This window comes from Acinetobacter bereziniae (assembly GCF_016576965.1).
In the GTDB taxonomy this organism is placed as follows: Bacteria; Pseudomonadota; Gammaproteobacteria; order Pseudomonadales; family Moraxellaceae; genus Acinetobacter; species Acinetobacter bereziniae.
The window spans coordinates 115344-173014 of sequence record NZ_CP066119.1; the positions used below are offsets into that span (position 1 = coordinate 115344).

The 57671-nt window shown below is 38.2% G+C and carries 52 protein-coding genes and 3 tRNA genes (2 of these 55 cut by a window edge); 30 read left to right on the forward strand and 25 right to left on the reverse strand.

Annotation, left to right across the window (positions count from 1 at the left end; translation table 11 throughout):
• From I9192_RS00505 to I9192_RS00540, 8 genes are all read right to left on the reverse strand, one after another.
• Nucleotides 1–681, reverse strand: the 5' portion of a protein-coding gene (locus I9192_RS00505) for an iron-containing alcohol dehydrogenase (protein ID WP_005034669.1). 474 nt of this gene lie to the left of the window's left edge; the window shows 681 of its 1155 coding nt (coding positions 1–681); the start codon lies at nucleotides 679–681; its stop codon lies off the left edge, out of view.
• Between the two features lie 721 nt (nucleotides 682–1402).
• Nucleotides 1403–2365: an agmatinase gene (gene speB / locus I9192_RS00510; RefSeq protein WP_005034667.1), complete on the reverse strand. Its 963-nt coding sequence runs from the start codon at nucleotides 2363–2365 to the stop codon at nucleotides 1403–1405.
• 40 nt (nucleotides 2366–2405) lie between these two features.
• The gene (locus I9192_RS00515) at nucleotides 2406–3917 is read right to left on the reverse strand and encodes a sodium:solute symporter (protein ID WP_005034665.1); all 1512 of its coding nucleotides are present in this window, start codon (nucleotides 3915–3917) and stop codon (nucleotides 2406–2408) included.
• Nucleotides 3918–3940: 23 nt separating this feature from the next.
• A complete protein-coding gene (locus I9192_RS00520; protein WP_005034662.1) occupies nucleotides 3941–4852 on the reverse strand; it encodes a C-terminal binding protein in 912 nt (303 codons plus the stop codon).
• 6 nt (nucleotides 4853–4858) lie between these two features.
• Nucleotides 4859–5611, reverse strand: a complete 753-nt coding sequence (locus I9192_RS00525; protein ID WP_005034660.1) for a class II aldolase/adducin family protein — start codon at nucleotides 5609–5611, stop codon at nucleotides 4859–4861.
• An 892-nt stretch (nucleotides 5612–6503) separates the two neighbouring features.
• Nucleotides 6504–6579: transfer RNA gene (locus I9192_RS00530), tRNA-Gly, on the reverse strand.
• A gap of 46 nt (nucleotides 6580–6625) precedes the next feature.
• A tRNA-Gly gene (locus I9192_RS00535) sits at nucleotides 6626–6701 on the reverse strand.
• A 48-nt stretch (nucleotides 6702–6749) separates the two neighbouring features.
• Nucleotides 6750–6822: transfer RNA gene (locus tag I9192_RS00540), tRNA-Gly, on the reverse strand.
• Between the two features lie 217 nt (nucleotides 6823–7039).
• On the opposite strand from I9192_RS00540, the gene I9192_RS00545 reads away from it, so the two are divergent.
• From I9192_RS00545 to I9192_RS00560, 4 genes are all read left to right on the forward strand, one after another.
• Nucleotides 7040–7348 carry a BolA family protein gene (locus I9192_RS00545; protein WP_005034659.1) on the forward strand — a complete coding sequence of 103 codons (309 nt, stop codon included), beginning with the start codon at nucleotides 7040–7042 and terminating at the stop codon, nucleotides 7346–7348.
• Between the two features lie 18 nt (nucleotides 7349–7366).
• A complete protein-coding gene (locus I9192_RS00550; protein WP_005034657.1) occupies nucleotides 7367–7759 on the forward strand; it encodes a SirB2 family protein in 393 nt (130 codons plus the stop codon).
• Nucleotides 7760–7843: 84 nt separating this feature from the next.
• A complete protein-coding gene (locus I9192_RS00555; RefSeq protein WP_005034655.1) occupies nucleotides 7844–8680 on the forward strand; it encodes a ParA family protein in 837 nt (278 codons plus the stop codon).
• A 13-nt stretch (nucleotides 8681–8693) separates the two neighbouring features.
• Nucleotides 8694–9107, forward strand: coding sequence for a hypothetical protein (locus tag I9192_RS00560; protein ID WP_005034652.1), 414 nt, complete (start codon nucleotides 8694–8696; stop codon nucleotides 9105–9107).
• A 72-nt stretch (nucleotides 9108–9179) separates the two neighbouring features.
• Here I9192_RS00560 and I9192_RS00565 read toward each other — a convergent pair whose 3' ends face one another.
• Complete coding sequence (locus tag I9192_RS00565; RefSeq protein ID WP_004832063.1) at nucleotides 9180–9830, reverse strand: DedA family protein; 651 nt, start codon at nucleotides 9828–9830, stop codon at nucleotides 9180–9182.
• Between the two features lie 196 nt (nucleotides 9831–10026).
• Between I9192_RS00565 and I9192_RS00570 the strand changes: the two genes are divergently transcribed.
• The 4 genes from I9192_RS00570 to I9192_RS00585 all read left to right on the forward strand — a co-directional run bounded on the left by I9192_RS00570 (nucleotide 10027) and on the right by I9192_RS00585 (nucleotide 13892).
• Nucleotides 10027–10443, forward strand: a complete 417-nt coding sequence (locus I9192_RS00570) for a DoxX family protein (RefSeq protein WP_004832061.1) — start codon at nucleotides 10027–10029, stop codon at nucleotides 10441–10443.
• Between the two features lie 116 nt (nucleotides 10444–10559).
• Nucleotides 10560–11186, forward strand: a complete 627-nt coding sequence (locus I9192_RS00575; protein WP_200150046.1) for a hypothetical protein — start codon at nucleotides 10560–10562, stop codon at nucleotides 11184–11186.
• A gap of 120 nt (nucleotides 11187–11306) precedes the next feature.
• On the forward strand, nucleotides 11307–12875 hold the full coding sequence (gene guaA, locus I9192_RS00580; protein ID WP_004832057.1) for a glutamine-hydrolyzing GMP synthase: 1569 nt from the start codon (nucleotides 11307–11309) through the stop codon (nucleotides 12873–12875).
• A 342-nt stretch (nucleotides 12876–13217) separates the two neighbouring features.
• On the forward strand, nucleotides 13218–13892 hold the full coding sequence (locus I9192_RS00585; protein WP_005034648.1) for an HNH endonuclease: 675 nt from the start codon (nucleotides 13218–13220) through the stop codon (nucleotides 13890–13892).
• 94 nt (nucleotides 13893–13986) lie between these two features.
• On the opposite strand, the gene I9192_RS00590 is transcribed toward I9192_RS00585, so the two are convergent.
• Together I9192_RS00590 and I9192_RS00595 are read right to left on the reverse strand one after the other, a co-directional pair.
• Nucleotides 13987–14754, reverse strand: coding sequence for a putative porin (locus I9192_RS00590; protein ID WP_004832053.1), 768 nt, complete (start codon nucleotides 14752–14754; stop codon nucleotides 13987–13989).
• Nucleotides 14755–15052: 298 nt separating this feature from the next.
• Nucleotides 15053–15925 (reverse strand): hypothetical protein, encoded by an 873-nt coding sequence (locus I9192_RS00595; protein WP_005034646.1) that lies wholly within the window; start codon nucleotides 15923–15925, stop codon nucleotides 15053–15055.
• A 175-nt stretch (nucleotides 15926–16100) separates the two neighbouring features.
• On the opposite strand from I9192_RS00595, the gene prfB reads away from it, so the two are divergent.
• The 5 genes from prfB (at nucleotide 16101) to I9192_RS00620 (ending at nucleotide 21145) form a co-directional block, all read left to right on the forward strand.
• Nucleotides 16101–17196, forward strand: a protein-coding gene (gene prfB, locus I9192_RS00600) for a peptide chain release factor 2 (RefSeq protein WP_100250478.1) whose coding sequence is annotated in 2 segments (ribosomal slippage) — nucleotides 16101–16172 and nucleotides 16174–17196 — 1095 coding nt in all. Because the reading frame shifts where the segments join, the coding sequence is not laid out codon by codon here.
• Between the two features lie 140 nt (nucleotides 17197–17336).
• A complete protein-coding gene (locus I9192_RS00605) occupies nucleotides 17337–17636 on the forward strand; it encodes an ArsR/SmtB family transcription factor (RefSeq protein ID WP_009585144.1) in 300 nt (99 codons plus the stop codon).
• A 36-nt stretch (nucleotides 17637–17672) separates the two neighbouring features.
• Entirely contained in the window at nucleotides 17673–18731 is a 1059-nt protein-coding gene (locus tag I9192_RS00610) for an alkene reductase (protein ID WP_005034642.1), read from the forward strand.
• 349 nt (nucleotides 18732–19080) lie between these two features.
• Nucleotides 19081–20361, forward strand: a complete 1281-nt coding sequence (locus I9192_RS00615) for a 3-deoxy-D-manno-octulosonic acid transferase (protein ID WP_010590811.1) — start codon at nucleotides 19081–19083, stop codon at nucleotides 20359–20361.
• A 70-nt stretch (nucleotides 20362–20431) separates the two neighbouring features.
• A complete protein-coding gene (locus tag I9192_RS00620) occupies nucleotides 20432–21145 on the forward strand; it encodes a 16S rRNA (uracil(1498)-N(3))-methyltransferase (protein WP_005034639.1) in 714 nt (237 codons plus the stop codon).
• Here the strand turns inward: I9192_RS00620 and I9192_RS00625 are convergent.
• Nucleotides 21128–22132 (reverse strand): mechanosensitive ion channel family protein, encoded by a 1005-nt coding sequence (locus I9192_RS00625; RefSeq protein ID WP_005034636.1) that lies wholly within the window; start codon nucleotides 22130–22132, stop codon nucleotides 21128–21130. The genes I9192_RS00620 and I9192_RS00625 overlap by 18 nt on opposite strands.
• Before the next feature lie 123 nt (nucleotides 22133–22255).
• Nucleotides 22256–22837: a DUF805 domain-containing protein gene (locus I9192_RS00630; protein WP_005034635.1), complete on the reverse strand. Its 582-nt coding sequence runs from the start codon at nucleotides 22835–22837 to the stop codon at nucleotides 22256–22258.
• A gap of 293 nt (nucleotides 22838–23130) precedes the next feature.
• Between I9192_RS00630 and acs the strand changes: the two genes are divergently transcribed.
• A complete protein-coding gene (gene acs / locus I9192_RS00635; protein WP_005034634.1) occupies nucleotides 23131–25074 on the forward strand; it encodes an acetate--CoA ligase in 1944 nt (647 codons plus the stop codon).
• A 169-nt stretch (nucleotides 25075–25243) separates the two neighbouring features.
• The gene (locus tag I9192_RS00640; RefSeq protein ID WP_005034632.1) at nucleotides 25244–26428 is read left to right on the forward strand and encodes an acyl-CoA dehydrogenase family protein; all 1185 of its coding nucleotides are present in this window, start codon (nucleotides 25244–25246) and stop codon (nucleotides 26426–26428) included.
• A 522-nt stretch (nucleotides 26429–26950) separates the two neighbouring features.
• Here I9192_RS00640 and ampC read toward each other — a convergent pair.
• The 3 genes from ampC to msuE form a co-directional block, all read right to left on the reverse strand.
• Nucleotides 26951–28123, reverse strand: a complete 1173-nt coding sequence (ampC, locus tag I9192_RS00645; protein WP_151824134.1) for a class C beta-lactamase — start codon at nucleotides 28121–28123, stop codon at nucleotides 26951–26953.
• Nucleotides 28124–28432: 309 nt separating this feature from the next.
• Nucleotides 28433–29551, reverse strand: a complete 1119-nt coding sequence (gene sfnG / locus I9192_RS00650) for a dimethylsulfone monooxygenase SfnG (RefSeq protein ID WP_058968593.1) — start codon at nucleotides 29549–29551, stop codon at nucleotides 28433–28435.
• Nucleotides 29552–29596: 45 nt separating this feature from the next.
• Nucleotides 29597–30334, reverse strand: a complete 738-nt coding sequence (gene msuE, locus I9192_RS00655) for an FMN reductase (protein WP_004832030.1) — start codon at nucleotides 30332–30334, stop codon at nucleotides 29597–29599.
• 377 nt (nucleotides 30335–30711) lie between these two features.
• Between msuE and I9192_RS00660 the strand changes: the two genes are divergently transcribed.
• From I9192_RS00660 to I9192_RS00675, 4 genes are all read left to right on the forward strand, one after another.
• Entirely contained in the window at nucleotides 30712–31365 is a 654-nt protein-coding gene (locus I9192_RS00660) for a response regulator (protein WP_004832028.1), read from the forward strand.
• A 235-nt stretch (nucleotides 31366–31600) separates the two neighbouring features.
• Complete coding sequence (locus tag I9192_RS00665; protein ID WP_151812055.1) at nucleotides 31601–32839, forward strand: MFS transporter; 1239 nt, start codon at nucleotides 31601–31603, stop codon at nucleotides 32837–32839.
• A gap of 216 nt (nucleotides 32840–33055) precedes the next feature.
• Nucleotides 33056–35455, forward strand: coding sequence for a YgiQ family radical SAM protein (locus I9192_RS00670; protein WP_005034622.1), 2400 nt, complete (start codon nucleotides 33056–33058; stop codon nucleotides 35453–35455).
• A gap of 420 nt (nucleotides 35456–35875) precedes the next feature.
• Complete coding sequence (locus I9192_RS00675; RefSeq protein WP_004832023.1) at nucleotides 35876–36400, forward strand: DUF2726 domain-containing protein; 525 nt, start codon at nucleotides 35876–35878, stop codon at nucleotides 36398–36400.
• 48 nt (nucleotides 36401–36448) lie between these two features.
• Here the strand turns inward: I9192_RS00675 and I9192_RS00680 are convergent, their stop codons facing one another.
• The 7 genes from I9192_RS00680 to argS all read right to left on the reverse strand — a co-directional run bounded on the left by I9192_RS00680 (nucleotide 36449) and on the right by argS (nucleotide 43798).
• Nucleotides 36449–36811 carry a RidA family protein gene (locus I9192_RS00680; RefSeq protein ID WP_004832022.1) on the reverse strand — a complete coding sequence of 121 codons (363 nt, stop codon included), beginning with the start codon at nucleotides 36809–36811 and terminating at the stop codon, nucleotides 36449–36451.
• Between the two features lie 68 nt (nucleotides 36812–36879).
• Nucleotides 36880–37089 (reverse strand): hypothetical protein, encoded by a 210-nt coding sequence (locus tag I9192_RS00685; RefSeq protein WP_151805067.1) that lies wholly within the window; start codon nucleotides 37087–37089, stop codon nucleotides 36880–36882.
• Nucleotides 37090–37154: 65 nt separating this feature from the next.
• Complete coding sequence (gene creD, locus I9192_RS00690) at nucleotides 37155–38567, reverse strand: cell envelope integrity protein CreD (protein WP_200150047.1); 1413 nt, start codon at nucleotides 38565–38567, stop codon at nucleotides 37155–37157.
• Nucleotides 38568–38683: 116 nt separating this feature from the next.
• On the reverse strand, nucleotides 38684–40144 hold the full coding sequence (creC, locus tag I9192_RS00695) for a two-component system sensor histidine kinase CreC (protein ID WP_200150048.1): 1461 nt from the start codon (nucleotides 40142–40144) through the stop codon (nucleotides 38684–38686).
• A gap of 3 nt (nucleotides 40145–40147) precedes the next feature.
• A complete protein-coding gene (creB, locus tag I9192_RS00700) occupies nucleotides 40148–40867 on the reverse strand; it encodes a two-component system response regulator CreB (RefSeq protein ID WP_200150049.1) in 720 nt (239 codons plus the stop codon).
• A 452-nt stretch (nucleotides 40868–41319) separates the two neighbouring features.
• A complete protein-coding gene (locus I9192_RS00705; protein ID WP_046759693.1) occupies nucleotides 41320–41919 on the reverse strand; it encodes an SPOR domain-containing protein in 600 nt (199 codons plus the stop codon).
• 88 nt (nucleotides 41920–42007) lie between these two features.
• Nucleotides 42008–43798 carry an arginine--tRNA ligase gene (gene argS / locus I9192_RS00710; protein WP_200150050.1) on the reverse strand — a complete coding sequence of 597 codons (1791 nt, stop codon included), beginning with the start codon at nucleotides 43796–43798 and terminating at the stop codon, nucleotides 42008–42010.
• A 194-nt stretch (nucleotides 43799–43992) separates the two neighbouring features.
• Between argS and I9192_RS00715 the strand changes: the two genes are divergently transcribed.
• Together I9192_RS00715 and I9192_RS00720 are read left to right on the forward strand one after the other, a co-directional pair.
• Nucleotides 43993–44412, forward strand: coding sequence for a hypothetical protein (locus tag I9192_RS00715; protein ID WP_200150051.1), 420 nt, complete (start codon nucleotides 43993–43995; stop codon nucleotides 44410–44412).
• A 57-nt stretch (nucleotides 44413–44469) separates the two neighbouring features.
• Nucleotides 44470–44739: a DUF2798 domain-containing protein gene (locus I9192_RS00720; RefSeq protein ID WP_004832008.1), complete on the forward strand. Its 270-nt coding sequence runs from the start codon at nucleotides 44470–44472 to the stop codon at nucleotides 44737–44739.
• Between the two features lie 13 nt (nucleotides 44740–44752).
• On the opposite strand, the gene I9192_RS00725 is transcribed toward I9192_RS00720, so the two are convergent.
• Complete coding sequence (locus I9192_RS00725) at nucleotides 44753–45346, reverse strand: hypothetical protein (RefSeq protein WP_004832007.1); 594 nt, start codon at nucleotides 45344–45346, stop codon at nucleotides 44753–44755.
• A 325-nt stretch (nucleotides 45347–45671) separates the two neighbouring features.
• On the opposite strand from I9192_RS00725, the gene I9192_RS00730 reads away from it, so the two are divergent.
• From I9192_RS00730 to I9192_RS00770, 9 genes are all read left to right on the forward strand, one after another.
• Nucleotides 45672–47369, forward strand: coding sequence for an NAD-dependent malic enzyme (locus I9192_RS00730; RefSeq protein ID WP_005034606.1), 1698 nt, complete (start codon nucleotides 45672–45674; stop codon nucleotides 47367–47369).
• 226 nt (nucleotides 47370–47595) lie between these two features.
• Nucleotides 47596–50985, forward strand: coding sequence for a type VI secretion system Vgr family protein (locus I9192_RS00735; RefSeq protein WP_200150052.1), 3390 nt, complete (start codon nucleotides 47596–47598; stop codon nucleotides 50983–50985).
• Between the two features lie 9 nt (nucleotides 50986–50994).
• A complete protein-coding gene (locus I9192_RS00740; RefSeq protein WP_042086230.1) occupies nucleotides 50995–51480 on the forward strand; it encodes a hypothetical protein in 486 nt (161 codons plus the stop codon).
• Complete coding sequence (locus I9192_RS00745; protein WP_200150053.1) at nucleotides 51477–53861, forward strand: hypothetical protein; 2385 nt, start codon at nucleotides 51477–51479, stop codon at nucleotides 53859–53861. The genes I9192_RS00740 and I9192_RS00745 overlap by 4 nt, the downstream gene beginning before the upstream one ends.
• A gap of 9 nt (nucleotides 53862–53870) precedes the next feature.
• Complete coding sequence (locus I9192_RS00750; RefSeq protein ID WP_200150054.1) at nucleotides 53871–54509, forward strand: hypothetical protein; 639 nt, start codon at nucleotides 53871–53873, stop codon at nucleotides 54507–54509.
• Between the two features lie 433 nt (nucleotides 54510–54942).
• Nucleotides 54943–55158: a hypothetical protein gene (locus I9192_RS00755; protein WP_005034596.1), complete on the forward strand. Its 216-nt coding sequence runs from the start codon at nucleotides 54943–54945 to the stop codon at nucleotides 55156–55158.
• 110 nt (nucleotides 55159–55268) lie between these two features.
• Nucleotides 55269–55823, forward strand: a complete 555-nt coding sequence (locus I9192_RS22205) for a hypothetical protein (RefSeq protein ID WP_227567218.1) — start codon at nucleotides 55269–55271, stop codon at nucleotides 55821–55823.
• A gap of 144 nt (nucleotides 55824–55967) precedes the next feature.
• Complete coding sequence (locus tag I9192_RS00765) at nucleotides 55968–56342, forward strand: lysozyme inhibitor LprI family protein (RefSeq protein ID WP_058968571.1); 375 nt, start codon at nucleotides 55968–55970, stop codon at nucleotides 56340–56342.
• Nucleotides 56343–56463: 121 nt separating this feature from the next.
• A complete protein-coding gene (locus I9192_RS00770) occupies nucleotides 56464–56988 on the forward strand; it encodes a hypothetical protein (RefSeq protein ID WP_151779190.1) in 525 nt (174 codons plus the stop codon).
• A gap of 92 nt (nucleotides 56989–57080) precedes the next feature.
• On the opposite strand, the gene I9192_RS00775 is transcribed toward I9192_RS00770, so the two are convergent.
• A protein-coding gene (locus tag I9192_RS00775) for a Dyp-type peroxidase (RefSeq protein ID WP_200150055.1) crosses the window boundary here: on the reverse strand, nucleotides 57081–57671 show its 3' portion. Its footprint extends 330 nt past the window's final position; only the last 591 of its 921 coding nucleotides appear in the window; its start codon lies off the right edge, out of view; the stop codon is at nucleotides 57081–57083.

Here is a 57671-nt window from a genome sequence, read left to right on the forward strand (position 1 = left end):
TAAGGCATTGATAATTAATTTCATTGACTGAATCGCTAAAGCATCTGTTAAGGGTGAAGCATTGACAGAAATAAATGATTCAATTGCATGAACCAAAGCATCCACACCACTGGCAGCCGTAATATGTGCTGGACAGCTTAACGTCATTTCAGGTGCGACAATTGCAACATCTGGGAGTAAAAAGTCACTCACGATGCCTTTTTTAATTTGGTTTTTAGAGTCAGAAAGAATGGCAATATTCGTGACTTCTGAACCTGTCCCTGCGGTAGTCGGCAATACAATCAGAGGAAGACCTTTTTGACTGACTTTGTTTTCGCCAAAAAAGCTTTCCAAAGGCTCATGATTGTTGCCATAAATTGCAATACATTTTGCGGTATCAATAACACTTCCACCGCCAATTGCGATCACGCCATTATATTGATCTTGCTCAAAGAATTTTTTGGATTGCAAAACCACTTCAATTTCAGGCTCAGGCGTAATGTCCGCATAAATCGAAAATTCAATATGCTGTTGTTGTAAAAGATTGGTAATGGGTGTTAATGAACCTGAATTTAAGATGCCATGATCAGTCAATATTAAAACTTTAGACATATTTAAATCATGGCAGTATTTGGCTAACTGTTTGGATGCATTAAAGCCAGTCACTAATTTATGCGCAGACTTGAATGTATGAATCGGCATCTTTATTCCATTAAGAAGTACAATTTTTGTGTTTTAAGCAATTGCTGTGCCAATTATTTTTAATTATATAAATCAATGACTTGAATTTTTTATAAAAGATTTTATATGATATTTTTCATTATTTATGAAAAATATCATAAATTGATGATCGATTTTTCTGTCATCGCATTTGTTGGGTAATTGCATCGCCAGATGTAGACCAGGGTCTCCATCGAATTCAGAAGAAAAAAATTTACTCAAATAACGCTGAATTAGTTTGACTAAATAAGTCGACGCTTGTCATACAGTTGCTGTAATGCGCCCCTTGTTTCTTGCTGTAACTCTAACAATACATGCTCTCCGAGCAAACTGCGCAATTGGCTCTCGCCTTTGAGCTAAAAGTAATTCTAGGTCTTTTGTATAAAAGAAAGGACATCGTTGACTGAGTGAACTATTGTCAAGTATTTGGTGTGACCAAAATTAGGTCGGTAAAATTGACGGCGAGATTAAGATTATTTGAGTTCATCTAAAACAGAAGTCTTGGCAGCAAGAGGTCTAAAACTATTAACTATCGCAGGGAGAAATATAAAAAAGATTCCAACTCACATAGAACAAAAAACAATTGCTGAGTAAAAGAGACCTGATTGAAACAGTGAATGATCAGTTAAAAACTCGCATCAGATTGAACATTCACAGTACAACTTTATTGTAAATATGCCGAACTCAAGTTAATCGGCTTAGCCTACAATCCATCATATTTGACACCAGGAAATACACAGAGCATCTCAAATGCCAAATTAGCTGCCAATACTGCCGTTGAACCAAATGGATCATAGGGAGGAGAGACTTCCACTAAATCAGCTCCAACCAGCTGGCAACCTTTCAAACCACGAATAATTTCCAATGATTGTGGAACGGTTAGTCCTGCAATTTCAACAGTTCCTGTACCTGGGGCATATGCAGGATCAATACCATCTATATCGAAGCTTAAATACAATGGACTATCACCAATTTTGGCACGAATCTTTTCCATTACTGGTGCTAATGATTTATACCAGCATTGATCAGCTGGAATAACGGTAAAGCCTTGATCAATAGACCACTTGAATTCATCAGCGCTATAGCCAGTGCCACGTAATCCAATCTGAAATACTTTGTCGTTGATTAACAAGCCTTCTTCCACGGCGCGCCTAAATGGTGTGCCATGTGCAATTTTTTCACCAAACATTTCGTCATTCACATCAGCATGCGCATCGATATGTACGACTGCCACAGGTCCATACTTTTTGCTAATAGCACGCAAGATAGGCAATACAATGGTATGATCACCACCCAAAGTAATTGGCTTACAGTCGTATTTTAAAATGTTTTCTTGATAAAATGACTCAATGATATCTATGCTTTTCAGCAAGTTAAACGTATTGATTGGCACATCACCAATATCTGCTACTTGTAAACTTTCAAAAGGTGCAGCAAAGGTATTAACGTTATAAGGACGCAACATTCGTGACTCATCACGAATTTGTCGTGGTCCCAGACGGGAGCCAGGACGATTAGAAGTGCCTATATCAAACGGAATACCTACGAAAGCCACATCTAGCCCTTCACCATTCACTTGCATAGGCAAACGCATCATTGTGGCTATCCCGCCACAACGCGGCATTTCATTGCCACTTAAAGGCTGGTTAAATGGTTTATTGCTCATTTTTATACTCCAATGATGATTTTTAATATGGTGGCAATGCTCAATGCTTTTGTTCTACTTTTATTGATTCTGTTGCATTCATTAGATCATCTGAAATAGCAATCTCTCGACCTGATAATCGGTCTTGCCATGTATTCAGCACCTCAGCAGGCGTAGGCTTGCTCATCAGGCTCACTACAACATAGGTCACCAAACTCGACAGCAGACCAAAATAAATTGGTTCATTGGCCAATATATTGGTAAAGATCATTGTCGCAAGTGTCACTACCGTACCTACAGCCATAGAAGCCAAGGCGCCAATCCCAGTCGCTCTTTGCCATATAAACCCACCAAGAATTGCAACGAGCAAACCACCCACAAGAATATCATAGGCAATGGTCAATGCAGTCACCACATCACTTACCATCATCGAAATAATAGTCGCAATCATGCCCAGTCCAATGATATATAACCGATTGGCGCGTATATCATGTTCAGGATTAACCCCGCTAGAATCACTTTTGCGACCCATCAAATGACCAAAAAATGGCATCACATCGGCTCTGGATACTGTGGCACAGGCAATTAAGGCGCCAGAAGCTGTAGACATCATCGCAGCGAGAGCTGCAGCAAGTACAATTCCCGATAACCCTACAGGCAATACCTTCTCAGCAACAGCTGCAAATACATCGCTCTTCGCAGAAATATCTGGCAACAAAACAGAAGCTGCAACCCCGATCAAAGCCCCAGCAACCCCATACAACAAGCAATAAATCCCCGCTATAGTACCACCCCAACGAGCGACTTTAGGTGACTGGGCTGTGAACACACGTTGCCAAATATCCTGACCAATTAACATACCAAACGAATAAATCACAAAATAAGTGATGATTGTGTCGATACCTATGGTACCCATATCAAAATGTGCCGCACCAGCTGTTGGACCTAGCTTTGCCATAATACCATCGTAACCCCCAGCCTGAGTCCAAGCAAATGGTAGCAATAAAACAAATATGCCAATCGTCTTAAGCACGAACTGCACCATGTCAGTTAATGTGATTGACCACATCCCGCCAATCGAAGAGTAAAGCATGACAATGACAGCACCGATCATCACAGAAATCCACTGTGGTGTACCGAATAACACATTAAAGATGGTTGCATATGCAATTGTTGAGGTGACTGTCAGCATTAGTGTGTATAACACCATCACAATACCAGATGCTGCAGTCCCATTAATGCCATAACGTAATTGTAGCATCTGGGCAACCGTAAACACGCGCAATCGTTGGATTGGGCTGGCAAAAAACAGGCTGAGCAAAATTATGCCAATAGCAATGGCGACCACGAGCCACATACCAGAAATACCAAACTTGTAACCAAGACCAACTCCACCAACGGTGGATGCACCGCCAAGTACGACCGCTGCCATAGTACCTGTATATAGCCCAAAACCAAGACGACGACCTGCGACCAAAAAATCACTACTGTTCTTGGTCCTTGCTTTTCCTAAAAAGCCAAATATCAGCATTACAACTAGATAAAAAACAACAATCGCAATATCAATACCCATAGAAATTTTCCTTTTCCTTTTTTTTATTCAAATATTTGCTGTAGATTTTCAACAGCAAGCATGACATAAGCCAGTTCAGTTTCTTTACTAAAAAAAGCTGAATGGGGTGTTACCACAATCCTTGGTTCATGCAGTACAGGGGCATCTGCTTCAGGAGGCTCTGGATCAACAACATCCAGAAATGCGCCACGCAGTCTTCCAGACTGAACAGCTGCAATGAGTGCTTGTGTATCCACCAATTCACCACGTGCAACATTGATGATCGACGCACCTTGAGGCATTAACTCAATCGTGCGCGTATTCACAAGATGATGATTCTCCAATGTAGCTGGCGCATGTAAGGTCAGCACATCTGCAATCTGAAAAAGATCATTGAGTGAATCAACACGTCCAACCGTTTTAGGCCATGCCTCAGTGGATATATATGGATCATAGGCAACAACACGTCCAAATAATGGCAGGGCAAGTGTGACCAATGCTCTAGCAATACGCCCCATACCGTAAACAGCAAGTGTGAGTTCACTGATTCGTGTAGGTGCTGGAATTTTTTTAAAATCCCAACACTTTGATGCCTCACGTGCAGCAGGAATTTCTCTCAACAACGTCAGTATGCCTGCCAATGCATGTGTTGCGACCTCCTCAGTGGCTGGACTAGGCAGTGAAAAAACAGCAATGCCCGCTGCTTTTGCAGCATGCATGTCAATTTGGTCTAGCCCTGTTGTGGTGGTCACAATTACTTTCAACAATGGGGCTGCTGCAATTACACTTGCATCAATACGGCAAAAACTGACAATCAGCCCTTCCAAATCAGCCAAGTGTGTAAGCAAACCTTCTCCTTCATGAAGCAAAATCGTGTCATGTCCAGCCGCATCCAACACAGCAATACCTGGGGTAAAGTCAAGTCCCCCTGTATCGGTAATAGCAATTCTTGCCATGTTCGATTAATCCTTATATGACGGATCTATACGATCTAGTTTACGTAACCACGCCTGCCAAACAATTTGACGCTCATGTTCTACACCTTGAAATTGCTGACTCACATGTTGACATAAAGCAGGTTCGACCTGTCGCACCTGCCCAAGTATTGCCAATTGACTTGCGGCCAATTGTATTTCACAAGCACGGTTCAGGTAGTACATGATCTGAAAAGCATCAGCAACGGTTGCTCCAACTGATAACAAACCGTGACTACGTAGAATTAATGCACTATTATTGCCTAGTGATGTCTGGAGGCGACTACGCTCATCTAGATTAAAAGCGACGCCTTCATAATCGTGATAACCAACCCGATTGTAATATTCAAGACTGATCTGATTGAGTGGCAACAACCCCTGTTCACTGGCAGCTACCGCCATACCTGCTAATGTATGCGTATGGATAACACAATGTGCATCTTCTCTTGCCATGTGTACGGCACTATGAATAGTAAATCCTGCTGGATTATATGGAGAGTGTCCTGATATGACTTTACCTTGTAAATCAACCACAATCAGATCACTGGCACACACCTCATCAAACATTAGACCAAATGGATTAATCAGAAAGCGTGGTTCCCCTTCACCAGGGAGGCGGGCTGAAAAATGAGTATATAAAGTGTCCTCCCAACCAAACATGGCAGCCAAACGATAGGCAGCAGCCAAATCACGCCGTAACGTGCTTTCATCATCAATGATTTTAGCTGGGTCACTGATCATTTTTATTCCTTCAATTTGTCTTTATTTTTCGAACACTAGAGCGCTTTTAAAAGTAGTTTTGTGGTCATTCAGGCTTTATGCAATACCTTATAAATCCAAGCTTATCCGTGCTCAAATTTTAACCAATGCAAGAGGTCTAATATAAATATCACCTCTAATGTAATAACTACTGTGCCGGTTATATTAAATCCAGCTCGCGCTCTACACGAATTTCCTGTTTCTACTATGTCGCGTAGATGAATGACAAACGAGAGCCAATTTGATAAAACTCAAAGGAGCCAATCAAATCACTTGCTGAAAAATAATTATTGGCTTGCTTAGTCTGCATATGACAGTATTTAAAGAAAAAAATAGAGCTTGAAAAATAAGACTAACATTGTTGATGCAGGTGACTGCAAAGATGTCATCTCAACATCTATCTGGTTGATTGAGACTTGGAAACCAATCAACTTTGACAATGAAATGTAGTCAAACAGATAAAATCTAAGACCTTAGATTTTATAGGTTATTCAGAACATTTTAGATGGACAGTTTTAGCCAAGTGTGATGGACGTTTTTCTATTCGAGTCGTTGTTGCTTAATTTGAAATTCATAAAAAATACTATTTTAAGCTGGAGAAAACGTATTGGAATTAAAAACGTACATGTCCTCGTAGACCCCCAAAAATTCATGATCGAGCTTTAATTGAGATAGTCTTGATTTAATCCAATAGAGAATCGTAGATAAGGGTTAAACGTAAGCGTTGGGAATATTAGTAGATTCTATGGTTTGCTTATTTCAAATATTCTTTCATCGCTTTATGAGAAATTAAACGTTTTGACGATATAACTTTATAAACCTTGAATAGAATCAATAAAAAAGCCCCAATCTTTCGATTAGAGCTTTTTGAATTTGGAGCGGGAAAGGAGACTCGAACTCCCGACCCCAACCTTGGCAAGGTTATGCTCTACCAACTGAGCTATTCCCGCGGAGTCTGTCCAATTTTTTAAATAAAAAAACTGAATAAAAAAATTTTGGAGCGGGAAAGGAGACTCGAACTCCCGACCCCAACCTTGGCAAGGTTATGCTCTACCAACTGAGCTATTCCCGCGGAGTCTGTCCAATTTTTTAAATAAAAAAACTGAATAAAAAAATTTTGAGCGGGAAAGGAGACTCGAACTCCCGACCCCAACCTTGGCAAGGTTATGCTCTACCAACTGAGCTATTCCCGCATGCGGTGTATAATACATCAACAAATGATAGGGTCAAGATTTTTCTGCAAGGTTCACGGTTAATTGCATAAAATAAAGACATTTTTATGAAAAAAATTCAAAATTCAATTTAAAACATTCTAATCTGGTTGTAAAAGTCTAGCTTTAGTCACGGAGAAGTATCAAGAATCCGTTATACTATGGAATCTACCCGTTGGCATCTCTAAAAGGAAAGCGCATGAGTTTAGAACAGCAATTGATTGAACAGTTAAATCAACTTGAGCCATCTCATTTAGAAGTGATCAATGAGTCTTCAGGTCATGGTGGATATTTTCCGGGTAAAGAATCACATTTTAAAGTGGTGATCGTCAGTGAGCAATTTGCTGGGTTACGTTTGGTACAGCGTCATCAAAAGGTCTATGCAGTTGCTCAAGAACTCCTTAGCCCTGGAAAAATTCATGCTTTGGCGATTCATGCCTACATGCCAAGTGAATGGCAAGGTCAAGCACCTGCAAGCCCTGAATGTGCACATGCACCTAAGTCATAACACTTAGGACGATTTAAGATGGATATACATCTATTAGTTAAAATTATTCACATGAGCAGTGTGGTCTTACTCATACTGGTTTTTGTGTTACATGCAGTGACTTTATTTGTGGGTACGCAAGATCAACAGCCAAGTTCACAAGGGCGTGTTGTTTTGGTTGCCTTACAGCATCTTGCTTTGACGGTCATTGTGCTCACGGGTATCACTTTATTAATCATCAATGATTTCAAAGTACAGCCGTGGTTCTATGCCAAAGTCATGCTGTTTATTGTCTTTCTTTCCTCACAAATTAAAGCCTATAAAAAAGATGATTCGGTGCTTTTGGTTCAACGCCGTGCAGGTATGGTGATTGGAGCAGTAGCGTTGATTGCAACCTTAAGCTTGGTGATGATTAAACCAGTTTTTAGTTGATTGTTAGACATGAATTTCACACTTGGATAAGGTCTAGGTTAAACTGTATACACGTTTAAAAATAATGAGATATTGGGGATTGATATGTTGACTCGTGTGGTGTTTAACCAAAAGGGCGGTGTAGGGAAATCAAGTATTACCGTAAATCTCGCAGCCATTAGTGCCTATCAGGGTTTTAAAACACTGGTGATCGACTTAGATCCTCAAGCGAACTCAAGCCAATATTTGTTAGGCGACGATGCAACCTATTCTGCGGAAAAGACAGCTTTAGAACCCAATATTGAAAACTTCTTTAATGATGTGCTGGGGAATAATCAGCAAAAAGGTCTGATTGGTAATGCACTGGGCACACTTCTCAAAACAAAGAATAAGGGCTTTGAACAATACATTCATCGCTCACCCTTTAAAGATTTAGATGTATTGCCAGCGAGTCCGAGTTTGGGTGAATTAGAGCATGCTTTAGAATCAAAGCATAAGATTTATAAACTGCGTGATGCTATTCAAACTTTGTCTGATCAATATGAGCGTATTTATATTGATACACCTCCGGCATTTAACTTCTTTACCTTGTCTGCGTTGATTTCGGCAGATCGCGTATTGATTCCATTTGATTGTGATGTATTCTCAAAACGAGCATTACAAACTTTGATTGAAAATGTTATTGAAACACAAGATGACCATAATGATCGCCTTGAAATTGAAGGTATTGTGGTGAATCAATATCAGGCACAAGCCAAATTACCGCGTGAAGTGGTCCAGCAACTCAAAGATGAAGGCTTGCCTGTTTTAGAAAATATGTTGCCACCATCCGTGTTAATGAAAGAGTCACATCATAAAAATCTACCATTAATTCATTTGGCTACAGATCATAAATTGACTCAAGCCTATCAATCATTGTTCAATGAGATTGATAAAAAATAATTTCGAGATTGTAATGAAATCATTGAAAATGACTTCTGCTAAATTAGCTGTTGTTGCCTTAACGACGGTACTTGTATCTGCATGTGCGACGACGGTGAAGCCGACCTATGTGTCACCAACGCAGTATCAATCCATGAACTGTATGCAACTGGCAACAGAATTTAACCGCATTCAACAATATATCAATAATGGCGTTCAACCAGCAAAACGCACAGGTGTTGGAGTTGGTTTAGGTGTTGGTGGTGGTTGGGGCAGCGGTGGCTGGGGTTGGGGAATTGGTCCAAGTATCTCGGTGAATTTAGGACAATCTTCAAACACTAAGAACACTGAACTATCTCGCCTCTATGGTGAGCAAGATGCGCTTTCACAAGCAGCTCAATTTAAAAACTGTCCTTATGTGCCTAAACGTCAGCAAGTAAAAAAATAAACACTTTAAACAGAAGCAACACAGCCGATTTTAAAATCGGCTGTGTTGTTATATGAATCTTTTGCGAGTCATTTATTCATTGTCTGGCAGTTTATGTTTGTTAAAAAACTTATGACGGATATAGCCAATGATGCCAGGGAGTACGCTTAAAATAATAATACCAAATACTAAATGGGTAAAATTATCTTTCACGATTGGCATATTACCAAATAAATAACCTAAAATAATAAAAGAACCCACCCAGCAAATTCCACCTACCGCATTATAAGTGAGAAAGTATTTATAATTCATACTTCCTGCACCTGCCACAAAGGGCGCAAATGTACGGGCAAAAGGAATAAAACGAGCAAAAATAATCGTTTTTCCACCATGCTTTTCGAAAAACTGTGAGGTTTTAAGCAAATGTTCTTTATTGATAAATTTTGAATCAATTTCGAAAACACGTGGACCAATATACTTGCCAATATGGTAATTTAAAGTATCACCAAGAACGGCGGCAATAAATAACAGTACAATTAAAACGGTTGGATCCATTGCACCTGTAGATGCAGCTAAAGCACCCGCTGCAAAGAGTAAGCTGTCCCCAGGTAAAAAGGGCATGACCACTAGACCTGTTTCAACGAAAATAATCAGGAATAAGATTCCATATACCCAAACACCGTAATTTTTAATAAATTCAAAAAGGTGCTCATCTATATGCAAAATAAAATCAATCAGATCCATAAGGCAAAAACTATGCGAATTGGTGCACAAATCCTAGCAGTGTGAGTTATGAAAGTCAGTATTAAAAAGTAAATATTTAAATTTATCATTGTTCTTAATTTGCAACGATAAGTTTAAAATTTAGGTATCGATCTGAAAATTTTTACTGACTAATATATATCCATCTTCAAAACGAAATACAAATTTAGGTGTTCTCATGTTTAATCCAAATGTTGTAGTTAAAAATATTGTAAATCAGCCAAGTACGAATGCATTCATTGCATTGGTTGCTCGAATCTTAATGGCTTATATTTTCCTTGTGGCAGGCTGGGGAAAAATCACAGCATATAGTGCAACAGTCGGTTATATGGAATCTATGGGTGTACCGGGTGCAATGTTGCCTTTAACAATTTTGGTTGAGTTTGGTGGTGGTTTAGCATTGTTATTTGGTTTCCAAGCACGATTTGCTGCATTTGGTTTAGGTTTTTTTAGTTTGATTACGGCTTTCTTGTTCCACGGTGGTGAAACAGATGCAATTAACTTTATGAAAAACTTTGCAATGGCGGGTGGTCTATTTTTCTTAATGCTTCATGGAGCAGGACGCTTCAGTATTGATCATGCCATTGAAAAATAAAACTGAACATACAAACAAGTCAGATCAATCTCTGGCTTTTTTGTGTTTTGATTTTGGTTTATTCAAACAGATGAATCGGTTTATGCTATGTCAAAGACCTTATTTAAGCTTGCACAATGAAAAAAGAAATCTTAGAAAGAATACAAGCACTTGGTGGTAATATTGATCAGATCAAAGGTGTATCGTGGATAGATGATTTATGCGCTATTCGTTTCAATAGCGTTTTATATGAACGACCTCAAGATACGCCTTGGGCAACAGCGGATGATCAAGAACCTATTTATGGTCTAGGTGAATATATAGATCAACATCAAGCCGAACTCGATAAAAATCCTGATGCGTTTTTCACTCAACTTATTCAAGAATATTATCAACTGACTGAAGAAGGACGAGGGCAAAGCTTTTGGCAACCCATACTCTTTACTCCTTATAAAGAAGGCACGGCTGATTTTAAAGAATGGAATGATGACTTTTTAGACGATGATGTTGATCTCAACGCAATCATCCAACTGACTCAAAATCCAAAACCTGAGCTTTTACAACTCTTTTACCGCTATGGTTTTCCTGATCATTTATATATTTGTGCCTCAGATCCCTGTCCTGAAAATCCGACCCTATTCGGCACAGATCATGAGGTTTTTTTTAGAGAAGTGACGAATGAAGGTTGTTTAGAAAGTTTTTTAAATCGATGTGTGACACCAACCGAATTGATCGAAATCATTAAACGGAAAATGAATCTATAAGTTGATTATTTAAAATGATTTTTTAGAAAGATTGCGAACTTGCTTGAATGGAGTGCGTACAGCTTATAAAAATGATAGAATACGGCGCTTATATTCGTTTGCCTGCATAGTTGTTGACTCATGACTACCAATACTCAAATTACTGAAGATCGTATCCTTATCTTGGATTTCGGTTCTCAATATAGCCAGCTTATTGCACGCCGTGTACGTGAAGCTGGTGTATATTCTGAAATGTATGCTTTTGATATGTCTGAAGAAGACATTCGTGCCTTTAATCCAAATGGTATCATCTTGTCGGGTGGTCCAGAGAGTGTGCATGAGGAAGGTAGTCCACGTGCGCCAAAATGTGTATTCGAATTAGGCGTACCAGTATTGGGTATTTGCTATGGTTTACAAACCATGTCTGAACAGCTTGGCGGTAAAGTAGAACCAGGTACAGTACATGAGTTTGGTTATGCTGCCGTTGATGTCTTGGTTCGTGACCAACTGCTTGGCGATTTAAACGATGGCGAAGACAAACTCAATGTTTGGATGAGCCATGGCGATAAAGTTTCAGCAATCCCTGAAGGCTTTAAAGTGACTGCAAGTACACCAAGTTGCCCGTTTGCAGCAGTGAGTGATGAAACTCGTCGTTTTTATGGTGTGCAATTCCACCCAGAAGTTACTCATACAGCTAAAGGTGCAGAGTTATTGTCTAACTTCGTACATGGAATCTGTGGTTGCCGTAATCTTTGGAACTCTGAAAATATCATCGACTTACGTGTTGAACAATTACGTGAGCAAATTGGTGATCAAAAAGTTCTTTTAGGTCTTTCTGGTGGTGTGGATTCTTCAGTTGTTGCTGCATTGCTTCATAAAGCAATTGGTGATCAATTGACATGTGTATTTGTTGACAACGGTTTACTTCGTTTAAACGAAGGTCAGCAAGTGATGGATATGTTCGCGAAAAACATGGGTATTCGTGTGATTCGTGCGGATGCTGAAAATCGCTTCTTATCTGCACTTGCAGGTGAAGTTGATCCAGAGAAAAAACGTAAAATTATTGGTCGTGAATTCATTGAAGTATTTGCAGAAGAAGCACGTAAACTTGATGGTGTAAACTTCCTTGCGCAAGGTACGATTTACCCTGACGTGATTGAGTCTGCGGCAACTAAAAATGGTAAGGCGCATGTGATTAAATCACACCATAATGTGGGTGGTTTACCTGAAGATTTGGCATTCGAGTTGGTTGAGCCAATTCGTGATTTGTTTAAAGATGAAGTGCGTCGTTTAGGGACAACTTTAGGCTTACCACATGAAATGCTGTATCGTCACCCATTCCCAGGTCCAGGTTTAGGTGTTCGTATTTTGGGTGAAGTGAAGAAAGAATATGCTGATATTCTTCGCCTTGCAGATGACATCTTTATGCAAGAGCTTCGTGCAAGTGGTTGGTATGATAAAACTGCGCAAGCTTTCGCTGTATTCCAACCTGTCAAATCAGTGGGTGTGGTGGGTGACGGTCGTCGTTATGCTTGGGTCATTGCGCTGCGTGCGGTTGAAACTGTTGACTTTATGACTGCTCGTTTTGCTCACTTGCCGTATGAGTTGGTGGATAAAATCTCGACACGTATCATGAATGAAATTAAAGATGTTTCTCGTGTGGTATATGACGTATCTTCTAAGCCACCAGCAACAATTGAATGGGAGTAATTCAGGGGTTTCAAGAAGCAACGCTTCTTGCCTGAATTACGCCAAGGGCTGTGCCCGCGGCAGCAGGAGCTTTCTAAAAGCAACGCTTCTTGCCTGAATTACGCCAAGGGCTGTGCCCGCGGCAGCAGGAGCTTTCTAAAAGCAACGCTTCTTGCTGATTTTACGCCAAGAGCTGTGCCCGCGGCAGTAGGGGCTTTCTAAAAGCAACGCTTCTTGCTGATTTTACGCCAAGAGCTATGCTCACGGCAGCAGTAGTTTAGAAAAAATTAATGACTAAATTAAAGGACGCATAAGCGTCCTTTTTTAATGTATAGTTGAAAAATAGAATAATTAGAGATGCTTATGGATTTTTATCATTGGTTGATAGAAGAAAGAAGATTATCAACCGCAACTGCGTCCAAATATGTTTTGGTGATTCAAAATAGAATCGGTGAATGGCTTCCAAGTTATCAGTTGCCAAAAAATAGTATTGAGTTTGACGCTCTAAAAAAGATGATCTTCACACTAGATATTTATAAAGAGCGCAATCATGTTGGGAATAATATGTACTCTTCTGCGCTCAACCATTATGGAAATTATTTAAAAGAATTTGATATTCGAGATCGAAATATATTCACGGAAAATCAAAACTTTACCTCAGAAGCTGAAAGATTGGTGATGATACGTCTCACGCAATACAAGTTTCGAAAAAAATTATTTGATTTGCATCCCTACTGTGCTGTAACTGGCTACAAAAATCCGCAGTTATTGACAGCATCTCATATAAAACCCTGGGCAAAATCTGAGAATGAGGAAAGAAGTGATGAATATAATGGATTATTGCTCATCCCAAATTTTGACAGATTATTTGATCAAGGTTTAATTTCTTTTGATCAGAGCGGAAATACTTTATTGAGTTCTCAATTAACTGATGTCGATAAAGAATTTTTTAAAATACCATCAAAAGCATATTTTGAATTTCATTCGAATCATCAATATTATTTAGAATTTCATCGAGATACAATTTTTGGTAAATAATTTATGCTGCAAAATTAGCGACATTATAAATTGTTATAAAAAACAAAAAAAGCCAGTCAAGTGACTGGCTTTTAATGTCGTCTTAGATTTTAACTTAGAAACGGTATCCAGCACGAACGCCATAAGTGTTGTAGTCATCACCGAAACCAACACGACCTTCTAAGCTTACGTTTTGATTGAAGAATTTCTTCGCAGAAATACCCCATTCATCACGTTTCGTAAGATCATTGTTATAGTAATCAGCACCAACACTTAAAGTTTTATCTAAATATAAGTCACCACGTACTTTGTATTCGTCTAAATCACCGAATGCGCCATATGCTTCAAAGTTAGCATCATATTGACCCACTTTAGTTACATATTTAGCACGTACAGTTGGGTCTGCGCCGTCATCACCGTTTTTAACGTCGTAACCCGTTACACCCAACGCAAGTAATAAACCTGGTGCAGGTAAATAACCCACTTCAGCACCATAAGTTGTTACTTTATTGTCAATGTCTGTACGATCAACTTCATGCTCATCACGAGCGAGACGACCACTTACATAGAAATCAGAGTTTGGTACGAAGTATTCGATGCCAGCGCCATATTGACTGTCTTTAACACCACTATTTTTTGCATAATCAACATTGGCTTTTACATTGCTTGCACGATCTAAGAATGCAGCTTCATTCAACGGTGAGTTACGTGTTTGTACTGGTTTAAAGTAATAAGTACCATCTACACCGAAGTTATGAGTAGCATCAGAGTTGTCCCAATCATTATAAGTATAAGAACCACCTACTTCTGCTTGGTAAGCATGTGCAGTGCCAGTTAAAGCGGCTACGGAAAAGATTGCAGATGCAATTGCTAATTTTTTCATGGAATTTGCCCCCTATGAAGAAGAATTGATTTATACATGTTTAGTTACAATTTCGAGTCTAGGTGAAATTCAAAAATCGTCAACCATGCTATAGTAACGAGACTGTAACAATAGTGAGTATATGTAAATAATTAATATTAAATATATGATAAATATAATTTAAATATTGTGTTTTGTTTTATTAAAACTGTGTAGATAATGTGGATATTAGTAGGCTTTGGGTAAGTGATGGACATACTTTGTAATAAAAAAGGTATTTCATAAATGAAATACCTAGATTCTTTGTAACCCTTTGCCTTTAAAAACGGAAAGTTCCATTTAAGCTAAAAAGGTCCATTCCGCTACTCAAACCAACTTCTGCACCCACAGCAAAATTTGGATTAACAAAATATTTGCTTCGGAACCAAAGAAAATTATTATTGCTTTCGTCGTCGTCTTTTAAGCTATACCCACTACCAATACTGAAAGCATGTGTTAAATAATAATCTGCAGCAAAGATCACATTATTTTCATCACCAAATGTGCCATTTGCCTCAAGGTTTAGGTAGTTTCCATTCTGACCAATAGGTGTTACATATTTGATTCTCGCTGCAAAATCAGTTTGATCATCAGCATACTTATCTCCACGATAACCATCCACGCCTACAGCAACGAGCAAATTATTGATCGGCATATAACCTACCAATGCGCGATACATGGTCACGTTATAATCGTTTTTATAGTTTATAGAACCATAATTTGAATCTAGATCACTTTTTATTTTGACTGCTGCTAAACCCATTTCGCCATTTAAATAAAATTGCTCGTGGAAAAACTCTAGACCACCTGTGAAATAGTGAACATCTTGTTTGTCTTTTGCTCGTGCAAGTTGATAAAAATTATCTGTTGCTAAAGGATCATAGGTCAAATAGTCCTGACTTTTGATGCTGTGATAGTTATAAGTCGCATAAGCATTACTATTGTGGTTCAAAAAAGCAGCTTCATTATATGGGTTGTTTTTGATTTGCACAGTATCAAATAAATATTTTCCTTTAATATCAATTTGATAATCTTTATCTATGTAGTTGTTATCATGATCAAGAGAGGTGACGGCTGCGTCCAATTGCACAATATAAGCGAAGCTAGAGCAAGCGACAGAGCTCATAGCGAAAAACATGAGTGATCGTTTCATAAATTTCCTAAGATATTTTTGTTGTGAAGTGTATTGATTACATAATAATAACATTGTTCACAAAAACTATACCTTGGTCAATTATTTAAGTTAAAAAAAAGCCATATCTCAACTTTTTGTACTCTGTGGTAGAATGCCTGCGAATTAAAAGACGTCAAATGTGAGATTAAAACTCGTGGAAATTAATCCTTATCTAGTTCAGCTAAAAGACTTAAATGACCGTGGTCTAACACTACGGGGGTATCTTTGACTACGATCTAAAGAAAGAGCGTTTAGAAGAGGTTCTCCGCGAGTTAGAAGATCCTGCGATCTGGAATGATCAAAGCCGTGCACAAGCTATGGCGAAAGAAAAAGGTGAGCTTGAAAACGTCATCAATGTGTTAGAAGGTTTGGCAACGCAGTTAGATGATGCCCAAGCTATGCTTGATCTAGCAGTTGAAGCAGATGATGAAAGCTTATTGGCTGATGTACAAGCTGAATTGAGCTCGGCTGAAGAAGAGTTGGCAAAACTTGAATTCCGTCGTATGTTTAGTAATCCAATGGATCCGAATCCTTGCTATGTAGAAATCCAAGCAGGTTCTGGTGGTACCGAAGCGCAAGATTGGGCTTCTATGCTGTTACGTATGTATATGCGTTGGATTGAACGTCATGGCTTTAAAGCAGAGTTGATGGAAGAATCTGATGGTGATGTTGCGGGTATCAAATCAGCAACAATCCGTGTAGAAGGTGAGTATGCATATGGTTGGTTACGTACCGAATCAGGTGTGCACCGTTTAGTCCGTAAGTCACCATTTGACTCTGGTAACCGCCGTCACACCTCATTCTCAGCGGTATTTGTTTCACCTGAAGTTGACGATAATATTGAAATTGATATTAATCCTGCTGACGTGCGTACAGATACCTACCGTGCATCAGGTGCGGGTGGTCAGCACATTAACAAAACAGACTCAGCCGTCCGTTTAACTCATGCACCAACAGGAATTGTGGTGGCTTGTCAGAACCAACGTTCACAACATGCCAACCGTGACCATGCTTGGAAACAATTACGTGCCAAATTATACGAATTGGAAATGAGTAAACGTAATGAGGCAGCTCAAGCGCTTGAAGATTCCAAATCGGATATCGGTTGGGGAAGTCAGATTCGTTCATATGTATTGGATGATTCTCGTATTAAAGACTTACGTACAGGCGTAGAAAACTCAAATACCGGTGCAGTATTGGATGGTGATCTGGATAAATTTATTGAAGCCAGTTTAAAACAAGGTCTTTAATTTAAAATTTTAACAAAAGCAAAGCTTTATCTGTGTTTTTGCAATATATCCAAAAAAATCGATATTAAAATCGAAAAAATGCGATATATTAAATGCAAAGATGCTGAATGGAGCTTTGCTCTGAATTGAATGTGTCTAAGATGGATATTGATTTAATTTCTAAAGCATTGGCGAATCCGACTCGACGTCAGATTTTGGAGTGGCTTAAAAACCCACAACAATATTTGTCTGAAGAGCAGTGCGGTGGCTTTGGGCGTGGTGTGTGTGCAGGGAATATCGAAAGACTCGGTAATGTCTCTCAATCTACCATGTCAAATCATTTGTCTGTTTTACAACAGTCAGGATTAATTCAGGCAGAAAAATATGGTCAGTGGTCATACTTTTCACGCAATGAAGCGCTCATTCAGCAATATATTGATTATCTACAAAACTCGCTTTAAGGTCTCAAATTCGGGACAGCGAGTGATGAGGCAAATATGGCTGAACTCAATTCTCCCCTTGTACTTGGCGATTTACATCTCAAAAATCGTGTGGTGATGGCTCCATTAACGCGTAGCCGTGCCACCGCTGATCGTGTACCTACAGCAATGATGGTTGAATACTATGCACAACGTGCTAGTGCAGGTTTAATCATTTCTGAAGCTACTGTCATTTCAGAAGAAGCCAATGGCTATCTCAATACCCCTGGATTATTTACTGAAGCACAGGTAGCAGGATGGAAACCTGTGACTCAAGCAGTGCATGATCGAGGTGGGTTAATTGTGGCGCAGTTATGGCATGTTGGTCGTGTTTCACATCCAGATTTACTCAATGGTGAAACCCCTGTATCTGCGAGTTCGATTCAGCAAGCAGGTCAGGTCAGTCTACTACGTCCTAAACGTGACTATGTGATTCCACGTACTTTAGAAATTTCTGAAATTCACAGCATTACGGAACAATATAAACAAGCTGCAATCAAAGCCAAACAAGCAGGTTTTGATGGTGTGGAATTACATGCAGCCAATGGTTATTTGATCGATCAATTCTTACAAAGTTCAACCAATCACCGAGAGGATGAATATGGTGGTTCGGTAGAAAATCGCGCCCGCTTTTTACTCGAAGTAGTAGACGCTTTAATCGAAGTATGGGGCGCAGGTCGTGTTGGTGTGCATCTCGCACCGCGTGGCGATGAACATGATATGGGTGATGCTGATCCACGTGAAACTTTTGGTTATGCACTTGAGCAACTTGGTCAGCGTAAAATTGCATTTTTCTTTACCCGTGAGTATTTGGCTGAAGACAGTATCAGTCAATATATGAAGCAGCGTTCAGGTGGCGTACCGTATATTGCCAATATGCGTTTAAGTCGTGAAGATGCGATTCAATTACTAGCATCTGGTCAGGCAGATGCTGTGTCATTTGGTAAGGCGTATATTGCCAACCCTGATTTGTTTGAGCGCCTGGTTCAGGATGCACCTTTGAATGAATTGGTGTTTGAAAATATGATTGGTTCGCAAACAGCAGAAGGCTATATTGATTATCCAGCTTTAGCTTAATCACATTGTTGTTTTATAAGCTAAAACGATTTTTTACTAGAGCGTATGTAGCTGGCTTCATGTAGCTAAAATATGCAAAGCTTTGTATCATAGGATCTCGTTCATATCGCAATCGCAAAAGATCAGATTGGGTTGTAGTATAAATATCTATGCTTCAACCCATAAAATTTCGATCAGATTTCATTTCTGATTAGCTAAACAAAGCATGCTTTTGTACTAATGGATTAGATGTCTTGGCTTTAGCAAAAAGTTTTTCAGTGCCGTGACAACAAATCATTCAATATTATTCATTAACAACTGAATAATGCTCTGTTATATTTGCCCATTGATTTGTATAGAGGCATTCTGTTTGGCTACTCCTTTCTGGTATAACGCAGCACTTGCAATCGTCAAACCTTTGTATCGTTGGCGAATTAAAAAACGTGCACAAAATATGGCGGAATACCAACAAGAATGTCTCGAACGTTTTGGTCCATTTGAAGTAGTCAAGAATCAACATACGATTTGGTTTCACTGTGTCTCTGTAGGTGAAACCAATGCAGCACAACCGTTAATTGAGCATTATCTAAAGGCAGGTCATGCTGTTTTAGTGACCAATACAACAAAAACAGGACAAGCGCGCTCAAAATCATTATTTTTAAAAGCACCGTATCAGTCGCTTTTTCAAGCGGTATATTTACCTGCGGATCAGAAGCATCTGATTACTGATTTTTATCAAAAATACCAGCCAAAACTGCTGATTTTAGTTGAAACAGAACTTTGGCCTAATCTGATTGATCAAAGCCAACAATTTAAAGTACCGTGCATTTTGGTCAATGCCAGACTTTCAGAAAAGTCAGCCAAAGGTTATGCCAAAGCACCCAGTCTGACTTTACCGATGCTACAAAAACTGGATTATTTATTGGCACAGGATCGGGCAACTCAACAGCGTTTTGTTGATTTAGGTATTCAGCAAGTTAAAACAGAAGTGGTTGGAAGCATTAAATTCGATATTTCTGCACCAGTGCAATTTTTACAGCAGGCTGAGCAGCTTCAACATGATTGGCATTTGAGTAATAGAAAAATTATAACTATTGCCAGTACGCATGCGCCTGAAGAAGAAAAACTACTGATGGCATTTAAGCCATACTTAGAACGTTATCCAGACTGGGTATTGATCGTTGTACCCCGTCATCCCGAACGCTTTGATGATGTTTTTTCGACAGCGCAAAACTTAGATTTAATCACTCACCGTCGTAGTTTAGAACAGACAATCCAAACGGATACGCAAGTTTATTTAGCCGATAGCATGGGCGAAATGTGGTTGTGGTATGCCTTGAGCCAAGCGTGTTTTGTTGGTGGCTCATTAAATGAACCGGGGGGTGGTCATAATATTTTGGAACCAATGGTTTTAGATGTTCCTACTGTGATTGGACCACGTTATTTTAATTTTCAGGCGATCGTAGATGAGTTTTTACAAGCGAATGCTGTAAAGGTTGGACAAACAGTCGATGAGGTTGTTGCGCTATTGGTTCGCTGCTTGGAAGATCAGGATTTTGCCCAACTGTTGAGTCAGCATGCGGTTGAAGTATTGAACCGTAATAAAGGTTCTTTACAGAAACATATTGCCGTGATTGATCGCTATCTATAATTCGATATTGTTGTGAAATCCGCTGTTGTAAAAGCTGCAATGCATCAAGCCAAATGAACCAGACTTTATTATGAACATTGTTCTTCTCGACCCTCGTCAAACGCAGTCCGATATTTGGAAAATTAGTTCCAATCGACAACTTGAACATTTACATCGCCATCTCGCAGTCAAGGTTGGTGATACATTGAAAGTAGGTGTTCGAGATGGAGATCGCTATTTAACGGAAATCATTGCTGTTTCTGAACAAGAGATTTTAATTAGACCGATTCAAAAAGAAGTCATTCCTGCAAAATTACCCATGACTTTGATTGTCGCTCTACCACGTCCGAAAGTATTGCGGCGTTTGATCATGGATGCAGTCACAATGGGCGTGCAGCAAATGATACTTATACATAGTTATCGCGTCGATAAAAGCTATTGGCAAACGCCTTTTTTACAACAACTTGAACACTACATAACGTTGGGGTTGGAGCAAGCTGGGGATACCATTGCCCCAAAAATAGAATTATATAAACGCTTTAAGCCCTTTGTGGAAGATGTTTTACCACAGTTGATTCACGCACACAGCCCAGCTTATGTGGCACATCCTTATATCGAACAGCAGATGCCTTTTGCGATTGAACATGCATGTACTGTAATTATTGGTCCAGAGGGCGGTTTTATTCCCTATGAAATTGATTTACTCATTAAAAACGGCTGCCAAGCTGTCAGCTTAGGCAACCGTATTCTACGTACTGAAACTGCGATTCCTTATGTCATTGGACGCTTATTTAGCACGAGCTGATTCAAGATCGTCGCTAGATGGATCACCACGATATACTTTGACTTCCTGAACTGGGTAAGGGATGGAAATATTATTTTCTGCAAAGGCTTCAAGTACATTTTCTTGAATTTGACTGATCGATGCAGCAGTGACAACTTGAGTGGTATCTACCCACCAACGAACGGTTAAATTGACTGAGAAATCAGCTAAAGCAGATACATTAACTGTAAAGCCCGGTTGGCTCAGGATACGCTGATCTTTATCCAGTAATTTAAGGATAATATCCTTCGCCTTTTGTACATCATCTTCATAGCCAATACCGACTACAAATTCACAGCGACGACGCTGATAAGCCGTATTGACCGTGACTGCGCTGGTATAAACCGTTGCGTTTGGAATCACAATACGGCGACCGTCTGGTGAACGTAAAAAGGTCGCACGGATTTGAATATCTTCAACCGTACCCTCCATGTTATTCACGATGATGTCATCGCCAATTTTGAACGGTTCACCTAAAAGAATTAAAATACCTGAAAGTAGATTTTGGAAAATATCTTTAAAGGCAAAACCAATCGCAACCGAACCAATCCCCAAGGCACTCATCAATTGACCGGGCGTAAAACCTGGAATTGCGATGACCATGGCAATTAAAAAACCAAAAAATATAATCGCTGTACTGCCTACACGGTTCAATACTAAAACTAAATTTTGGCGTGTATAGGTACGATTTTCGAGTGTTCGACGAACAAAGAATTTAAACAGCTTAGACAATAACCAAAAAATGGTGATGACAATCAACGCAATACATAAATAAGGCATACGCTCCCAAAAACCATCTACAAATTTATCAATGGTTGTGTATGCATCTTTATATTTTTCGGTATGTTGAATTACCGTTTGCGCAGTTTTTTCACCTGCAGAACTAATCAATTGAGTCGTGTCTTGCGCAACGGTACTCAATGCATTTGCATCTTCAGCCACAATGATGTCCAATAAAATAATTGGCATATTTTGCCTGAAATTTTAAAGAAGTTAAGCCTTGATTACAGTTTTTCGTATAACCGAAAAATAAAATAATATTGATGAGAATTTTACCAGCATTGATAAAGTTGATTGCAAAGTCAATCCGCTTTAAAAATATTCAGTACTCTTTTGAATGATCGTAGTGGGACTGCCAATTTCTCCTGTACCTACCATAAAAGACACGATACTGGTGGATGCAAATAATCCAATCACAAAACTAATGATCATCAACCAAGCGAGTAATTTTTCAATGAATGCAGATGGGCGGGGATGACCGAAACGGTTGGCTTTGCTGCAACCACGTGCAAAGAGCAAATAAAATGCCATAAAAAACTGTATGATTGGAATCAAACACAGCACTATCCACCAACCTGATTTATTGCGATCATGAAGTCGACGAATCACCACCACGAACATGAAATATAAATATGTGCAGCTCAATAAGATATAACTCATTTGACTGAGTGTAGAAAGAGAATGGATGGCATTTTGGCTGAAATGCATTGAATCCAAATTCAAAATTCCCAGCATCACACTTAGACTCAACAGTGCAAAAGTAAAAAACAGCTGTAAGATCCCGAACCAAGCAATATAACTCAAACGATTAAAACGACCGTGTATCGATAGTGGATGATCAGTTTGTGGTATGACCTGTTTTGAGAAAAATGAAGAGGATTGTTGTGTTTGCATGATGATTGTGTCCAGTTGAAGAAATTCAGTAAGGAAATGTTTTTTTCTGAAAAAAACCATATGCACTTATCACCACAAATTATAAGATCAAAAAAGCGACATAGATATTGAAAATTCGAATGTTTTGGCAAATGACTTAACATTTTCCGATGGTTAAAGTGACCCCTGTGTCTACGACCAAAGCACAATTGTTAATCAAAATGCGCTATCGTAATACTGAACACATGCAGCAAATAAAATCAATAACGTAGGCATACATCTCGTGATGAGATGACAGATCAAGGAAGCAGAATATGAACGAAATATATCCAGTTCCAGAACAATTTGTAAAAACCGCAAGAACCAATGAACAAGAGTATTTTGACCGTTATCAACAGTCAGTGGAGCATCCAGACGAGTTTTGGGCAGAAGCAGCAAAAAAACTGGATTGGATCAAACCATTTACTCAAGTTAAAAATACCAATTTTGACAAAGATCATTTTAAGATTGAATGGTTTGCGGATGGTGAATTGAATGTCAGTGCCAACTGTTTAGATCGTCACCTCAAAGAGCATCCACTTAAACCTGCAATCATCTGGGAAGGTGATCATCCATCACGACATAAAATTATTTCTTTTGAAGAGCTGCATGATGAAGTCTGTCGTTTTGCCAATGTATTGAAAAAAAATGGGATAACCAAAGGTGATCGGGTCATTTTGTATATGCCGATGATTCCCGAAGCTGCAATCGCGATGTTGGCATGTGCACGTATAGGGGCGGTGCATTGTGTGGTTTTTGGAGGATTCTCTCCTGACTCTCTTGCCAGCCGAATTGATGACAGTCAAGCCAAATTAGTCATTACCGCTGATCAGGGAATGCGTGGCGGAAAAACTATTCCATTGAAAGAAAATGTGGATGCTGCCTTGACTTTTGCGGGGACCAGTTCTGTTGAAAAAATGATTGTCGTCCATCGTACTGGGCACCCTATTCAGATGAAAGAGGGACGTGATTTGTGGTATCACATGGAAATTATGACGGTGACAGACATCTGCCCGCCAGAAGCCATGAACGCCGAAGATCCTTTATTTATCTTATATACTTCAGGTTCCACAGGAAAACCGAAAGGTGTTTTACATACTACAGGGGGTTACCTGACTTATGTGAATTCAACCTTTAGAGAAGTATTTGATATTAAGCAAGATGATGTGTTCTGGTGTACTGCTGATGTCGGATGGATTACAGGTCATTCTTATGTGCTTTATGGACCACTCTCTAACGGTACTACCACAGTAATGTCTGAGGGAATTCCACAATATCCAACTTGGGCACGTACTGGACATATAGTCGATAAGCATAATATTACGATTCTCTATACCGCACCGACAGCAATTCGCGCCATGATGCGTGAGGGTGATGCATTCGTTCGTGAGAGTGACCGCAGTAGTTTGCGTTTATTGGGCTCAGTAGGTGAACCAATAAATCCTGAAGCTTGGAATTGGTATTATACCGTAGTGGGTGAAAGCCGTTGTCCGATTGTCGATACATGGTGGCAAACCGAAACAGGCGGAATTTTAATTTCACCATTGCCAGGCGCAACTGCACTAAAACCAGGTTCTGCAACACGTCCTTTATTTGGAATACAACCTGCGCTGGTTGATGCAGAAGGTCAGGAACTGCAAGGAGCGGCTGAAGGGAACTTGATTATCAAAGGTTCTTGGCCGGGGCAAATGCGCACCATTTGGGGAGATCCTGAGCGATTTATTGAAGCCTATTTCTCAACCTATCCTGGAAGTTATTTCACAGGTGATGGTGCACGACGGGATAAAGATGGTTATTACTGGATTACTGGGCGCGTCGATGATGTATTGAATGTTTCAGGTCATCGTTTAGGTACGGCTGAAATTGAAAGTGCGTTGGTAGCGCATGAAAAAGTTGCTGAATCTGCCGTAGTGGGTATGCCTCATGAGATCAAGGGGCAAGGAATTGCAGCTTACGTCACCTTACAAGCGGGCGAGGCTGAAACAGAAGAATTGCGTAAAGAACTGGTCAATTGGGTTCGTAAAGTATTGGGACCTGTCGCAACACCAGATGCCATTTATTGGGCACCGGCTTTACCAAAGACCCGTTCAGGTAAGATTATGCGTCGGATTTTAAGAAAAATTGCTGCCAATGAATTAGACAGTTTAGGCGATACTTCGACTTTGGCGGATCCAAGTGTAGTGGATCAATTGATTACAGAAGTCAAAGCTCACACTTGATCAAGCTCGCGAGTAGCTTTTGGTTAGGCTAAAGTTTGATACCGTCAGCTCAATACTGGCGGTATTTTTTAAGTGTTATTTTCAAAGGATCGAATAAGTAACGCAAGCATTGTGATAAGGTCATCTTGCTTGATCTGCTAAGCTCAATAAATTGGATATAAGAGTTAAAATGATGAATGCACCACAATCTGCTTTAAATCTTTCGGCTTTGGATATTGCAAAAGAACTGGCAAAGCAATTTGCACAAACAGCAGCTGAGCGAGACAAAGCAGGAGGCAATCCGAAGTTTGAACGTGATTTGATCCGCAAAAGTGGTTTATTGAGCCTGGCTATTCCACAACAATATGGTGGGCAAGGCGCAGATTGGAAGACAATTTTTCAGACGGTTCAAACCATCGCACAAGTCGATAGTTCCTTAGCACATGTCTATGCTTTTCATCATTTATTAATCGCCACCGTTCAACTCTTTGCCCAACCTGAGCAATATCAGCAATGGTTTGAGCAAACTGCGCAGCAGCATTTGTTTTGGGGTAACACGCTCAATCCTTTAGATAAACGAACCACTGTTCAACAAGTGTCTGAACAGGAATTTATTTTTCATGGTGATAAAAGTTTCTGTTCAGGTTCTATAGATTCAGATATTTTACTGTGTTCTGGTTTTAATGCTGCTGATCAGTTACTGATTGCTGTGATTCCAACCCAACGAGAAGGAGTAAGCTTTTTAGGGGATTGGAACAATATGGGACAACGTCAGACAGACAGTGGAACTAGCCATTTTGAACAAGTGAAAGTATATAAAGATGAGTTGCTTTTAAATCCTGGACCATTAAGTACGCCGTATTCAAGTTTACGCCCACTGATTGCTCAATTGATTTTTGTGCATCTTTTCCTAGGTGTCGCAGAAGGTGCATTTGAAGTCGCTCGACAATCGATACAAACACAAAAAGCATGGTCAAAATCTTTGGCTGAGCAAGCGATACATGATCCGTATATCCAAAAGCATTTTGCTGATTTTTATGTCCAGCTACAAAGCGTACGCTTACTGATAGAGCAGGCAGTTGAAGCATTGCAAGCGGCTTGGAATATTGGTGAAGATTTAACTGAACAGCAACGGGGTCAGGTGTCAATCGCGATTGCGACTGCAAAAATTGCTGCTACGAATAGCTCACTATTCGTGACCCAAAATATTTTTCAAGTTTTGGGTGCGCGTGCAACCACAGCACAATTGAATTTAGACCGTTTTTGGCGAAATGTACGCACACAAACTTTACATGATCCAATCGACTATAAATATCAAGAGGTTGGGGACTGGGTGTTGACAGGAAAAGTCCCTAATCCTAGTTTTTATTCTTGAGCAAGCTCAGCCATTTCATTTGTCTATGTGACCAAACTTAGATATAGTCAAACCACCTGATTATTCATACAAGTGATTTATCTTCAAACAAGCATATGCTTTTTATATGGATTTTTGAAAGTTTTGTATAAACAGTTTTTTGTATTTTTGATTCTCAGACAGTCTTGCTATCGTGAGGCGACATGGATGTCGCCATGTTGAGCGGGGGTATATGAGCAAAAACAAAGCACTGCTTTGTTTGCAGCGCAAGAACCCTTTTAAACGAAAGATTTTTGTCATCTTTTTATCTCTGAAAAGTGAAGCATCGCCTACGCAAACCGATTTAAACTATAGATCTAAAGCGTGGCATTGCAAGCTTTAGATTATCAAACAATATATTTATCATATTGAATTTATTGGTCTAAAAATTATATTTACTGTATTTTTTTTCAAAAAATTGACTACAGGTAAGAAGCTGAGACAGCATAAGCTTTGAATCGCTGAGAGGTACATGGCGTACCTCACTTCGACAATCAACAAAGGTTAAGGATGAGATGTCTGTTTCAAGGTATTCAATACTTCATAAGCGGCTTGAATACGTTCGGCATTTGCAATTCTTTTATTCATCAGCATGACCAAGCCAAATTTTTCCGCAGGAATATAAATCAGATAGGTTCCAAAACCATTTGTTGATCCTGTTTTATGGAATACTCTTGCCCCTGATTTGACCAGTGTTTTTTCAACTGGGTTTGATTGCATCACCACACGGTCAGAGTTGCTTTCTAATAATGTTTCTAAGCTTGCTGGATAGTCGAAAGTTTCCCATCCAAGTGCTTGGGTCATCCCTCCCATTTTAAAGTAACCGATATGCGTTCCTTGAATTGCAGGTCGAATGGATGCCTTCGCTTGATCTGGATTTAAGTTCAATTTTAAGAACTGTAGTAGATCAGGAAGGTTTGATTTCACCCCATAGGCTTGAGCATCGAAAGGTCCCGGATTAACTCGAATTGGGCGATTGTTTTGATCATAGCCAAAAGCATAATTAGTTTGCTGCGCTTTTGGGACGTTGACATAACTATGTTGGAGCTGAAGTTGAGGAAAGAGAACTCGCTCTAATAATGTGCTAAACGGCATGTTCATGGCTTTTGCTGTAGCTTCGCCAAATAGCCCTATACTGGGGTTTGAATATTGTCTAAATTGACCAACGGGTTGATTGACCTTCCAATCTTGAAAGTATTTAAGCGTTTGTGCATCGGTTTTGATTTGATCAGGAAATTGTAATGGCAGATTACCCGTGGTGTAGGTTGCCAACTGCAAAAGTGTGACTTTATTAATTTCTGAATTTTTTAATGCAGATAAATATTTTCCTGGATGGTCTTGAAGTGATAGTTTAGATAAACTTTGCGCATAACTGCCCGCCGTTGCAGTAAACAGTTTACTCACAGAGCCTAATTCAAACAGGGTACTTTTATTGACTGATTTCTTGTCAGCAAGTGATTGTACACCATAGTATTTTTCATAACTTTTGCCTTGGTACAGTACTCCAATTGCCATCCCGGGTACTGCATATTTTTGCATTAAGGGCTGAAATGCCTGAGTCATTGCATTTTCAACCTTCGCAGTGGTTATTTGCTGATTGGCATTTACATAAGTCGTCAGTCCCATGCTACTGATCAGGACGTAAAAGATCGTTTTTGTTTTCTTTAAAAGAGCCATAACCACTTATTCCAATCTATACAGGCAAAAAAAGATTATTTTAATGTGGATTAGAGATTTTCCAAGATCAAGCTTGTTGAGTATATGTATGTCGATATAGATACTTGAAGCAAAATAGATGATTAAAACAAATCAATCGGTGAAGAACGATATTTTATAGCTGATTGGGCTGTTCATACTGAACGACCATGAAACTTTAGCGATGTCAAAAAAAATCCCTCAAGCCGAGTCATGAGGGATAAGCTGCAAAAATTTGTTTTAGTTGTTTATTGTTGTTTTCTACGGCACAAACTCTGGCGCTAGAAATGATCAGGCTGATTTCGCAGTAATTTGCGCTTTTTGAGTTTCTTCTAGTTGACGTACCAAAGGCAGCACTTTTTCTCCAAAATATTCAACTTCCTCAATAAAATGTAAAAAGCCCGAAAGTATGAGGTCGACGCCCACACTTTTTAACTCAACGATTCGTTCAGCAATCTGTTGCGGTGTGCCAATCAAATTGGTCTTAAAGCCATCGTTATATTGCACCAAGTCTTCAAAAGTTGATTTTGCCCAGTTGCCTTCACCCTCTTTAGAGGCGGCACCTGCTTCACGTGTTGCATCACCAAAAGCATTGACTGCTTCAACATTGGCTTGATCAATAATTTCTTGTAACACTGCTTTGGCTTCTTGCTCTGTATCACGGGCAATAATAAAAGCATTGACCCCAATTTTTACTGAATGACCATTCAGCTTGGCTTTTTCTCGAATATCATCAATTTGCTTTTTTAATTCTTCAGGAGTATTGCCATTGGTAAAATACCAATCAGATACACGAGATGCCATATCACGTGCTGCACGAGAACTTCCTCCCTGAAACACTTCAATATGCGGTTTTTGCAAAGGTTTTGGTTTTAAGGTGTAGTCTTTAAACTGATAATATTTGCCATCGAAACTATAGTTATCTGTAGTCCATATTCCTTTTAAAGTTCGAATAAATTCTTCAGAACGGACATAGCGCTCATCATGTTCAGGCCATGGTTCACCGATGGCATCAAACTCACCACGAAACCAACCGCTCACCACATTAATGGCAATACGACCATTAGTCAGATAGTCGATCGTTGCCAATTGTTTGGCCGCTAAAACAGGTTTCCATGGACCAGGTAGGATTGCAGCAATCACTTTTAATTTGTCCGTCTTCGCCAATAAAGCATGGCTAAAACTTACAGACTCATGTTGATTTTCAGCGCCATAGCCTGCGGTGAAACGAATTTGGGTGAGGGCATATTCGAAACCACTTTTTTCAGCCGCTTGTGCTAAGCGGACATTATAGTCATAGCTCCAGTCGGTACGTTGTTCAATATTACTGACCACTAAACCACCGCTGACATTGGGCACCCAATATGCAAACTTAATGGCTGGATTATGGTGTGATGAAAACTGTGACATAACATGACCCTCTATTTTTTATTATCTGCGGCTACGAGGTTGCAATTAAGCAACCTGTGATTGTGGTGATTTGGATTTTGCATGAAGACGGTTTTCTGCTGCATCCAAGTTTGGGATTGCAGCTGAAGGCAGTACCTCATCTTGCTCGATTTGTTTGTTAATCCCTAAGTTTTGATTGGCTTGTTCCGTCTTAGCTTTGACAACCTCAGCACGTTGCCCTTTTGCAGGAGCCCATTCCAAAATTGGCAATGCGCGTGCAACAGCCAAAGTAATACGATCTTGAATATGTTCACTCTTGATGGTGTATTCAGGCGTGAAATCACGATCGGTTGCATAGACGCCAATCGGTAGGGTTTGGGCTTGGAAAAAGCTAAATAATGGACGAAGCTGATGTTCCAATACCAATGCATGGCGATCGCTTCCGCCTGAAGCAGCCAGTAATACCGGCACATCCACCAGTGCTGTTTGTTCAACAAAGTCAAAGAAATGTTTAAATAAACCTGTGAAAGATGCACGATAAACTGGTGTGCCGACGATCAAGGCATCTGCTGCTTCGACGGCTGCTAAATCATCTTGTACACGTTGTGGAAGCTGATTACGGTAAATTGCACCACCCAGTAAATGACCAATTTCACTGAATTTAATAAAATGCACATTGATCGGAGTTGCTTGACCGAGCTCATCTAAAATGGCTTGAACTAAACTTTCTGTTTTTGAAGGGTTATTTAAGCCCCCTGATACAGCAACAATATTTAAGGGTTTTTGTTGAGTATAAATAGACATGTTGGCAACCTAATAAATTGAATCTCGAAATGCCATTCATTTATCTATATTCAGTGAGATTGGTAAAATAATGAAAAACAGATTGGTTATCAGTTTTTGAGATATACAGGAAAATGCTTCATTTTAAGGAGAAGATATAGTCTAAATTGCTGAACTTATTTGATATTATTTATTTGGATAAGCAATTCATTTTTAGATGTTTATTTTATATTTAAAAGTGATATTTAAATCTGTATTTTGAGAAATAACCGAAAAAGAGTAGGGAATTCTCATTAAAGCACACAAATAATTCAAAAATTCGTTAATATTAACGTATCTTAAATAGCAATAGTGCGGTTAGAATAAAAGAACTGTGCTAGAGATCTCTCACTTCGCTTATGAATATTTTAATCGTTGATGATCATCCACTGTTTCGCCATGCGTTAATTCAGGCGGTTCGTTATAGTTTGCCACAAGCTCAAATCAGTGAAACTGCGGCTGTTAATGAGTTCTACGAGCGTTTGGAAAATGGTCCTGAACCAGATTTAGTCTTATTGGATTTAAATTTACCTGGTGCATCGGGTTTCTCTGCATTGGTCCATGTTCGTGCACAGTATCCTGCGATTCCAATTATTGTGGTATCAGCCCACGAAGAAGCATCGATTATTCAGCGTGCGATTGCGCACGGTGCAATGGGTTATATTCCGAAGTCTGCGCATCCAAGCCATATTGGGGAAGCAATTCGCCAAGTATTAGAAGGCGAAATTTGGTTGCCGCCAAATTTACCGACTGCGAATATGAATTTTGACCCTCGTGCTGCAGATGAAACAGCTTTGGCAGAGCGTATCCAATCTCTAACGCCACAGCAATTCCGTGTCTTAATGATGGTTGCCGAAGGTTTGCTGAATAAACAAATCGCATATGAACTGGATGTTTCTGAAGCGACGATTAAAGCGCATGTGACTGCAATATTCCGTAAGTTGGGTGTACAAAATCGTACTCAAGCTGTCTTGGCAATCAATGCGCTGAACATCGAAGAGAAAAAAGTTTAAGGTTTTTCTGATGATTCAGTGAACATTAGAAAAGTCTCTAAAATTATGAGAAGAGTGTATTAAAAATATGCTCTTTTTTATATTTTAAAATTCATTTTTAAGTTTTATTTTTATAAAATTTAGTTTGTTATCGGTATTTTATTCTTTGCTAAACAAGGAATGAATCTCCGATAATTTTTTCACTTTTATCAATTATTCAAAATAGGCGTATACTGATCAGACATGAGGAAAAACTATGTCTGATGCATCTGAATCTACAGCGTACATTGAGTATGGTACTCGTCCCTTTCTGGCGATTTTGCTGTCACTATTTCTAGCAGGGTTTGCGGTATTTTCATCATTGTATTGTGTTCAGCCGATGATGCCTTTTCTGGCAAAATTCTTTCATGTGACCCCTACACATAGCAGTTTCCCACTTTCATTTTCCACCATTACATTGGCTTTGGGGCTTTTGTTTGCAGGGTTAATCTCAGATCGTTATGGTCGTAAACAGATCATGGCGATTTCTTTGTTTTCAACAGCCACTTTATTATTAATTAGCTCATTACTACCATATTGGGAAATCTTTCTTGCCACACGAATGCTGATTGGTCTGGCGGTGAGTGGAGTTGCATCAGTAGCGATGACCTATATTGGCGAAGAAATCGCACAAAAAGATGTTGGCTTTGCAATGGGTTTGTATATTTCAGGTACTGCGATTGGTGGTATGAGTGGGCGCTTAATCGCAGGCGTTTTACTGGATTATATTTCATGGCAAACAGCTACTATGATTATTGGCATACTCAATTTATTGATCGCCATCACTTTCTATGTTGCACTCCCTGCGTCCAAACACTTTAAATCTTATCCGATTCAATTCTCTCGCTTTATCGAATCGTTCAAGAAAAACCTCTCTGATGCAAAATTAAGATTCCTATTCATCGAAGGTTTTATTTTGATGGGTTGCTTTGTCACTGTGTTTAATTACATGAGCTATCATCTTTTAGAAAAACCTTTTGAGTTGTCTCAGACGTGGATTGGCTTGATTTCGATCGCTTATTTATCAGGTATTTATAGCTCACCACGTGCAGCTGGCTGGAGTCGTCGATTTGGACGTGCAAAAGTTTTGATTGCCATGTTTTGTAGTATGGCGCTAGGTTTGTGGGTGATGTTCATTCCATCTTTATGGACTGTGTTAATTGGGTTATTTATTTTCACCTTTTCATTTTTTGCGGCACATTCCACCTCAAGCAGTTGGGTATCTATACAGTCTTTACAATATCGTGCAGTCGGTTCCTCGCTGTATTTGTTTTGCTACTATCTCGGTTCAAGCCTGTTGGGCAGTGGTAGTGGCTTGATTTGGGAAAAATATGGCTGGTCGGGTTTAACCGTGAGCATAACTGTTGTGCTGGGTATTGGGTTATTGGTCGCGCTAAAATTAAATCAAATGCAGAAGCAAACTGACTCAGATTCGACAAAGCTTGAATCGAACTAAATTGCCCTGAGCTTTTATTGATTGATTCACGATCCTCATTTAAAACAGTTTATTCATTTCATTTTGACATTTGAATGAAATGAAAATAGAGAAATCACTGCTAAAAATAAAATGTTTACTTTTTAATCAAGCAACATGAGCAAAATTCATGGTAAAATGATTGGCTTTCATCTTAGATCTCTCCCGATCGCCAACCGCCAATCGAGAAAACTTACCATGTCGACCGCTTATACTGCTCAGACCGCGCCTGTTGCGTTGTTTGATTATGACAAATATTGGGCATCGTGCTTTGAACCAGCACCTTTTTTGCCCATGTCTCGCGAAGAAATGGATCAACTCGGTTGGGACAGTTGTGACTTTATTTTAGTGTGTGGGGATGCATATATTGACCATCCTTCATTCTGCTCAGGGATTATTGGTCGAACACTTGAAGCGCAAGGTTTCCGTGTTGGCATTATTGCTCAACCCGATTGGACATCTGCCGAAGCCTTTAAAGTTCTAGGTAAACCAAATATTGCTTGGGGTGTTACAGCAGGCAATATGGACTCGATGATCAATCGCTATACAGCAGATCGTAAGATTCGTTCAGATGATGCTTATTCTCCAGACAATGTGCCGAATAAACGTCCCGATCGTGCTGCAACGGTGTATTGCCAACGTTGTCGTGAAGCATTTCCGGATGTACCAGTATTGTTGGGCGGTATCGAAGCGTCTTTACGCCGTATCGCCCATTATGATTATTGGTCAGACAAAGTCCGCCGTTCAGTGTTGATGGACTCCAAAGCGGATTTATTGATGTATGGTAATGGTGAACGCTCTATTGTTGAAGTGATGCATCGCCTTGCCAAAGGTCAAAAAATTCATGAAATTACCGATGTTCGTGGCACAGCATTCATCGTCAATAAGAGCAATCGTGCTTCAAAAGCCAAATTTGTTGAAATTGCATCCAATGATGTGGATTCAATTGGGCGAGTTGATCCGATCATCAACCCGTATGTGATGACCGAAGATTTGGATGGATGTGAGATTGAGCAGAATAAAGGCAATTCTTTAAGCCAATATCAAAATTTCCAAAAAGAATTGGTTGCCAATCCTGTGGTACGTGAAGGCGATCATCTGGATGAAAATACTCAAATTGTACGTTTACAGCCTGCTTCAAAGGCGATTAAACATAAATTACCACCGCGCGAGCTGGCGGTAATTCGTTTACCTGCTTTTGAAGAGGTGGCAGAAGATCCTGTGTTGTATGCACACGCAAACCGTATTTTACACTTGGAAACCAATCCGGGAAATGCGCGTGCCTTGGTGCAAAAACATGGTGAACGTGATGTTTGGCTGAATGCGCCACCGATTCCATTGACCACTGAAGAAATGGACTATGTGTTTGATTTGCCTTATGCACGTCTACCACATCCTGCTTATGGCAATGCACGCTTCCCAGCCTTCGACATGATTAAATTCTCCGTGAATATTATGCGTGGCTGTTTTGGCGGTTGTACTTTCTGTTCAATTACTGAGCATGAAGGGCGAATTATTCAAAACCGTTCTGAAGAGTCAATTTTGCGTGAAGTCGAAAAGATTCGTGATACAGCACCTGGCTTCACAGGCATTATTTCTGATCTCGGTGGTCCAACGGCAAATATGTACCGTTTGCATTGTAAAGATCCAGAAATTGAAAAAAATTGCCGTAAACCTTCCTGTGTTTATCCGGGTGTATGTCAAAATTTACATACTGATCATGCGCCTCTAACACAGTTATATCGCAAAGCCCGTGCAATCAAAGGCATTAAAAAAATTCTGATTGGTTCAGGTTTACGCTATGATCTTGCTGTATTAAATCCTGAATATGTCAAAGAGCTGGTTCAACATCATGTGGGCGGGTATTTGAAAATTGCCCCTGAGCATACCGAAAAAGGTCCATTGTCGAAGATGATGAAACCCGGAATCGGAACTTATGACCGCTTTAAGCAGATGTTTGATCGTTTTAGTAAGGAAGCGGGTAAAGAACAATATCTTATTCCTTATTTTATTGCTGCGCATCCAGGAACTACAGATTATGACATGATGAATCTGGCGATCTGGCTCAAGAAAAATGGTTTCCGTGCCGATCAGGTTCAGACTTTCTATCCATCACCAATGGCAACAGCGACAACCATGTACCATACCAACAAAAATCCGTTGGCGAAGGTGGCGCGTTATACTGAAAATGTCGATATTGTCAAAGGTGAAAAGCGTCGTCGCTTACATAAAGCATTCTTACGTTATCATGATCCAAATAACTGGCCTTTATTACGTGATGCCTTACGTGAAATGGGGCGTGCTGATTTGATTGGCAACTCTAAACAGCATTTGATCCCAACCTATCAACCGCAAGGTACGGATGGTCAGTATCAATCTGCACGTAAGAAGAACTCAACATTGGCAGGTGATTCACAAAAGCGTACGGGTGAAAATACTGCACGTACTCAGTCACGACATGCCAATCAGCCAAATCGTCCACAAAAAGGGCAAGTGTTGACACAACATACAGGTTTGCCACCGCGTGAAACAGGGGATCGTAAAAAACCGTTTGGTGGAAACAGTAAAGGAAAATCTAAGCCGAAAAGTAGAGCTTAAGTTTTAGTGAGTGTTCAAGAGGGTGCGAAAGCACCCTCTTTAAATTCAAATTGAATAATTAAAATACAAAACTGTGGATAACTTTGCTTAAACTGTTGAAAAATTTTGTGTACGAAAAGTACACAAATTCTGGTTTTAATTGTCCTACAATCAAACTAAAGTTTTATCGGATTTAGTTGTATTCGTAATAGATACAAGGTATAAAAGCCATAAATCAATTCATTTATTTGTAGGAATAAATGAGGAAAATAAATAATAGTTCAACAAATATTTTAAAACTGTGATATGAGTTGTTATTTTTTAAATTAAGCAAATTTATATCTCATATGTGACGTTGAACTGAGAGTAAAAAAGTATCTTTAGATACACAAGAACTGGTCTTATTTGACCAAATTATAATAAAGAATTAGGAAATGAAATATGGACATATTGATTGTTGCGAGTTTGATACTATTTGCCGCTGTGATTGCGATTGCTTATAAAGGATTGAAAAATAAGCAGCAAGTTGATAGTGCTCTGCGTAGAAGAGCAGTATTTAATTCACATGAACAGATTACTTTTACTCGACTAAAAGAAATTTTACCTGAAGCTAATATTTTGGCTCATGTGTCTTTTGATGCATTGTTAACAACAAAATATTTACACACACGTCGTAAATATCAGCAAATGTTTGCAGATTTTGTTGTATTGGACAAAGACTGTAAAGTTTTGGCTGTGATTGCTTTAGAAGATATCAATGCAATTAAACGTGCTCACCAAAATACCTATAAAGATGCATTGTTACAATCTGCAGGCTACAGAGTGATTCGTTATCTCGGTATTCCTGAATATCAGGATTTGCGTGAAGATTTTTTAAGTGAGTTCGCTGAAATGAGTCATTCACACGTGCTCGAGGAACAACTGTTGGGGAAGTTTGATCTTTATTCTAATCGTGTATATGGTTAATAAAAAATGCATGTCTCAGCATGCATTTTTAAATGTTCAAATTAATTTCTACAATGATTCAGGTTTTACCGCAACTACCGTCATCTCCACCAAAACATCAGGTCGATAAAGTTTTGCTTCCACACAAGTTCTTGGAAGTGCTTCAATATCAGAACACCAAGCATCCCAAACTTCATTCATTGCTGCATAATCATTTTCAATATCTTTCAAAAAGATCATCACAGACATGATGTGGCTTTTGTCTGTTCCTGCATCTGCAAGAAAACGGTCAATCATATCTAAAGTCTGCTGAGTCTGTCCTTTAATATCTAAGGTTAAATCTGTTGCCAATTGACCTGCCAAATGGACTAAATTGCCTGAAATCGCAATTTCAGAAAAGCGCTTTTCTACATGCAAACGTTGTACAGTCATGATCACTCTCAAATCTTGTTTATGGGCTAAATTTTACGTGATCAAGATACATCTGCAAACCAACTTTGTTATGAGTGCGTAAATGCATCTATGCGAATTAAAGTTTTATGTTTAAAAACGATAAAACAATCGTACTCAGGGCAAATAATCAGGCTACCTAAGTTCAAAAACTGAATTTTTGCGATGCGTAATTGATTTAAGCAAAACGCAACTGATGATTGTAAAGGGCAAAGTTGCTGTAGTTGTTCTGGCGCATTTTGTTTAATAAAAAGATTCATGACCATCTCGATGAATTTAAAACGATGATTAAGCAGTGAATGAATAGACATTCACTGCATGGCAATTAAGATTGAGGAGGGATGTAGGATTTAAGCGCTCGCTCAGGCTTATTGTTGATTTGATACCAATCGATGTGACGTGTAAGGAACATGACGACCGCGAGTAATACAAATGAAATGATCGAACCGATCAAGAAGGTCTTGCCTGAGGAATGCAATAACAGATACATCACAGCGTAGAGTGAACTGAGGATCACACCGAATAAGGCAGCAGCTTTAAAACCTTTCATCACATAGAACAAATACCATGTCATGAGACCAACACAGGCAACTCCTGCGACAAAGTAAGCCCATGCAAAGGCATAGTATTCACTGATAGAAAGCAGTAGGACAAAGAAAAGACCTTGTGCGATTGCCACCAAAGAATATTGAATTGGATGAATACGAAGGCTTTTAAGCACCTCAAATAAGAAGAAACAACCAAAGGTAATGATGATAATCACGACACCATATTTAATTGCTCGATCTGTTTGAGTATAAACATTGACGGATTCTAAAAATTCGGTTGATAAACCAATTCGTTGACTTTGCTCAACGTCATAGGCATTTTCTTGAGTGTAATAGCCTTGGCTGAATTGGCGAATGCAATCACTGGTGTCACATTCAATCAATTTGCTGATGTTTTGCTGACCCAGTGCAATGTTTTTCCATTGTGCCGTAAATTGTTGATGGGTACTGGTTTTAGCAAAGGGTAAATTTTGTCCTGAATACTTGATGTCCGCCCAGTTACCTTTGGCTTGATAACTGACACTACGGCTGGTGGGAACCAAGCTAAACTTGCCAAGACCTGTGATATTGGTGGCTAAATCAAAAGAAAAACCATTTTGAATCGCATTGATTAATTCAGGATAATTTTTTGTAGAAATACGCATAAAGTCAAAACCAGAAGCATCACTGCCTTTGGGACTCATTTCAAAAGTATAATTCTTATTGAGTATTTTTAACGTGGGTTGCGTGTCTAAACCTCGTGGATCATGTACAGGAAACATGATCTCAGCACGATTCCATTGATAGTCTTTATTTTCCAGTGTCGGCTTTTGAAAAATGCCTTTAGCGGTTAAATTTGCAGTATAGCTAATTGCTCGGTAGATGGTGCGTTTATAGGCATCATCAGAAACCTTAAAATCAGCAGTCCATTGTGTGCTGTCTGCACTGATGTATACCCATTGTTCTTCTGTACAGGAATATGCGACTTTTTTGTCGTCCAAACAGGTTTTGATTTCGGTATAGGGCACACGAATATAAGGTGAAATAACAGTTTGTGGGCTGATGTTGTTTTGTGAGATTTCTCTGAGAAAAGCTTGTTGGTATCCCTGTCGTTCTGACACCAAAGTGCTAATGAAGAGTAGACCTATCCAAAACAGCGCAATCAAAATGGCAATTGCAATAATTTTAAAGGTGAGAAAATTGGATCGCATACGGTGTTCCTGAGCCGTTGTTTTTATTAGGTTCAGTATGCGAAGCCGAAATGTGTTTTGTTTGAGCTGACCTTGTGTTTTATGTGAAGTTTAGGTGAATATTCAAATCTTTGTGGTTAAAGTAAAATCTTGACCAATACGCCTTGTTGATGAGATTGCAGAATTGGAATCTGATTTTCCTCGATATTTAATATGTTAATCTGACCATGATGTTGTTCAATGACTTGCTGAACAATACTGAGTCCAATACCCGAACTACGTTGTTGGCTGATTGGTCGAGGAAGTGAAAAGTATGTATCAAAAACTTGTGTAAGCGCATAGTCAGGAATCCATACACCTTCATTAAAGATATTTAATTCAATATGTTGATGTGCTTGCCGATGTAGTTGAATCAGAATCTTTGCCGAATCCTGAGAAAAATCCAAAGCATTGTCTAAAATATTGCCAAGCGTTTGTTGAAGCCAAAAACGATCTGCATGAATCATACAATCGGCTTCAATATCTAATAAACATTGAATTTTTTTAGCCTGCATTTGACTGGCGTGCCGATCTAAAGTCTGATGGATTAATTCAGACAAATTAAAATTTTGAATCTCAATTTGATGCCTCGATTTTTCCAAGCGAGTCAGTAACAGCATACGGTCAATCAAGCTCTGCAAACGCTGGCTTTGTTCATGAATATGTGTAGCAAAATTTTGTTGATCAGTTAAAGGCAAATCTTCTTTAAGCAACTCAGCACTGGCTTGGATCGCAGTTAAAGGGCTTTTTAGCTCATGTGTCAGGGTGTTGACGTAGTGTTCGACATAAGCGCGATCTTCCAGTTTTTCTCGCATATCTTCCACGGCTTGAGCAACTTGATTGAGTTCTTTGGCGGAGCGAAAATGCGGAGTTTGGTTGACAGGTGCCAGCGCTTGAGCATACTTACGCACACGATCAATACTATGTTTAAGCCAATAAGCCACTAGGCTGGCTAAAAATAAACTCAACAACGTAATCCATATGGCTTGGCGGATCAGTTGATTTTCAGCACGTTGAATGTAAGGTTGTACGGATATATTGGGCTTTCCGATGCTGACCACTCCAATCAACTTTTGTTGTTGATCAATTTGATAATAGATAGGTGCAGCAATAAACATGGTGCTACTGTTACTATCTTCCTCATAACTTCGGGTTGAACGAACACCATATTTGCCTCTTAATGTCAGGTAGACATCATTCCATTTTGAATAGTCCTGTCCTGTTGCAATGCCTTGTGAATCATAAATCACTATGCCTTTTTGATCAGTGATATAAATTTGTTGATTGATTTCATTCTTATTGTGTTGCCAAATATTGGCGTTGATTTTTCGATTGAGCGCATTTTGAATTTTATCATCAAACTGGGCAGTTCCAACCTTATTTTCATAGACATCTTCTGCAACCAGCATAGCAATAATATTGGCATTTTCCGCAAGTGTATCTTCGACAACCTGTCGTACATTGGGCTTTACTTGCTGATTAAAGGTATAAGACATAAACCATAAACCGAGCAAGATAATTAACCCGAAGAAGAACCAAATACGGATAAATATCGACATGCTTTAGTCCAGCCTTTTCAGGCTATAGCCGAAGCCACGGTGAGTTTCAATTGGATCTTGTTCAGCAGATATTTGTTTGAGTTTATTGCGTATACTCTTGATATGAGTGTCAACAGTTCGATCTAAGCTATGCTCAGGATGTTCCCAAACTTGATCCATCAATTGTTGTCGGCTAAATACTTGTTCAGGATGTTGAATCAACAGTTTGAGTAAACGATATTCATAACGTGTTAATTGCAGTATGGTGCCTAAGTATTGAATCTGGAAAGACTCATCATTGCATTGCCATGTTTGGGAATGTTTAGATATTAAATGTGGCGTTATGGGGGTATTTTGTTGGAGCTGATTTTGAATCTCCATTCTGCGCCAAATGGCTTTAATTCTGGAGACAATTTCTCTTGAGCTAAACGGTTTAGTGCAATAGTCATCTGCGCCAATCTCTAAACCAATAATTCGATCAATTTCGTCATCACGTGCTGTCAAAAACAACAGCGGTGTGTGGTTGAAATGGCGAATTCTTTTACACACATCAAAGCCATTTAAATCTGGTAAACCAATATCTAAAATAATAAAGTCGAAGGGTTGTTGTTGAATATAATCAATGGCTTGTAGACCAGAATTTGCCCAAGTGACATGCCACTCTTCACGCTCAAGTGCATAGCGTAATGGCATAAGTATCGCTGCATCATCTTCAACGCATAAAATCTGCTTTTTATGATTCATTGCAATTAAATATTTATCATCTCGTGTTGAGTGTACTGAAATTGAAATATTTAGGCGAATGAATTTTAAGTGAAGTTTAGATGAAGATTTTTTATGGAAAGAGAGGAATGATGATCGTTAGATAAGTTCATGAGAAAAATAAACATTTACCCATACCAAGCTCTGAGCGCCCTGTAATATTCGGATTTGATCGTCACGCCAACTACAGGACAGCAAATCAAAAGTATTGGTGACTTTTGATCTCTCTGCGGATACATGGGTAATGTATTGCGGGAGGTAGATTACTCTAATTTTGATCAACTTGGGTAAATATTTAGTCGAATTATATTTTTTTGAGTAAAAAATAGACGAATAATTTAAACAGATTGAATAGATAAAATTTGAATTTAAAAACAGAATGTCAATGCATCCTGTTTTTAATAAATAGCTTAGTTCAATGATAGAGAAAACAATTAACGTTTAACCACAATCGAATCTATTCCACTATGTTGTAAGGTTTGCTGAGCGATGACTGCGGCATTCTGTGATTCATATGGACCAGAAATCACACGATACCAAGTTTTGCCACCCTCAGTACTTTGTACAACATCAGCAGATAAACCATTTAAAATGATTTCGGCACGTCGAGCATCTGCGGCATCGGGATCATCATAACTACGAACTTGTAAGATGTATTCAGGTTGAGCAGGTGCTGTTCTTTCAGCGTTGACACCGACATCAACATTGTCAGTTTGAGTTTGAGAAGGTGCTTCAACAATAACGGGTTGCTGCTGATTTTTATTCTCTGGAACCGCTTGTTCAGGAATCGGCGTCACTTGTTGTTGTGGCAACAAATCATAAAAGCGATAGTCTTTGTTGGTATCTTCTTGATAATGTTCAGACGTAATTTCATTTCGAGGTTGAACAGGCGCCCACGGTTTCCAGAGCATCAGAGCGACACCAAAACTTAACACGATTAAAATGACCACAAGCATCCCTAACCATTTAGGAATCAATGGTTGTTTAGGTTTGGTTGGTCTTTCAGACACACCGCGTTGCGTTTTTCCAAACACGAGAAATCCTCTTATTATTTATTGTTTAACATCGCGTTCAAGCATAGTTTCGCTTGAGCGCGATGTAAAGTAATGATTTATTGCTGACTTACATGCTTTCAGGTGCAGAAACACCAAGCAGTTCTAAACCATTACGAAGAACTTGCTGAACATTGGCAGAAAGCAATAAACGTGCTTGCGTCAATTCAGCATCATCACCTAAAACTTTATTCTCGTTGTACCAACCATGGAATAAAGCTGCAAGTTCTTTCAAGTAGTTACCCACTTGATGCGGTTCATAATTGTTTGCTGCACGAATAATCACTTCAGGGTATGCCGCAAGTTTCGCTAAAATCTCAGCCTCTGCTTCAAGTTCTAATTTTGCAGCAAATTGACGCGCACTTTCAGGATCAAATTGAATATTTGTTGTTGCCGCTTTTTCTAACATACGGCAAATACGAGCATGTGCATATTGAATATAATACACCGCATTGTCTTTGCTTTGTGATACAGCCAAATCTAAGTCAAAATCAATGTGTTGTTCAGATTTGCGCATAACATAATAGAAACGTGCTGCATCATTTCCAACTTCTTTACGAAGATCTCGTAAAGTCACAAATTGACCAGAGCGAGATGACATTTGTACCATCTCACCACCGCGCCATAAGCTTACAAACTGGACCAATAACACGGTGAGTTTTGATGAGTCATAACCCATTGCATCAATGGCTGCTTTTACACGTGAAATGTAACCGTGGTGGTCTGAGCCCCAAATATCAATTAGGTCAGTATAACCACGTTGTAATTTATTCAAATGATAAGCAATGTCAGAGGCAAAATACGTGGTTTGCCCATTACGACGTTTTACAACACGATCTTTTTCATCACCAAATTCAGTCGATTTAAACCAGATGTTGCCATCTTTTTCATAAAGATAGCCACGTTGATCTAAAGTTTGTAGGGCTTCGTCAATTTTATCAGTCAACGATGCTTCACTAAACCACTGATTGAAAGTAACACCGAACTCACCAAGGTCATCTTTAATGTCATCTAAAATGGCATGTAATGCAGCTTGATGGAACACACGATAGCCTTCACCAACCAATGTTTGTGAGTTATGAATCAAGCCATCGATATGCTTTTCTTTATCGCCTGAAAGCACAACTTTATTGCCATCTGCATCCAACTCCTCAGCGTATTGAACGTCTTCTGGAACATCTTTATAGATATCAGCAACATCACGCACATAAGCATTACCATCTTTATCGATAATGCTTTGAGCAATTTCTTTAACGTAATCGCCTTGATAGGCATTTTTTGGGAAAACTAAAGTTTGCCCAGTCAATTCTAAGTAACGTAAATAAGTAGAGGTCGCAAGGATGTCCATTTGACGTCCTGCATCGTTGACATAATATTCACGATCAACTTTAGCACCCGTTGCTTCGAGTAATGTAGCAACAGTCATCCCGTAAGCTGCACCACGACCATGACCCACATGCAGGCTAGACGTTGGGTTGGCAGAAACGAATTCAACTTGAATCTTTTTAGCTGCATTGGCTTGGGTTTTACCAAACAGATCTTTTTGTGCTTGAATTTGATCAAGTACAGCAAAGCGTTGATCTGCATTGAGGAAGAAGTTGATAAAACCAGGTCCTGCAATTTCAGCTTTTGCTATATCTACCACTTCTGGGAGCTTTGCTAAAATTTTCTCAGCAAGATCACGTGGTTTCATACCCGCAACTTTTGCACCCATCATGGCAATGTTTGATGCGAAATCACCGTGGCTTCGGTCCTTGGTTCGCGTTAAAACACTTGTGTTTTTCCAGTCAGATGGAAGAGTCCCTTCAGCTTGTAGGGATTGCACTGCATGATCAAGAGCTGCTTGTATGGCCGTATTCATAATCTATAGAGAAATAAATGTCGCAGAAAAACGCTAAATATAGCAAATTTTGAGCCTTTTAGGTGAATGCATTTGTATAGAATAAAACTTATTCAATCAGAAAGATCGTAGCCTGAGATATTTGATCTATTCTCGAGCTTTATATGATCAACTGACAGCCTAGATAGATCTTCTTTAAAAAAGGATAACAAAAGATGTTTGTGAGCTTTTTGGATCAATTTGATCATCAGAAAATGAAAAAAGAGCAAATTATTCGGTTGTTTAGTCAAGTCCAAGCGCAAAATCTTGAATTTTCAAACTCAGGCTATTTTGCTCTGGATATTCCAAATCAAGGACAAATCATTCTGTTATTTTGGTTTGTTGACAGCAAGCACTTAATCTTGCGCTATGACAAAAATATCCCTACCGCACAACAAGGCGAATCTTGGTTAACTTGTAATGAACAAATGAATTCGAAATTTTTTGATATTGGCGACGATACTTGGCTGCCTTTAAACACAATCATTTTTTTAGCGTCTGCTTTAAATAGCATAGCCATGTTCTACGATGGAGCGATGCGCTTACCTAATGAAACAAAGTGGCAAAATGTGTTGGATGTAATGTGGAATGATTGATTGTTTCACCCACCTGAAAAGCATAAAATTGTCATGTTTATTCAATTTTGAGTCCTCATGTCAAATATTCCTCCCACGATTATCGGAAATATTCCAAAACTCCCTGCAAAATTTGCTGCATGGATCATGCCTTTTTTCTTATCCTGTTTAATGAGTGGCATGGTGTCATTGATCAATATGTTCATTAATGTGGGTCTAGTGGATGGTTTTTTGGCAAAATGGTTTTCGGCATGGATGGTTTCGTGGGCCGTGGCATATCCAGTGGTATTGGTTGTTTTGCCGTTAGTGCGTCGACTCACAGCTGTTTTTGTGGATATGCCTAAATAATTTAGTCGGATGCTTACATGCAACTAACAGGTTTGCTGAGCAATTCAGCATGACCATTGTTAAAGGTGTAAAGTTTAGAATTATTAAAAATCTTAATCACTTTAGCCTTACTGAGCGCAGCTTGGAAACTTGGCATTTTTTTCGCATTGACCAGATCAAAAGGATTGCCATAATTTTTATTGTCGATTAAAAACTGAACTTGTCCTGCTTGGGGATCATGTGCTTTAAGTAATTCCTTAGCATCTTTATCTTCAATACTAAATCCAGATTTTTGCGAAGGAATTTTGCAGTTTAGACGTAAATACAAAATATTGCCGTCAGCAGATTTGTTTTGTAGGGTATAAATTCCTTGTAAATCGTTTTCAATATAGACCCATTGTCCAGTGGGCATATTGAGTTTCATTTGTTCAAGCTTTTCTAAGGTTGCTTTACTGACATCGACTACGCCTTGTTTATCGACTTCTGGAACTTTTGCTTCGCCTAGACCAACCAAGCTTTTCACTTTTTCAGTGGTTTTGGAAACACCAGAAGATACTTTTTTGGCTGTTTGACAACCTGTGCAGATGACTGCAGTGCTTAGTAGAAGTATAAAAATATTTGTGTTCATTGTTATTGGTTTTGCTTCATTCAATTAAGGACAACATAAATTGAAATACGAAAAAAATCAATCGTAGCTCAATGACATTGGAAATCGATAGATTTTAAAATTTGGATTAATTCTTTGTTATTGATATAAAAAACAATAGATTGTATTAAATATTTAAAGAATTTGTAAAAAATGAGAATAATTTATCATTCTGTAAAATACTTTGAATATCACTATCACGTATCTAAATACCCATTTAGCGAAAAATAGGCTTAAGCTTGTATGCGACCAAAGTCGTAGCTTAGCAAAAGATAGAAGCAGAATGACTGCTTCAATGAGAATGGAAATGCCAACGGAAACCTTGAAAAAATATCCTCTATATATTCATTACGCAGGCAATGCCTTACTAGAACTGCCATTACTCAACAAAGGTTCAGCTTTCACAGAGGAAGAAAGAACCCAGTTTAACTTACATGGTTTGATTCCTCATGTGATTGAAAGTATCGAGGAACAAAGTCAACGTTCCTATCAGCAGTATTGTTCTTTCAGTGAAGCAATCAATAAGCATATTTATTTACGAAATATCCAAGACACCAACGAAACACTTTTTTACCACCTGATTGAAAATCATTTAAGTGAAATGATGCCGATTATTTATACCCCAACAGTGGGTGAGGCATGTCAGCGTTTTTCGGATATTTATCGACGTCATCGTGGCGTATTTATTTCATACCCTGATCGTAAATATATTGATGAGATCATCCATAACGTCAATCGTAAGAATGTTAAAGTGATTGTGATAACAGATGGTGAACGTATTCTTGGTTTAGGTGACCAAGGTATTGGTGGTATGGGGATTCCAATCGGAAAATTATCACTTTATACCGCTTGTGGTGGTATTAGCCCTGCATATACTTTGCCAATCACAATAGATGTGGGAACCAATAATCAACAATTACTCAATGATCCAATCTATATGGGATGGTCACAACCACGTGTCAGTGGTGACGAATACTATGAGTTTGTCGATGAAGTCATTGCTGCGGTAAAACGTCGTTGGCCAAAAGCTTTGATTCAGTTTGAAGATTTTGCACAAAAAAATGCCATGCCTTTATTAGAAAAATATCGTGATAAGATTTGTTGCTTTAATGACGATATTCAAGGTACAGCAGCAGTATGTGTAGGAACACTGATTGCGGCAAGCCGTGCGGCAGGTAAACAATTGAAAGATCAAAAAGTGACTTTCTTGGGTGCAGGTTCAGCAGGCTGTGGTATTGCAGAACAGATCATTGCGCAAATGGTGGCGGAAGGTTTAACTGATGCTGAAGCGCGTGCACAAGTATTTATGGTTGATCGTTTTGGTCTCATCACAGAAAATCAGCCAAACCTACTTGACTTCCAGCGTAAGCTTGCACAAAAGCCTGATGATGTTGCACATTGGGGCAATCCAGAAGAAATTATTTCTCTACTGGATGTCGTTAAAAATGCCAAACCAACAGTATTGATTGGTGTATCGGGTCAACCGGGCTTATTTACAGAAGAAATCATTAAAACCATGGCTGAAAATTGTGAATATCCAATTGTGTTGCCTTTATCGAACCCAACTTCACGTGTAGAAGCTGTGCCTGCTGATATTATCCAATGGACAGAAGGTAAAGCATTAATTGCAACAGGTAGCCCGTTTGCGCCAGTGAATTATCATGGAGAAACCTTTAATATTTCACAATGCAATAACTCTTATATTTTCCCGGGTATTGGTTTAGGTGTTGTGGCTGTTCAAGCAACGCGTGTGACAGACAATATGCTGATGGCATCAAGTTCCGCTTTGGCAGATTGCTCACCGAAGTTAAACGATATCCATGCGGACTTATTACCTGATTTAAACGAATTGCAGAAAGTTTCTAAAATTATTGCATTTAAAGTTGCTCAAGCAGCAATGCAAGATGGTGTTGCGACGGTAATGAGTGATGAGCAATTACTCGAAAGTATTGAACAGAACTTTTGGAAACCAACTTATCGTGATTATAAGCGCGTTCCTTTTTAAGTGTTTTTAATTTTTTATAGAAGGGGCAAATTGCCCCTTTTGTAATAGGATAAACGGGTAAAATTGGAGATTTAGATTGATTTAAATATCTGTATTTTTCTCATAAAAATAAGATCAATTTTGAGTATGTCAGTTACAAAAATAAAAATTTTAACAATTTCTGTATGTCTTTCTGTGAGTTTTTATTTACAATAAGCCAACATGTCATTGAATATCAATAACTAAAATGTTGAAAAATATTAATACTTTACTTGAAAGTTTTGGGTTAGGGTTGCAGACAAGGGCTGTCCATGTCCAATTCTCAAATCAAGCCTTAAATGGCAGTGTATTTCTACAGTGCATTCAGGGACAACAATATATTAATCAAGGATTGAAGGCAGAATTACTTTGCCTTTCAACCAATGCACATATTGCTTTAAAACAATTTATAGGTTGTCAGGTCGCTGTTGACCAAGTCACTGACTTTGGGGAACTCTATCGAACCACAGGAATCATTACTGGTGCAAGTCAAGGACAAAGTGACGGTGCATTAAGTATTTACAAGCTCACGCTTGAAGATGCGACCAGTCTTTGGCATAAACGCCGTAATAGTCGCGTTTTCATGAATAAAAGTATTTTGGAAATATCTGAAGTTTTATTCAAGGAATGGCAAACCAAAAGTGCATTATTTGCATCTAGTTTGAGTTTGGATAGTCGTGGTTTAAAAAAACAATATGATGTGCGTCCTTTTGTGATGCAGTCAAATGAAACAGATTACGAATTTTTAACAAGATTATGGCGCAGTGAGGGAATTAACTGGTTGGTTGATGAATCTGAACGCATAGTTCCAGTTTCTGCTGCACAAATTCAAACCCAGAAATTAAGATTGATTGATGACAATAGTCAATATGAAGCAATGCCTAGGCGCAGTATACGTTTCCATCGTAGTCATGCAACAGAACGATTTGATACCATTACCAGCTTAATTGCACAACGATCAATCCAATCAACAGCTGTACAAGTGCAACGCTGGCAAGCTGACAATCTCGCACAAGATCAGGGTGATAGTCAACTCAGCAATCATCAGCATAGCGAACAACAAGACAATGAAACGTTGAGTTTAGAACAGGCTTGGACCATTAGCCCAGCGTGGACCAGTGACCTCAAAGGTGAAGACCAAACCACTGCTTCAAGTTCGGCTCAAGTCGATAAACTGAATACCCAACTTTCACAATACCAAGAACTACAAGCCAAATATTTTACCGCAATCAGTTCAGTACGTGATGCACAAGTTGGTTATTGGTTTGAGTTGAGAGAGCATCCGGAAATTGATCAGCATGAAGGTTCAGATCGCGAGTTTTTGATTCTCGGTAAAACCTTCTACAATCAGAATAACTTACCGAAAGAACTGCAAGATCAACTTTCTAAACTGCTTAATTTAAACTATTGGAATCATTTAATTAAAGATCAGCGTCAAGCCAATGAGCTGTCATTGGTACGACGCAGAATTCCAGTCGTTCCAGAATACAATCCATTAACACACAGACCTTCTGCATTCCCGCAACGCGCTAAAGTGGTAGGTCCACAAGGTGAAACAATTTATGTGGACCAATGGGGACGCATTAAAGTTCGTTTCTTGTTTACCCGTACCGATGATAATAGCCATGACGGTGGTGCAGGTTCCAATGATAACGATACTGATTCAGCATGGGTGGATGTATTAACCTCATGGGCAGGAGAAGGTTACGGTACACGTTTTCATCCTCGGATTGGTGAAATCGTGGTGATTGATTTCTTTGATGGTAATGTAGATCGTCCGTTTGTGATGGGGCGTTTACATGAAGCAGAACGTCATCAAACCATGTTTGATGTCAAAGGTCAGCTTCCTGATACCAAGAAACTCAGTGGTATCCGCTCATCTGAAGTCGGTGGTTCAGGCTTTAACCAACTCCGTTTTGATGACACGACTGGGCAAATCAGTGCCCAACTGCAAAGTAGTCACGCAGCCACTCAACTTAACTTGGGAAATTTAAGTCATCCGAAAGATAAAGAAACCAGCAATGGGCGTGGCGAAGGTTTTGAATTAAGAACAGACGCTTATGGGGCGGTGCGTGCAGGAAAAGGCATGCTTATCACAACCTATGCCCAAGAAAATGCAATTGCAGATCATTTAGAAGCAGCCCAAGCACAGTCTTTATTGAATCAAGGGGCTGAAAGTATGAAGGTGCTAAGTGAGATTGCTGTAAAGCAACAAACCGATGCATTGAATGTCATTAATCGTTTGCCTAAGTTCATTCAATCACTTGAGTTAAAAAGTGCAGGGCAGGCGCTCAACACAACTTTGAATCTATTTAAAGAAGGGGTGAGTAGTGATCCTTTGAATGCTTTAAAAGATTGTGGTGGATTTATTAAAGACATTGGTGCTTTAGGTGGCAATGCAAAAGGCATTGTAGATGAATTTAATGAATATTTTTCTGATGCAAAAGAAGCGGTTGAAAACTTAAAGGCGTTTATTGAAAATGTTGAAGAACACGGTACAGATATTATTAAAGGCAAGCTGGCAAGCTTAAAAGATAATATTAAATCTAATCCTTTTGAATCCATTAGTAATGTGGGTAAGGTTTTATCCAATGTCGAAATCAAAGATTTTGACATCATGAGTACTTGTGGAACATTCAATAAGGGGAACAAACTTGAAATTAAACCGCTGGAGGCTTTGAGTAGTTTGCAGGGCTTTATGGAGGGTTATACACAAGGTCTGGAAGATAGCAGCGACAACGCCAAACAAGAACAAGGTAAAATTTTCCGTCAAGCATTGATGCTATTGGCTTCGCCAAATGGGATTGCATTAACCACACCAGAAGACATTATTCTTCAAGCTTCTCAAGATATAGCTGAAAGTGCAAATGGTTCGATTAACATGAGCGCTCAGAAGAATATTGTGGGTCATGCACAAGATAAAATTAGTTTATTTGCCGCACAGAAAGGTTTAAGTGCTTTTGCTGCAAAAGGACCGATCAAAGTTCAGGCTCAGGATGATTTGATTGAAATCATTGCGAAGAAAGTCATTAAGCTGATTGCAACTGAAGATAAGATTGAGTTAACCAGCTCTAAAGAGATTGATCTAAAAGCGGGTGGTACTCAGCTGGTGGTTAATGGTAGTGGTGTCTTTATTAAAACTGGTGGAAAGTTTGAGGTGAAGTCAGGACAACAGTTGTTTACCAGTGGGGCAACAGTGAATGCGCAGTTGCCGAAAATGCCTGAGAGTGGAATTTTTAGCCGACGTTTTGATTTTAGTAATATTTTTAGTAAAGATGAATTAAAACAGCAGGTCAGATTTAAGTTCGTAAATCATTCACGAAAAACTGAATTTATTGGTGTTTTGGATGAACTTGGACGCACACAACGGTTTTTCAGTGATAGTGCTGACAATGTCGAAGCAATTATTCTTGGGCATGATAGTGAAGATTTAAAAGAATTAATAGTTATAAAGAACGATATTGATGACACTTCAGATCATAGTAGTTGTGAGGGTGAGGGCTGTTGTGGCGCTGCAGATGATCATGATGCAATAGAAGATCAAAATGAATCTTGTAGTGAAGATTTAGAAGCAGATTTTTGTAATTTTGGAAAGTAAGGCTTGATCATGAAAACAATATTTTCTTTCTTATTCATTTTATTATTTGTGACTTGGTGTAATGCAGAAGTTATCAAGGAATTTCCAAAACGGAACATTGATAATGAAGTCGTAAGCTTTAATTATATAGAGTCTGATAAATGTAGCTTTCAGCGTAAAGATATTAAAGAGCCTGTCTCTAAGCTTTTAAAGCAAAATAAGATAGATCTAAATACAGGTCATTGGTTACATATTCCTGATGAGTGTTGGAATATCAAAAGTTCAGGTCAAAATATTTTACTTATCTCATTAACAAATAAAAATAAACCTCAGAAATTTTATATTATTGATGACGGTAAGAGTTTAGGTGATGTAATGCTCAACCTAAATGAAGATCTGAGTTTCAATTTTGATAAAAATAAAATGAAATTTTCTACAAATATGAGTGATAAAACAAAAAATAAAGTTCTAATTTTATTTAAACAAATTGATCAAGAATCTAAGGGGGCATTATGAGTTTTGTTTCTCCAGTAAACGGAAAGTCATTTGGTGAGGATAGGCAAGCATATATATATGCAGTATCTCGTCGAGAGTCTTCATCGGATTTGAGTTTATCTGACCTTGTCGATCCTAATTTGACTGCTAGAAAAGTACATAATGGTAAAACCGCAGGTTATGGATTTATTGGTTATTTTCAATTTGGCGAAAGTGCGCTTTATGATTTGGGGTATTTTAAGCCACCATATACTTTTAGTAATGATCCTAATAGCCTTTTTCAGAAATCATTTTCGGTGAATGACTGGAGTGGAAGTTGGACGGGCTTAGATGATGTAACTTCGAAAAGTGTTTTTCTCAAAGATCGAACGGTTCAAATAAAAGCATTTAATAAATGGATCAATACACTCTGCACTCGGCTGAACAATCGAAATGTAAATGAATTTTATGGCGTTCGTATTAATGGGGTTGAAATTACAGAGTCAGGATGCATTGCAGGAGCACACTTAAAAGGTCCTAAATATGTTTTAGAGTTTGTACAGGGTTTAGGTAACCAAGCTGATGCTTTTGGAACAAAAGTGGGTGAGTATATATCATTATTTGCTCATTATGATTTAGAAAGCTGTTGTAATCGTAAGATTTATATAAATGTTGTGGATGAACAAGGGAATGCTGTTTCAGGTAAAAAAATTATAGTAGAGTCCGAGTACAAAGAAGGAAAATATTATAGCAAAATTGGAAAGATTTCTAATGATTATAAAACAAGTGAAGAAGGAAAAATTCCTGTAATTGTTAGGCATCCTGGTACTAAAATAAAAATAATTGTTGATGGAAAAGCACTTGAGATTACGCAGCAAAAAGATAAGAAGGAAAGTTATACAATCAAATTAACCAAACAAATATCAGTACCCGTTGTTTTAGAACAGAATAGTGCTCCTCAACCAAAACCACAGGCGAATAAAACGCCTCAAGAAGTTAGAAATGAGCAAGCTCCAAGTGTTTCAGAAGAATCTAAAGCAGTTGAAACGAAAGATGTGAACTTCAATATACAGATTGTTGAAGCTGATACTGGAAAACCAATCTCAAATATGGGCTTTTTTCTTACCTATAAAAATAATATTAAAAAGCATTCTGCAGATGGGAGTGGCATAAAACATAATATTTCAGCTGAAGCCGGTCAAGATATAGAAGTTTCTGTTTCAGGGGATGGGAAGTACCAAAAAATTCACCACTTCAAGGTTGACGAATCACTTTCTAATCAGACAATAAAAGTAAGGCTTCCAGTTCATAGCTTTCAGATGATTGTCAAAAAAGATGATCAAGTTGTTCCAAATACCGCTGTAACTATTTTTTATCGAGGACGGCAAATTTCAAAAAAAACCAATGCTGCTGGTGTAATTAACTTAAAAATGTTAGTTGGTTTTGTATATGGTTTTGGTGTTGGTTCGAATTCATTGGTAAAAGCTCGGGTAATTAATGGTAGTCCATATAGGATATTTAGAATAAATGAAGGCTTTATCAAGGAATCGAGACGATTAGAATCAGGGCAAAAAGTTCCACAACAAAATCCTGTTACTAATGCGCCGTCCCAAAGTAAGCCTAATCCACCAGCTCCTGCTAAAGTACCCGAAGTTAAACAAGAGCCACCCAAAGTATCTCAACAAAATACTCATACAGAGAATGGGGGTAAACCTTTAACAACTGTTTCTAATCAAACACCCGCGACAAGTGATACGACGCGTTATCATATTTACTCTGATGGTAAAATCAAAAGAGAGAATGCGGCTGCAACAGGTTTTGCTGAATATATTTATTATGATAAAAATGGACAATCACATCATATTGGCAAAACTGAATTTATCGTTGCGCCTAAACGTAAAAAAGGTAACGGGGTCGTAGGTGGAAATGTTTATTTGGTAGACCAAAGGACGCTCAAATCCTACAAGAGTCCGGATGGTAAAGTCGGATATTTGTGGGATATTTATTTACCAGGTCGATCAAGATATTATCTTAAGGGAGATGCGTTTGCAGCAGTTATTGGTGCTATGTGCTCTTTAGGATACGGTTATTATCATGGTTCTGGATTTAGTGCTCGAGATGGTCGATCGGTAGGTAGTGATTCACACTTCAACGGGATTAATGGAGATTTTCGCTATCTAGGAATTAATGGTTGCCATAAAGATGGTCCGGTTCTTGTGAGCCACGTCGATAGATTTGACTGGGATGCGAATGTAAGATTTGTAAATGCACTATATCTTTTTGGTTATAAAGCATTTGGGTCACAAGTGATGAAGAGAAAGGGTCAGCCAAACAGAACTTTGCCCCATGTCACTTTTACAAATGGTGATCACGATAACCATTTACATTTACAGGGTTATCAACCAAATATTCAGGACATATAAGGGCATATTATGTACATTAAAAAATTTATCCCATTGTTGATTTTATTTTCACTTGTAGCCTGTCAAAAGGCAGAAAATAAGATGTTAAACTCAGATTCACCGAAGATGAGTGAGTCGAAAGTCAATAGTGGTCTTTTAATTAATGAATATAAACAAGTTGAATTACCATTTGATTCTAAAACGTTATTGATCAATGATAAGTTCATTCAATTAGATAAATATCCAGTTAATCAAAAGGATTTAAAACTATTTTATTCTGGAGAGGATCAAGCTCGAATTTTGATGACTGCAGTTAAAAAAATTGGAAGCAAAGAATATTTATTAGGTTTGATTGCTGTGAATTTTAATAATTATGAAGGTTCCGGACCTGCGCAAGTAATATTTTTATCAGGTGGTGAAAACAACAAGAATAATTATAAAAATACTTTGTTTATAACGATGGGAGGTAAGTTTCCAATCTTGGATCACCAAGTCAAAAGATTTGATGATATAAATGAAAATAAATTGAAAAATTATTGCATCCAATCTTTTGTTATTAATACTGATTTTAGTAAAAATGAAGAAATGAAATGTGTGGGAAATGAACCAAGTATAGAAAAAAAGAATTTTAGATTAAATATTAATCGACCTGGGTATGATGAGTTTTAAAGCTGTGTTTTATTGGCTGTAGATATTTCATGGTATCTATGGGTTGATAGAGAGTAAATATTATTGACAAAATTACTCTTTTAATCAACTTTAAATCATGTCTGTTCGTTATTGATAAAGCTAGATTGGATGAAATTAAACACTTAGATAAAGCTTGTTTAGCTCAATAATTAAGCTTTACAAGGTATTTAAATTGCATAAATTAATAGATCTTTCTTTGGATTTAAAATATTGAATAAATATAAGAAATAGTCATATTTAACTATTCCTTATATTTATTAAACTTCATTTTTTAAACAAAAATAAGCATCGTGCGTAGATTCTATTGTCATGGTTACAAAATTATTTTTAGAAAGTACTCCTAATCATTTAAATCCAAATTCTAGAAAAAATTTATCAATATCATCAATAGCAAAAAAAAGTGAGATGGCAAGTGAAAAAACAGTTTGGTATATTAATGTTTTTAAGTTTATTTTGTATTACAGGTTGTAGTGCAAAATCAGTTGAAAAGGATGCGGTATTAAAATTAAAAGTTGAACCTTGTGGTTTCGATTATGATATAGATAATTATTATTGCAAAGCAGATAAATTAAATTTATATAAAAAAATATTGGGAATAAGGCAGATTTTAATAAAAATTATACGATAATTAAAATAAATGATGGAAAATATTATCGAATAGTTGCACTCAACCAAAAAGATTTAAAGGCTTATCCTTTAAATTATCAAATAGATTATAAGTCTAAATTTGATTATTCGGTGAATAATGATAGCTTGTGTGTTACAGGAGATTTTTATGCATATAGAGATGATTACAGTCATTCAAAGTTATGTTTTAAGGTGATAAATGGAAGTTTTGTAAAAACAAATATTTCTGAAAATTTACCCAAAAGTACTAAAGAAAGCAATTTAAAAAAGATATTAATTCCTAATGCCTCAAATTACTTCTTGAAGTGTTTAAAAAGCAACTCTGAAAGTAAATGTGAGAAGCTAAGTGATTTGGAAAATCATGTATATAGTTTGAACGATGTGAAAAATATGTCGCCAGAAATTTATACGATCTTAAGCCAGAATAAAATTAATTATTTAAATTTAGATGGAGTTAAATTTATACCAGATATAGGAGATTCACAATTTGTGATTGGTGAAAAATATCATGACACAGATAATGGATCGACGACTTTATTCTATTTGATTAAAATAAAGCCAAAGATTGAAGTTTATAATCTTGGAGAAAGCTATGCTATTGATGGTAAATATAACTTAAGCTATAAAGATTCTGCGGGGAATAATAAAAATATAAAATTAAATTAATCTATAATATTTATAGTTAATTTCTGGATGAAAAGCAGCTTCATAAAGTTGCTTTTTCATTTAAAATATAGAGAAACTTTCGATTTCGATCATATAAAATTTAAACTGAAGGCTTTCTATCTTTAATTGCTATAATGAGTGTCTATGAAAAAATTAATCTTAATATTCTTACTGTTATTCAGTATGGGTGGTCTTGCATTTGCTCAACCTAACACTTCCTGTAAAAATGATGATGAAAGCCTCATATGTATTAGAAGCAGTTCAAAGGCTGTCATTAATGAAATGAAAAAAGTGATCCTTAATATTGAGGAATCGTCTGATAATCTGCAAAAATTTCAAATATCTCAATCGAAGTGGTTAGCTTATAAAAATGCATACTGTAAAGATTTTATGGGTGAAGAAGCAACCAATGCTCAAGGCGATGGTGCAACCATAATAATTGAATCATGTTTGCTCGATATTGATAAAGCAAGACTAGATGAACTTAAACGATTAAATAAAGTTTATTCAGCTCAATAAATGAATTTTATAAGACGTATAAACTAAAGAGGTTAGATGTCTTTTGCCTTTTTATTTATGACTGTTATAACTTTTTAAGGGTTTTGGTAACTGGACTTTAATATTAATTTTGGAGTATAAAATGAAAAAAATATTTATTATATTTCTTGTTGTTTTGAATTCGATTTATATGACTAATTCGCTAGCTAAGCCAAATGATAGTGAGGAATCATGTAATACAAATAACATAGTAGCAAATAATTTTAAAAAGACATTCCCTGTGATGTTGCCTATTTCATCAAAGAGTAAATTAAAAAAAGAAAATACAATTTCATTCTCTCAATTTTCTAATAGTTTTTTACAAAAACTTTCAGAAAATCATGGTGATTTTGTGCCATTTGGAGGAGCGATAAGATTACCAGATATTTGTAATAAAACGGTTTTTATTGCTTATTTTACTGATGAAGGAGAGTTGGAAAATTATAGTCTTAATGTATTTAAAGATGGTAAGGGGCATTCAGTAAATTTTGGCACAGGTTCAGAGTTCTGGATTGATAAAAAATATAATATTAAGGTTAAAAGTTATGATGGTCAGTTGACTAAAATAAATTATTATAAAATTTCTGATGATGGCATTATTATGAAAATTGAAAGTCCTCTGAATTAACATTTAAAAATACTAGATATTACGTTTAAGAATAAATGAAATTTAATTGCTGATGATAAGGAATAGTCATATTTAACTATTCCTTAGCTATTTTAATCTTCCAAAATCTCTTCCAATACTTCTTCATTCGGTGCAAAGAAGTACGCACCATCGACAGGAGTCACAAAGTGTAATAAACGGTCATGAATTCCATCGCCTTGAGTACCAAACATATTGACTAACATACGATCAATACGGGTTAAATCTTTGGTATAAGCAATAAAAAATAAGCCTTGCTCACCTTGTCCATCGCCATAAGGGAGAGAGTGACGCAGAATTTCTAATTCTTCACCGTCATTATCTTCGATAACAACACGAGCAATATGGGCATTTTCAGGTTTGTGTTCATCGTCCATCTCAATACTTTCTAATTTAGAACGACCAATCACATTTTCCTGTGCATCTACTTTTAAGCGTTTCCATTTTTCAAGCTCATGGACATAACGCTGCGCAAAAATAAAAGATCCATCTTCAAAAATACCTGAATCTTCACCCAATAATGCAGTCTCAGTACGATCATCAGGAAATTGAGGATTTTCGGTACCATCAATAAATCCCGTTAGATCACGACCATCGAGATAACGGAAACATACACGTTCGTCTAAAACTTCAACTTGATCTTGAATACCATCAAAAAAGGATTG

What these genes read in the sequence shown, in the direction of transcription:
- I9192_RS00570 (WP_004832061.1), top strand. Translation starts at nt 10,027, where the DNA reads ATGTTTAATCCAAATGTTGTAGTTAAAAATATTGTAAATCAGCCAAGT.
- I9192_RS00620 (WP_005034639.1), top strand. Translation starts at nt 20,432, where the DNA reads ATGAACATTGTTCTTCTCGACCCTCGTCAAACGCAGTCCGATATTTGG.
- I9192_RS00525 (WP_005034660.1), bottom strand. Translation starts at nt 5,611, where the DNA reads ATGATCAGTGACCCAGCTAAAATCATTGATGATGAAAGCACGTTACGG.
- I9192_RS00740 (WP_042086230.1), top strand. Translation starts at nt 50,995, where the DNA reads ATGAAAACAATATTTTCTTTCTTATTCATTTTATTATTTGTGACTTGG.
- I9192_RS00555 (WP_005034655.1), top strand. Translation starts at nt 7,844, where the DNA reads ATGTTGACTCGTGTGGTGTTTAACCAAAAGGGCGGTGTAGGGAAATCA.
- I9192_RS00595 (WP_005034646.1), bottom strand. Translation starts at nt 15,925, where the DNA reads ATGAAACGATCACTCATGTTTTTCGCTATGAGCTCTGTCGCTTGCTCT.
- sfnG (WP_058968593.1), bottom strand. Translation starts at nt 29,551, where the DNA reads ATGTCACAGTTTTCATCACACCATAATCCAGCCATTAAGTTTGCATAT.
- speB (WP_005034667.1), bottom strand. Translation starts at nt 2,365, where the DNA reads ATGAGCAATAAACCATTTAACCAGCCTTTAAGTGGCAATGAAATGCCG.
- I9192_RS00685 (WP_151805067.1), bottom strand. Translation starts at nt 37,089, where the DNA reads ATGAATCTTTTTATTAAACAAAATGCGCCAGAACAACTACAGCAACTT.
- I9192_RS00630 (WP_005034635.1), bottom strand. Translation starts at nt 22,837, where the DNA reads ATGCAAACACAACAATCCTCTTCATTTTTCTCAAAACAGGTCATACCA.
- I9192_RS00575 (WP_200150046.1), top strand. Translation starts at nt 10,560, where the DNA reads ATGAAAAAAGAAATCTTAGAAAGAATACAAGCACTTGGTGGTAATATT.
- argS (WP_200150050.1), bottom strand. Translation starts at nt 43,798, where the DNA reads ATGAATACGGCCATACAAGCAGCTCTTGATCATGCAGTGCAATCCCTA.
- I9192_RS00715 (WP_200150051.1), top strand. Translation starts at nt 43,993, where the DNA reads ATGTTTGTGAGCTTTTTGGATCAATTTGATCATCAGAAAATGAAAAAA.
- msuE (WP_004832030.1), bottom strand. Translation starts at nt 30,334, where the DNA reads ATGTCTATTTATACTCAACAAAAACCCTTAAATATTGTTGCTGTATCA.
- creB (WP_200150049.1), bottom strand. Translation starts at nt 40,867, where the DNA reads ATGAATCATAAAAAGCAGATTTTATGCGTTGAAGATGATGCAGCGATA.
- I9192_RS00605 (WP_009585144.1), top strand. Translation starts at nt 17,337, where the DNA reads ATGGATATTGATTTAATTTCTAAAGCATTGGCGAATCCGACTCGACGT.
- I9192_RS00640 (WP_005034632.1), top strand. Translation starts at nt 25,244, where the DNA reads ATGATGAATGCACCACAATCTGCTTTAAATCTTTCGGCTTTGGATATT.
- I9192_RS00560 (WP_005034652.1), top strand. Translation starts at nt 8,694, where the DNA reads ATGAAATCATTGAAAATGACTTCTGCTAAATTAGCTGTTGTTGCCTTA.
- I9192_RS00750 (WP_200150054.1), top strand. Translation starts at nt 53,871, where the DNA reads ATGTACATTAAAAAATTTATCCCATTGTTGATTTTATTTTCACTTGTA.
- I9192_RS00625 (WP_005034636.1), bottom strand. Translation starts at nt 22,132, where the DNA reads ATGCCAATTATTTTATTGGACATCATTGTGGCTGAAGATGCAAATGCA.
- I9192_RS00520 (WP_005034662.1), bottom strand. Translation starts at nt 4,852, where the DNA reads ATGGCAAGAATTGCTATTACCGATACAGGGGGACTTGACTTTACCCCA.
- I9192_RS00770 (WP_151779190.1), top strand. Translation starts at nt 56,464, where the DNA reads ATGAAAAAAATATTTATTATATTTCTTGTTGTTTTGAATTCGATTTAT.
- I9192_RS00660 (WP_004832028.1), top strand. Translation starts at nt 30,712, where the DNA reads ATGAATATTTTAATCGTTGATGATCATCCACTGTTTCGCCATGCGTTA.
- I9192_RS00730 (WP_005034606.1), top strand. Translation starts at nt 45,672, where the DNA reads ATGCCAACGGAAACCTTGAAAAAATATCCTCTATATATTCATTACGCA.
- I9192_RS00585 (WP_005034648.1), top strand. Translation starts at nt 13,218, where the DNA reads ATGGATTTTTATCATTGGTTGATAGAAGAAAGAAGATTATCAACCGCA.
- I9192_RS00545 (WP_005034659.1), top strand. Translation starts at nt 7,040, where the DNA reads ATGAGTTTAGAACAGCAATTGATTGAACAGTTAAATCAACTTGAGCCA.
- I9192_RS00765 (WP_058968571.1), top strand. Translation starts at nt 55,968, where the DNA reads ATGAAAAAATTAATCTTAATATTCTTACTGTTATTCAGTATGGGTGGT.
- I9192_RS00745 (WP_200150053.1), top strand. Translation starts at nt 51,477, where the DNA reads ATGAGTTTTGTTTCTCCAGTAAACGGAAAGTCATTTGGTGAGGATAGG.
- creC (WP_200150048.1), bottom strand. Translation starts at nt 40,144, where the DNA reads ATGTCGATATTTATCCGTATTTGGTTCTTCTTCGGGTTAATTATCTTG.
- I9192_RS00735 (WP_200150052.1), top strand. Translation starts at nt 47,596, where the DNA reads ATGTTGAAAAATATTAATACTTTACTTGAAAGTTTTGGGTTAGGGTTG.
- acs (WP_005034634.1), top strand. Translation starts at nt 23,131, where the DNA reads ATGAACGAAATATATCCAGTTCCAGAACAATTTGTAAAAACCGCAAGA.
- I9192_RS00725 (WP_004832007.1), bottom strand. Translation starts at nt 45,346, where the DNA reads ATGAACACAAATATTTTTATACTTCTACTAAGCACTGCAGTCATCTGC.
- ampC (WP_151824134.1), bottom strand. Translation starts at nt 28,123, where the DNA reads ATGGCTCTTTTAAAGAAAACAAAAACGATCTTTTACGTCCTGATCAGT.
- I9192_RS00550 (WP_005034657.1), top strand. Translation starts at nt 7,367, where the DNA reads ATGGATATACATCTATTAGTTAAAATTATTCACATGAGCAGTGTGGTC.
- I9192_RS00590 (WP_004832053.1), bottom strand. Translation starts at nt 14,754, where the DNA reads ATGAAAAAATTAGCAATTGCATCTGCAATCTTTTCCGTAGCCGCTTTA.
- I9192_RS00675 (WP_004832023.1), top strand. Translation starts at nt 35,876, where the DNA reads ATGGACATATTGATTGTTGCGAGTTTGATACTATTTGCCGCTGTGATT.
- creD (WP_200150047.1), bottom strand. Translation starts at nt 38,567, where the DNA reads ATGCGATCCAATTTTCTCACCTTTAAAATTATTGCAATTGCCATTTTG.
- I9192_RS00515 (WP_005034665.1), bottom strand. Translation starts at nt 3,917, where the DNA reads ATGGGTATTGATATTGCGATTGTTGTTTTTTATCTAGTTGTAATGCTG.
- I9192_RS00665 (WP_151812055.1), top strand. Translation starts at nt 31,601, where the DNA reads ATGTCTGATGCATCTGAATCTACAGCGTACATTGAGTATGGTACTCGT.
- I9192_RS00680 (WP_004832022.1), bottom strand. Translation starts at nt 36,811, where the DNA reads ATGACTGTACAACGTTTGCATGTAGAAAAGCGCTTTTCTGAAATTGCG.
- I9192_RS00610 (WP_005034642.1), top strand. Translation starts at nt 17,673, where the DNA reads ATGGCTGAACTCAATTCTCCCCTTGTACTTGGCGATTTACATCTCAAA.
- I9192_RS00565 (WP_004832063.1), bottom strand. Translation starts at nt 9,830, where the DNA reads ATGGATCTGATTGATTTTATTTTGCATATAGATGAGCACCTTTTTGAA.
- I9192_RS00720 (WP_004832008.1), top strand. Translation starts at nt 44,470, where the DNA reads ATGTCAAATATTCCTCCCACGATTATCGGAAATATTCCAAAACTCCCT.
- I9192_RS00670 (WP_005034622.1), top strand. Translation starts at nt 33,056, where the DNA reads ATGTCGACCGCTTATACTGCTCAGACCGCGCCTGTTGCGTTGTTTGAT.
- guaA (WP_004832057.1), top strand. Translation starts at nt 11,307, where the DNA reads ATGACTACCAATACTCAAATTACTGAAGATCGTATCCTTATCTTGGAT.